At 56.9% G+C, this 55,921-nt stretch carries 60 protein-coding genes and 1 tRNA gene (2 of these 61 running past the window's edge); 32 read left to right on the top strand and 29 right to left on the bottom strand.

Annotation, left to right across the window (positions count from 1 at the left end; translation table 11 throughout):
* Together IPM59_06345 and IPM59_06340 are read right to left on the bottom strand one after the other, a co-directional pair.
* On the bottom strand, window positions 1–205 hold the 5' portion of the coding sequence (locus IPM59_06345; GenBank protein ID MBK9215206.1) for a hypothetical protein. 587 nt of this gene lie to the left of the window's left edge; the window shows 205 of its 792 coding nt (coding positions 1–205); the start codon lies at window positions 203–205; its stop codon lies off the left edge, out of view.
* 143 nt (window positions 206–348) lie between these two features.
* Window positions 349–2,682: an oligopeptide transporter, OPT family gene (locus IPM59_06340; protein ID MBK9215205.1), complete on the bottom strand. Its 2,334-nt coding sequence runs from the start codon at window positions 2,680–2,682 to the stop codon at window positions 349–351.
* 180 nt (window positions 2,683–2,862) lie between these two features.
* Between IPM59_06340 and IPM59_06335 the strand changes: the two genes are divergently transcribed.
* Window positions 2,863–3,546, top strand: coding sequence for a hypothetical protein (locus tag IPM59_06335; protein ID MBK9215204.1), 684 nt, complete (start codon window positions 2,863–2,865; stop codon window positions 3,544–3,546).
* 10 nt (window positions 3,547–3,556) lie between these two features.
* Here the strand turns inward: IPM59_06335 and queC are convergent, their stop codons facing one another.
* The 8 genes from queC to IPM59_06295 form a co-directional block, all read right to left on the bottom strand.
* Window positions 3,557–4,222: a 7-cyano-7-deazaguanine synthase QueC gene (queC, locus tag IPM59_06330; protein ID MBK9215203.1), complete on the bottom strand. Its 666-nt coding sequence runs from the start codon at window positions 4,220–4,222 to the stop codon at window positions 3,557–3,559.
* 84 nt (window positions 4,223–4,306) lie between these two features.
* The gene (locus IPM59_06325; GenBank protein MBK9215202.1) at window positions 4,307–4,684 is read right to left on the bottom strand and encodes a GxxExxY protein; all 378 of its coding nucleotides are present in this window, start codon (window positions 4,682–4,684) and stop codon (window positions 4,307–4,309) included.
* A 123-nt stretch (window positions 4,685–4,807) separates the two neighbouring features.
* Entirely contained in the window at window positions 4,808–5,470 is a 663-nt protein-coding gene (locus IPM59_06320; GenBank protein MBK9215201.1) for a radical SAM protein, read from the bottom strand.
* Window positions 5,457–5,951: a hypothetical protein gene (locus IPM59_06315; protein MBK9215200.1), complete on the bottom strand. Its 495-nt coding sequence runs from the start codon at window positions 5,949–5,951 to the stop codon at window positions 5,457–5,459. The genes IPM59_06320 and IPM59_06315 overlap by 14 nt, the downstream gene beginning before the upstream one ends.
* Before the next feature lie 2 nt (window positions 5,952–5,953).
* Window positions 5,954–6,319, bottom strand: a complete 366-nt coding sequence (locus tag IPM59_06310; protein MBK9215199.1) for a hypothetical protein — start codon at window positions 6,317–6,319, stop codon at window positions 5,954–5,956.
* A 110-nt stretch (window positions 6,320–6,429) separates the two neighbouring features.
* Window positions 6,430–6,771: a hypothetical protein gene (locus IPM59_06305; GenBank protein MBK9215198.1), complete on the bottom strand. Its 342-nt coding sequence runs from the start codon at window positions 6,769–6,771 to the stop codon at window positions 6,430–6,432.
* Between the two features lie 19 nt (window positions 6,772–6,790).
* Window positions 6,791–7,795 carry a hypothetical protein gene (locus IPM59_06300; protein MBK9215197.1) on the bottom strand — a complete coding sequence of 335 codons (1,005 nt, stop codon included), beginning with the start codon at window positions 7,793–7,795 and terminating at the stop codon, window positions 6,791–6,793.
* Complete coding sequence (locus IPM59_06295) at window positions 7,796–8,392, bottom strand: hypothetical protein (protein MBK9215196.1); 597 nt, start codon at window positions 8,390–8,392, stop codon at window positions 7,796–7,798.
* Between the two features lie 174 nt (window positions 8,393–8,566).
* Here IPM59_06295 and IPM59_06290 point away from each other — a divergent pair, with 174 nt between their 5' ends.
* Window positions 8,567–9,871, top strand: coding sequence for an aminopeptidase P N-terminal domain-containing protein (locus IPM59_06290; GenBank protein ID MBK9215195.1), 1,305 nt, complete (start codon window positions 8,567–8,569; stop codon window positions 9,869–9,871).
* A gap of 40 nt (window positions 9,872–9,911) precedes the next feature.
* Window positions 9,912–10,325, top strand: coding sequence for a DoxX family membrane protein (locus IPM59_06285; protein MBK9215194.1), 414 nt, complete (start codon window positions 9,912–9,914; stop codon window positions 10,323–10,325).
* Here IPM59_06285 and IPM59_06280 read toward each other — a convergent pair.
* A complete protein-coding gene (locus tag IPM59_06280; protein ID MBK9215193.1) occupies window positions 10,322–10,729 on the bottom strand; it encodes a hypothetical protein in 408 nt (135 codons plus the stop codon). The genes IPM59_06285 and IPM59_06280 overlap by 4 nt on opposite strands.
* A 79-nt stretch (window positions 10,730–10,808) precedes the next feature.
* Window positions 10,809–11,831, bottom strand: coding sequence for an isocitrate dehydrogenase (NAD(+)) (locus tag IPM59_06275; GenBank protein ID MBK9215192.1), 1,023 nt, complete (start codon window positions 11,829–11,831; stop codon window positions 10,809–10,811).
* 124 nt (window positions 11,832–11,955) lie between these two features.
* Between IPM59_06275 and thiO the strand changes: the two genes are divergently transcribed.
* The 6 genes from thiO to IPM59_06245 are packed head-to-tail and all read left to right on the top strand — an operon-like array spanning window position 11,956 to window position 17,725.
* Window positions 11,956–13,077, top strand: a complete 1,122-nt coding sequence (gene thiO, locus IPM59_06270) for a glycine oxidase ThiO (GenBank protein MBK9215191.1) — start codon at window positions 11,956–11,958, stop codon at window positions 13,075–13,077.
* A gap of 3 nt (window positions 13,078–13,080) precedes the next feature.
* The gene (locus IPM59_06265; GenBank protein MBK9215190.1) at window positions 13,081–14,490 is read left to right on the top strand and encodes a TlpA family protein disulfide reductase; all 1,410 of its coding nucleotides are present in this window, start codon (window positions 13,081–13,083) and stop codon (window positions 14,488–14,490) included.
* Between the two features lie 40 nt (window positions 14,491–14,530).
* Window positions 14,531–15,160, top strand: coding sequence for a class I SAM-dependent methyltransferase (locus IPM59_06260; protein ID MBK9215189.1), 630 nt, complete (start codon window positions 14,531–14,533; stop codon window positions 15,158–15,160).
* Window positions 15,157–15,939 (top strand): hypothetical protein, encoded by a 783-nt coding sequence (locus tag IPM59_06255; GenBank protein ID MBK9215188.1) that lies wholly within the window; start codon window positions 15,157–15,159, stop codon window positions 15,937–15,939. Before IPM59_06260 ends, IPM59_06255 begins: the two co-directional genes overlap by 4 nt.
* Before the next feature lie 40 nt (window positions 15,940–15,979).
* Window positions 15,980–17,347 carry a pyridoxal-phosphate dependent enzyme gene (locus IPM59_06250; GenBank protein ID MBK9215187.1) on the top strand — a complete coding sequence of 456 codons (1,368 nt, stop codon included), beginning with the start codon at window positions 15,980–15,982 and terminating at the stop codon, window positions 17,345–17,347.
* A gap of 27 nt (window positions 17,348–17,374) precedes the next feature.
* The gene (locus tag IPM59_06245; GenBank protein ID MBK9215186.1) at window positions 17,375–17,725 is read left to right on the top strand and encodes a hypothetical protein; all 351 of its coding nucleotides are present in this window, start codon (window positions 17,375–17,377) and stop codon (window positions 17,723–17,725) included.
* 69 nt (window positions 17,726–17,794) lie between these two features.
* On the opposite strand, the gene fumC is transcribed toward IPM59_06245, so the two are convergent.
* Complete coding sequence (fumC, locus tag IPM59_06240; GenBank protein ID MBK9215185.1) at window positions 17,795–19,201, bottom strand: class II fumarate hydratase; 1,407 nt, start codon at window positions 19,199–19,201, stop codon at window positions 17,795–17,797.
* A gap of 114 nt (window positions 19,202–19,315) precedes the next feature.
* Here fumC and IPM59_06235 point away from each other — a divergent pair, with 114 nt between their 5' ends.
* Window positions 19,316–19,678, top strand: a complete 363-nt coding sequence (locus IPM59_06235) for a hypothetical protein (protein MBK9215184.1) — start codon at window positions 19,316–19,318, stop codon at window positions 19,676–19,678.
* Between the two features lie 165 nt (window positions 19,679–19,843).
* On the opposite strand, the gene IPM59_06230 is transcribed toward IPM59_06235, so the two are convergent.
* From IPM59_06230 to IPM59_06215, 4 genes are read right to left on the bottom strand one after another with little or no spacing between them, the layout of a single operon-like run.
* Complete coding sequence (locus IPM59_06230; GenBank protein MBK9215183.1) at window positions 19,844–20,266, bottom strand: rhodanese-like domain-containing protein; 423 nt, start codon at window positions 20,264–20,266, stop codon at window positions 19,844–19,846.
* Between the two features lie 20 nt (window positions 20,267–20,286).
* Window positions 20,287–21,774, bottom strand: coding sequence for a multicopper oxidase domain-containing protein (locus IPM59_06225; protein MBK9215182.1), 1,488 nt, complete (start codon window positions 21,772–21,774; stop codon window positions 20,287–20,289).
* A gap of 14 nt (window positions 21,775–21,788) precedes the next feature.
* Entirely contained in the window at window positions 21,789–23,222 is a 1,434-nt protein-coding gene (locus IPM59_06220) for an MBL fold metallo-hydrolase (protein MBK9215181.1), read from the bottom strand.
* Between the two features lie 3 nt (window positions 23,223–23,225).
* Window positions 23,226–23,903, bottom strand: a complete 678-nt coding sequence (locus tag IPM59_06215) for a class I SAM-dependent methyltransferase (protein ID MBK9215180.1) — start codon at window positions 23,901–23,903, stop codon at window positions 23,226–23,228.
* A 107-nt stretch (window positions 23,904–24,010) separates the two neighbouring features.
* On the opposite strand from IPM59_06215, the gene lpdA reads away from it, so the two are divergent.
* The 8 genes from lpdA (at window position 24,011) to IPM59_06175 (ending at window position 32,081) form a co-directional block, all read left to right on the top strand.
* Window positions 24,011–25,420 (top strand): dihydrolipoyl dehydrogenase, encoded by a 1,410-nt coding sequence (gene lpdA, locus IPM59_06210; protein ID MBK9215179.1) that lies wholly within the window; start codon window positions 24,011–24,013, stop codon window positions 25,418–25,420.
* Window positions 25,421–25,539: 119 nt separating this feature from the next.
* Window positions 25,540–26,544, top strand: coding sequence for a glycosyl hydrolase (locus IPM59_06205; protein MBK9215178.1), 1,005 nt, complete (start codon window positions 25,540–25,542; stop codon window positions 26,542–26,544).
* Window positions 26,541–26,807, top strand: a complete 267-nt coding sequence (locus IPM59_06200) for a hypothetical protein (protein ID MBK9215177.1) — start codon at window positions 26,541–26,543, stop codon at window positions 26,805–26,807. The genes IPM59_06205 and IPM59_06200 overlap by 4 nt, the downstream gene beginning before the upstream one ends.
* 44 nt (window positions 26,808–26,851) lie before the next feature.
* On the top strand, window positions 26,852–27,283 hold the full coding sequence (locus IPM59_06195; protein ID MBK9215176.1) for a hypothetical protein: 432 nt from the start codon (window positions 26,852–26,854) through the stop codon (window positions 27,281–27,283).
* Window positions 27,276–27,623, top strand: coding sequence for a hypothetical protein (locus tag IPM59_06190; GenBank protein MBK9215175.1), 348 nt, complete (start codon window positions 27,276–27,278; stop codon window positions 27,621–27,623). Before IPM59_06195 ends, IPM59_06190 begins: the two co-directional genes overlap by 8 nt.
* 367 nt (window positions 27,624–27,990) lie before the next feature.
* Window positions 27,991–29,769: a 2-oxoglutarate dehydrogenase, E2 component, dihydrolipoamide succinyltransferase gene (gene sucB / locus IPM59_06185; GenBank protein MBK9215174.1), complete on the top strand. Its 1,779-nt coding sequence runs from the start codon at window positions 27,991–27,993 to the stop codon at window positions 29,767–29,769.
* A gap of 168 nt (window positions 29,770–29,937) precedes the next feature.
* Window positions 29,938–30,894: an OmpA family protein gene (locus IPM59_06180; protein MBK9215173.1), complete on the top strand. Its 957-nt coding sequence runs from the start codon at window positions 29,938–29,940 to the stop codon at window positions 30,892–30,894.
* Window positions 30,895–30,920: 26 nt separating this feature from the next.
* The gene (locus IPM59_06175; protein MBK9215172.1) at window positions 30,921–32,081 is read left to right on the top strand and encodes a VWA domain-containing protein; all 1,161 of its coding nucleotides are present in this window, start codon (window positions 30,921–30,923) and stop codon (window positions 32,079–32,081) included.
* Here IPM59_06175 and IPM59_06170 read toward each other — a convergent pair.
* From IPM59_06170 to IPM59_06155, 4 genes are all read right to left on the bottom strand, one after another.
* A complete protein-coding gene (locus tag IPM59_06170) occupies window positions 32,078–32,665 on the bottom strand; it encodes a hypothetical protein (protein MBK9215171.1) in 588 nt (195 codons plus the stop codon). The genes IPM59_06175 and IPM59_06170 overlap by 4 nt on opposite strands.
* 77 nt (window positions 32,666–32,742) lie before the next feature.
* Window positions 32,743–34,407, bottom strand: coding sequence for an NAD+ synthase (locus IPM59_06165; protein ID MBK9215170.1), 1,665 nt, complete (start codon window positions 34,405–34,407; stop codon window positions 32,743–32,745).
* An 11-nt stretch (window positions 34,408–34,418) separates the two neighbouring features.
* Window positions 34,419–35,216: an ATP-binding protein gene (locus tag IPM59_06160; protein MBK9215169.1), complete on the bottom strand. Its 798-nt coding sequence runs from the start codon at window positions 35,214–35,216 to the stop codon at window positions 34,419–34,421.
* A gap of 83 nt (window positions 35,217–35,299) precedes the next feature.
* Window positions 35,300–36,250 carry a COX15/CtaA family protein gene (locus IPM59_06155; GenBank protein MBK9215168.1) on the bottom strand — a complete coding sequence of 317 codons (951 nt, stop codon included), beginning with the start codon at window positions 36,248–36,250 and terminating at the stop codon, window positions 35,300–35,302.
* A gap of 35 nt (window positions 36,251–36,285) precedes the next feature.
* Between IPM59_06155 and IPM59_06150 the strand changes: the two genes are divergently transcribed.
* The 3 genes from IPM59_06150 to IPM59_06140 are packed head-to-tail and all read left to right on the top strand — an operon-like array spanning window position 36,286 to window position 38,115.
* Window positions 36,286–37,206, top strand: coding sequence for an MBL fold metallo-hydrolase (locus tag IPM59_06150; protein ID MBK9215167.1), 921 nt, complete (start codon window positions 36,286–36,288; stop codon window positions 37,204–37,206).
* A complete protein-coding gene (locus IPM59_06145) occupies window positions 37,203–37,943 on the top strand; it encodes a TlyA family RNA methyltransferase (protein MBK9215166.1) in 741 nt (246 codons plus the stop codon). Before IPM59_06150 ends, IPM59_06145 begins: the two co-directional genes overlap by 4 nt.
* Complete coding sequence (locus tag IPM59_06140; protein ID MBK9215165.1) at window positions 37,933–38,115, top strand: hypothetical protein; 183 nt, start codon at window positions 37,933–37,935, stop codon at window positions 38,113–38,115. Before IPM59_06145 ends, IPM59_06140 begins: the two co-directional genes overlap by 11 nt.
* Here the strand turns inward: IPM59_06140 and IPM59_06135 are convergent.
* Window positions 38,107–38,592: a winged helix-turn-helix transcriptional regulator gene (locus IPM59_06135; GenBank protein MBK9215164.1), complete on the bottom strand. Its 486-nt coding sequence runs from the start codon at window positions 38,590–38,592 to the stop codon at window positions 38,107–38,109. The two genes, IPM59_06140 and IPM59_06135, sit on opposite strands and share 9 nt — an antisense overlap.
* Window positions 38,593–38,699: 107 nt before the next feature.
* On the opposite strand from IPM59_06135, the gene IPM59_06130 reads away from it, so the two are divergent.
* Window positions 38,700–39,878: a PLP-dependent transferase gene (locus IPM59_06130; GenBank protein ID MBK9215163.1), complete on the top strand. Its 1,179-nt coding sequence runs from the start codon at window positions 38,700–38,702 to the stop codon at window positions 39,876–39,878.
* Between the two features lie 150 nt (window positions 39,879–40,028).
* Here the strand turns inward: IPM59_06130 and IPM59_06125 are convergent, their stop codons facing one another.
* Complete coding sequence (locus tag IPM59_06125; protein MBK9215162.1) at window positions 40,029–41,246, bottom strand: ATP-dependent Clp protease ATP-binding subunit; 1,218 nt, start codon at window positions 41,244–41,246, stop codon at window positions 40,029–40,031.
* A 332-nt stretch (window positions 41,247–41,578) separates the two neighbouring features.
* Here IPM59_06125 and IPM59_06120 point away from each other — a divergent pair.
* Window positions 41,579–41,652, top strand: a tRNA-Ala gene (locus tag IPM59_06120).
* Between the two features lie 159 nt (window positions 41,653–41,811).
* Here the strand turns inward: IPM59_06120 and IPM59_06115 are convergent.
* From IPM59_06115 to acs, 4 genes are all read right to left on the bottom strand, one after another.
* On the bottom strand, window positions 41,812–43,128 hold the full coding sequence (locus IPM59_06115) for an inositol-3-phosphate synthase (GenBank protein ID MBK9215161.1): 1,317 nt from the start codon (window positions 43,126–43,128) through the stop codon (window positions 41,812–41,814).
* Between the two features lie 101 nt (window positions 43,129–43,229).
* The gene (locus IPM59_06110) at window positions 43,230–43,403 is read right to left on the bottom strand and encodes a hypothetical protein (GenBank protein MBK9215160.1); all 174 of its coding nucleotides are present in this window, start codon (window positions 43,401–43,403) and stop codon (window positions 43,230–43,232) included.
* Entirely contained in the window at window positions 43,393–45,462 is a 2,070-nt protein-coding gene (terL, locus tag IPM59_06105; protein MBK9215159.1) for a phage terminase large subunit, read from the bottom strand. Before terL ends, IPM59_06110 begins: the two co-directional genes overlap by 11 nt.
* 318 nt (window positions 45,463–45,780) lie before the next feature.
* Complete coding sequence (gene acs, locus IPM59_06100; protein MBK9215158.1) at window positions 45,781–47,733, bottom strand: acetate--CoA ligase; 1,953 nt, start codon at window positions 47,731–47,733, stop codon at window positions 45,781–45,783.
* A gap of 229 nt (window positions 47,734–47,962) precedes the next feature.
* Here acs and IPM59_06095 point away from each other — a divergent pair, with 229 nt between their 5' ends.
* The 8 genes from IPM59_06095 (at window position 47,963) to IPM59_06060 (ending at window position 53,687) form a co-directional block, all read left to right on the top strand.
* On the top strand, window positions 47,963–49,477 hold the full coding sequence (locus IPM59_06095; GenBank protein ID MBK9215157.1) for a xylose ABC transporter ATP-binding protein: 1,515 nt from the start codon (window positions 47,963–47,965) through the stop codon (window positions 49,475–49,477).
* Between the two features lie 59 nt (window positions 49,478–49,536).
* Window positions 49,537–50,667, top strand: coding sequence for a sugar ABC transporter permease (locus tag IPM59_06090; GenBank protein ID MBK9215156.1), 1,131 nt, complete (start codon window positions 49,537–49,539; stop codon window positions 50,665–50,667).
* 66 nt (window positions 50,668–50,733) lie between these two features.
* Window positions 50,734–51,003: a hypothetical protein gene (locus IPM59_06085; protein ID MBK9215155.1), complete on the top strand. Its 270-nt coding sequence runs from the start codon at window positions 50,734–50,736 to the stop codon at window positions 51,001–51,003.
* Window positions 51,004–51,009: 6 nt separating this feature from the next.
* Window positions 51,010–51,411, top strand: coding sequence for a putative toxin-antitoxin system toxin component, PIN family (locus IPM59_06080; GenBank protein ID MBK9215154.1), 402 nt, complete (start codon window positions 51,010–51,012; stop codon window positions 51,409–51,411).
* A gap of 85 nt (window positions 51,412–51,496) precedes the next feature.
* Window positions 51,497–52,906, top strand: a complete 1,410-nt coding sequence (locus IPM59_06075) for a tyrosine phenol-lyase (protein MBK9215153.1) — start codon at window positions 51,497–51,499, stop codon at window positions 52,904–52,906.
* A 60-nt stretch (window positions 52,907–52,966) separates the two neighbouring features.
* Complete coding sequence (locus IPM59_06070) at window positions 52,967–53,221, top strand: DUF433 domain-containing protein (GenBank protein ID MBK9215152.1); 255 nt, start codon at window positions 52,967–52,969, stop codon at window positions 53,219–53,221.
* A complete protein-coding gene (locus IPM59_06065) occupies window positions 53,218–53,400 on the top strand; it encodes a hypothetical protein (GenBank protein MBK9215151.1) in 183 nt (60 codons plus the stop codon). Before IPM59_06070 ends, IPM59_06065 begins: the two co-directional genes overlap by 4 nt.
* On the top strand, window positions 53,388–53,687 hold the full coding sequence (locus IPM59_06060; GenBank protein ID MBK9215150.1) for a type II toxin-antitoxin system RelE/ParE family toxin: 300 nt from the start codon (window positions 53,388–53,390) through the stop codon (window positions 53,685–53,687). The genes IPM59_06065 and IPM59_06060 overlap by 13 nt, the downstream gene beginning before the upstream one ends.
* On the opposite strand, the gene moaA is transcribed toward IPM59_06060, so the two are convergent.
* Window positions 53,684–54,676: a GTP 3',8-cyclase MoaA gene (gene moaA, locus IPM59_06055; GenBank protein ID MBK9215149.1), complete on the bottom strand. Its 993-nt coding sequence runs from the start codon at window positions 54,674–54,676 to the stop codon at window positions 53,684–53,686. The two genes, IPM59_06060 and moaA, sit on opposite strands and share 4 nt — an antisense overlap.
* Before the next feature lie 133 nt (window positions 54,677–54,809).
* Between moaA and tnpA the strand changes: the two genes are divergently transcribed.
* Complete coding sequence (tnpA, locus tag IPM59_06050; GenBank protein ID MBK9215148.1) at window positions 54,810–55,250, top strand: IS200/IS605 family transposase; 441 nt, start codon at window positions 54,810–54,812, stop codon at window positions 55,248–55,250.
* Window positions 55,251–55,346: 96 nt separating this feature from the next.
* Here tnpA and queG read toward each other — a convergent pair whose 3' ends face one another.
* Window positions 55,347–55,921: the 3' portion of a tRNA epoxyqueuosine(34) reductase QueG gene (gene queG / locus IPM59_06045; GenBank protein MBK9215147.1), read on the bottom strand. It continues 364 nt past the right edge of the window; 575 of the gene's 939 nt are visible here — the last part of the coding sequence; the start codon falls outside the window, past its right edge; it ends in the stop codon at window positions 55,347–55,349.

The following is a 55,921-nucleotide window of genomic DNA, read 5'->3' as shown; positions in this document are numbered from 1 at the left end:
GCCGCATATTCGTCATGTACATTGCCGCGCGAATTTCCCTGTCGCGCAGGCGCCTGTAAAACACTCTGACGGTGTCGGCCGGCCCGCCGGCCTCGATGTCGATCGTCGCGCCCTTTGCTGCGTCGGTCGTATTGACCACATCGGCGGCGGGAGCGGTGGCTTTTTCAGATGCCTTGGCTGAGCATCCGGCGATCAGGAATGACACAGCGGCAATCGCTAACAGCGGCAAAATTCGACGAGAAGGAGCAATTTCTCTCATGTAGATCACCTCGTGTGGAAAAAGCAGCTCAAGAAAAAAGCGGCACGCCATAATTATAGCGTGCCGCGCACAAAGATGTAAAACAATTTTTAGTCGCCTTTCTTAAACGCCATCCAGCGTTCGCGGCCCACGAGATATAGCAGGACCGAGAGGATCAGAAACGGTACCGCTCCCAGCCACCACGCGTGATCGCCGGCAAAGAATGGATTATGGTCGCCCGCCCATTTGGTCGAGGTATCCTGAATGCTCTTGAGCCACGGCACGACCGCAAATATCGCGATCAGGATACCTGCAATGGCTCCGCCAGCAATATATCCCGACGCCATTAGGACGCCGTGAGACTTGTCGGTCTCAGCGATGATCTGGTCCTCGGTCAGGTCCTTTTCGGCAAGTTTCTTTTTGAGGTAAACATCAACGATCTTACGCACCATGCCGCCCACGAATATCGGAGCGCTCGTCGCGATCGGCAGATACAGGCCGACGGCGAATGCCAGTGACGGCACGCCGACGATCTCGAGCATGATCGCGATCATCGCACCCAACAGGACAAGGCCCCACGGCAGGTCACGCCCCAGCACGCCTTTGATGATATAGCTCATCAGCGTTGCCTTTGGAGCGTCGTAACGCTCGATATTATTGCCGGCCGAGTCTTTCTTGACCACGCCGTTGATCGCCGGATCGACGAGGTACACGGGCTGGCCTTGGTTGGTTACGAGGTATTTGCCTATCTGGCCCGACTTCGGATCGGTGTTCTGCCAGACGTGATACTGCGTCGTATCAGACGTGTATTCGCCTACCTTGACGTGCTCCGTTTTGAGTTGGCCGTGCTCGCGAAAGAGCTTGTCCTCGGCCACCGTAAAGCCCGGCGGGAACCCCGAAGCATCGACCTTTTGATAATAAGTTCCGCCATCATTCAGCACGAGAAGCAGCGGCCCCAGCAGCATCGCCGATGCAAGAGCGCCTACCAGAATAGCGATCTGCTGCCGCTTGGGCGTTCCGCCGACGAGGAAACCGGTCTTGAGGTCCTGCGATGTCGTGCCGCCGTTCGAAGCGGCGATGCACACGATGCCGCCGATCGACAAAGCGGTCACAAAATACGGATCGGGCGCCGTCCATCCCAATGCGAGGAACGCGAGACAGGTAAACAGCAGCGTCGCGACCGTCATTCCCGAGATCGGATTTGACGACGAGCCGACCTCGCCGGTCAGCCTCGACGAGACAGTCACAAACAGGAAACCCAGAATGATGATGAGGATCGAGCCAAAGATCGAAACGATCGGGTCCTTGCCGACAAACAGCCCCAGCGACGGCGTGAGCATTATCGCCGCGACGAGGATGATGAGGCCGATGATGACGTACTTCATCGAAAGGTCCTGATCGGTGCGCGGCACATTGCCGTTTGCCGCATCCGACGAGCCACGGAGATCGGCCAGCCCCGACTTGAGACCGCTCCAGATCGTCGGCAGGCTGCGGCCGAGCGAGATGATGCCCGCGGCCGTCACCGCCCCGGCACCGATGTAGAGGATGTATTCGCTGCGGATATTGCCGGGCGACATCTCGGCGATGGTCTTGCCGACGGCCGGCGCAAGCGGGCTGGTGAGGGCGTCGCCAAAATACTTGATCAGCGGGATCAGGATGAGATACGAAAGGATGCCGCCGCCGAGCATGATCGCCGATATATACGGGCCGATAATGTAACCGACGCCGAGCAGAGCGGGATTGTTTTCCAGGTGGATCGAGCCGCCCTTGAGCACGTTGTCTGGCAGGTCCTTGCCCGGTTCGGGATTCCAGGCAGCGAATACGTCCATCACCGATTTGTAGATGAAACCAAGCCCGAATCCTGCAGCGATGATCTTGCCGCGATGAAGCACTTCGTCGTCCGATGCGGCCTCGCCGCCGCCCTCATGAGCAGCGTCGCGCGATTCTTTTGACGCGCCGGCGATCAGCACCTGCGCACAGGCTGTGCCCTCTGGATACTTAAGGAATCCGTGCTGCTCCTTGATCAGCGCGCGACGCAGCGGGATCATCATAAGAATTCCGAGCAGCCCGCCGAGCACCGCGACCAGCGTCACGCGCCAGATCTCGAGATCAAAGCCCAGTATCAATATCGCCGGCATCGTCACGCCGACGCCAAACGCGATCGATTCGCCCGCCGAACCGGCGGTTTGCATCATGTTCGATTCGAGGATCGTCGCATCGCGCATCCCGACTTTTGACAGCAGCCGAAACAGCGTGATCGCGATGACCGCGACCGGTATCGACGCCGAAACCGTCAGGCCCGTCTTAAGCACCAGATACAGCGAGGATGCTCCAAAGATGACCCCAAGCAGCGTCCCGATAATGAGAGGAAATGCCGTCAGCTCACGCAGATTTGATGCGTCCGGAATATAAGGGCGAAAATTCTCGAGAAAAGGATTCTTCATCGCGTCTCCTGTTTTTGGTCTGATTCGAACGGGGAAAGTTACTGCAAAGCAATTTACAGCCTATTTGATCTACAAGCAACCGCAGAGACGCAGGAGACGCTGAGAAAACATACAGGCCGCCCTCGGTGTATATTAGGATTAGCCCAACCGGTTATTCCTAATTCGTGGCTATTTCTCTTCATGAATCTTAGAAAGGCATTTCTTTACACCTTGATCGGCTCGGTGGCCGTCAGTGCTCTCATCGGTATCGGCGTGATCCTGCTCGGCAATTTTGGCAACCTTGAGGTCAGGATATTGATGACGACGCTGACGATCACGGCGACGAGTATCCTGGGCCTTGCCTGCGGTGCGTACTACGAGACGGGCCGCGGGCGAGTACTGCCATTGGCAGGAATAGTGCTGGCCCTGGCAGCAGCGATCATGACTTTCCTGATCATCTGGAACGTCCTCGACGAAAATGAGAGCTTTATCAAATCGGCGGGCACGATACTGCTCGCGTCGGTCGCGTGTTCGCACCTGTCGCTGCTCTCGCTCGCGCGGCTGGACAAGCGCTTCGCGTGGTCACGCATCGCTGCGTTCGTCACCGTCTGGCTGCTGTCGGCCCTGCTGGCCTATCTCATCTGGTTCGAGCCGGATGCAAACAACGACCTCTTTGCCCGCACCATCGGCGTTCTCTCGATCCTTGTGGCCTCGGTCACGGTCGTAACGCCGGTCTTTCACAAGCTAAGCGCCGGCGAGCCAACGGTTGCCGATCTCGATGCTCAGATCGAGGAACTAAGATCGCGTATCACCGAACTTGAACGACAAAAGGCAGAGCTGGATCCGGGCGACACCGAAGATCAAATTTCTTCAGTTAATAGTTAATAGTTATCAGTTACCCGGCATAGGCAATGGGATCGATCTCTCCCGCCCTAGCAAACCCGCGCAATCGCAACGCACACGAGTCGCAGGTGCCGCAGGCGAGTTCGTTTGAACGATAGCATGACCAAGTCAGATTGAGTGGCGCTTCGAGTTCGACGCCTTTGAGTACGATCTCGGCTTTTGTGAGATGAATGATCGGCGTGCGTATCTCGATGTGCGTATCGGGCTTCGTGCCGGTTTCGATCACTTTTTGAAAGCTGGCGTAAAACTCCGGCCGACAATCGGGATAGCCGCTCGAATCTTCGGCAACAGCGCCGATGTAAATTGCGTTCGCGCCGATGACCTCGGCCCAGCTCACGGCGATCGAAAGCATATTCGCATTGCGGAAAGGCACGTAGCTCGTCGGGATCTCTTTATTATCGAGATCGGCCGCAGAGACCGCGATGTTCTCATCGGTCAACGATGATCCGCCGATCTTTGCGAGATGCTCTATCGAAACATCGAGGCGTTTCGCAACCCCGTAATGATCGGCAATATCACTGAATGCCTGCCGCTCTCGTGCTTCAGTCCGCTGCCCGTACGATACATGCAGAAACGCAAGCTCATCCGCCTCGCGCGCCGCCATCGCTGCCGTAACGCACGAGTCCATTCCGCCGGAAACTAGAACGATACTGTTCATGCTTTCTTTGCTTCTTTGCGTTCTTTGCGGCTTTGCGGGCGAAGCTCTTTATCCCGCAAAGCCGCAAAGGCTGCAAAGAAGCACTCACAAGTTGTTGACCACTCGTGTAATACCGTCCTTTATCAGCGGCACGTTAAAGTTGATTAGAAGCCCGAGCTTCAGATCCATGATCCTGAGATACGTCCTGAGTTGCTTCGGGTGAACCGGAGCAACCGCCTCGACCGACTTTATCTCGACTACGACCTTTCCACCCGCGATCATGTCGGCACGGAAGCCAATATCCAACTTGACACTTTCCCAAACTACGGGCCACGGCTGCTGTGTTACGACACTCAGGCCACGTTTAGTAAGCTCGTGTTCGAGCACTTTTTCATACACGGATTCCAATAGTCCAGGACCGAGTTTCGTATGGATCTGAAATGCACAGTCAACTATGATCCGGGCGATGTCATTTTCGTGCATAAGGCAAGTTTCCCGCAAAGCCGCAAAGGTGCAAAGAACGCAAAGTGAAATCCTTCATCAATTACACTACGCATTTATCTTCTGTCTCCTTGGCGCCTTTGCGGCTTTGCGGGAAATCTTTTTCTAAACGCCACGGGCATCGGCTCCCCAAATGTATTTGTGAAGCTGGAGATTGAGTCTCACGTTGTATTTTCCCTTTGAGATAGCCTCAGCCAAAACAGGCAGATCGACAGCTCCGTGAACCGGCGAGATCAATATCTCTTTCGCTCGGTTTTGAAGGTCGTATTTATCGATAATAACAGTCGCAAAGACCCAGTCTTCTAAGCTGGCGACGACGAATTTTACCTCGTCGAAATCAGGCCGCAGGCATTCCAGGTTTTCCCAATAGTTTCTTCCGAACTCACCCGATGCCGGGCATTTGATATCCAGGATAACGGTGGCCCGTTTGTCGACCTCTTCAATAGAAAAATAGCCGCCGGTCTCGATCAGGACCTCGTAGCCGCGGTCGCAGAGCTCGGTGATGAATGCGAACACGTTCTTCTGCGCAAGCGGCTCACCGCCGGTTACCTCGACGAGGTTACAGCCAAATTCGTCTAGTCTTGCGAAGATGTCGTCAAAGTCGATCGTCTCGCCGCCCGTGAAGGTGTACTCACTGTCACACCAGACGCACCGCATCGGGCAGCCTGTAAGGCGCACAAATGAGCACGGCCGCCCCGCGTGCGACGATTCGCCCTGGATCGAGCGAAAGATCTCGGTGATCCGGAGAGATCTCTCAGATGTCGGCATCCGGATCGAATTTGAAGGAACGGGAAATACGCTTTACCACCGGATCCATCTTCTTTTTTTGATCACGCGGATACTCTATCGTAAAGGTAAAGAATATTTCCGGTTCTGCTCCGCCTCGCTGAAGCGTCTTTTGATAAAAGATACGGCCATTCAGCGTGCATGAGATCACGAAGAACCTTTCATTAAAAACCTTGTAAACCTCAGCGTCCCCGCACTTCTGGAGCGAATCATCGTATTGCCCCACGAAGGTCCGATCAAGTGCGTTATGTTGCCCCCAGACGAGCATCTCGATCTTTCCGTCATTTGACCTAAAGATCCGGCCGTCATTATTTGCCGGTGGCGCCTGCCGCTTCAACAGGCCTGACGGATACTCGATCGAATAAGCGAACCGCTCATTTCGGTACGTCTGATACTTCGTCTGAGCATCGGCCCCGAGAGATGTAAGCAGGATGACGAAAGCGATCAGACCGAGTCTTTTCATATTCATAATAACCCCCACCAACCATACTGATTTATAACTTCGCCAATGCCAAACGAAGCGAGATTTGCTGCAACGATAGCCGCAAGACTCCTGAGCCACTCGCGCGTGCCGAGCGTGTCGTTGCCGCGAAATGCCAGCCAGAACAAGATGCATTCGGCAATCGGTGCAAAGCTCTCCGCAATGAGCAGATACAACGCCCTCGATTGGCCATAGAACAATGTCGGAAGCACCAGCACCACGATCGGATACGTACACGCCGTCAGCCATACGCCGCACAGCGTCCGTTGTCCGAGCGAGAGTTTTCGCGTTAACCCGACAAGCAGCACCGGCGTCTCGATCAGGATCGTCACGAGATAGCCGAAGGGCAGGAAATACCAGAGATGCGAAAAGGTCAGATCCATCACCTCCGGCGACGGCGCCTCGTCAAAAAAAGCGAGGAACCGAACCATGCCGGTGATCTCTGCGATTCCGCTGACAGCTAACATTTGCTGAGATTCTCTACTGCGGCGCGATCGATCCAGTCGCCATTGCCGATGACGACAACACCCGTTTGGCCCGGTGCGTAGCAGTAGTTACGCACCCTGTTCACGGTCCCGTCCTTGGCATAAACCGCGACGAAGAATCTGACTGAAAAATCGCATGTATTTGTTGCCCGCACCTTAACAAAGCCGTCGCTAGGATCGATCTTAGCCTCCCAACTAATGCCGCAGTCGGAAGTAACAAGCTCCGCTCCGGGCAATAAGAGTTCGTAAGGCATTACCGGCCTTGCCGTGCTCACGAACATCAGAGCCGCGAACGTACAGATGACAAGGGATCGCATACTCATGGCCTCCTCACAATCACAGCATCTTTATCAAGAACGGGAACTCAGCTAATACATGGCCGATCGCAACGCCGAAATAGATGTCGCGTGTCGTCGTGTAATCGACGGCAAAGCCTGTCCACAACACAAACATCAGCATCACACTGACCGTCAGGGCAACGGCGACCAGCCTCGGAAATCCGCCCTTGCCCGAATAGAGCGGAATGTCCTTAAGCCTCCACGGTATCGCCCGACGGTCAGCGAGCGGTATCAGCAGAAGCCAAACGAAGTAGTGTATCGATTCAAGAAAGACGTGCGTCGCGACGAGCAGATGGCTCGATATCCCCGGTAGTATCTGGCTGCCGGCGTGCTGCGCGATACGCCAAAATAGATTCGTCTCCTCGGGCAGATTTGGCTGGCCGGCAAGCGCCAGCCACAGCAGGACGAGAAATACGGAGACAGATGCCAAACACCAGTGATATGCCCTCAACCATTCCGGCCGCGAACGGCGTATCTGGCGCTCCAGAAACCACATCGCGATGAACGGGTGAATGTAAACGAGAGCGAGGCTCCAGTATTGCGGGACGAGCCAGGCAAGAGATGCGAGCAGAAAGGCAGCGGGAAACGCCCACGCCCAGTCCGTCTTTGGCCGCTGCCTGCCTCTGAGATAGAACAGGAGGCCAAGCCACAGCACGAAAGCGGTATTCCAAACGGCCGCAAACATCGCCCAGCCCGCATCGCCCCATAGCCAATTGCCGCTTGCAAAATATAGCGTCAGGTACGCCGTGGCCAGAACTACCACCCCACCAATACCGACGCTGTAATAGAGTTTTGAACGGCCCCACCGCAGCGGCATTCGTGCGGCAAAATAGCGGACCTCCATCACATTATGAACGCCCGCGAATAGGAAGATCGTCGCGATCGACGCCGCCAGGGGAAAACTGCCGATAGCAAGGGCCGCGACGGCACACGCCGCCACGAACGCAAAGAAAAAGATCTGTGCGCTCGTGATGACGGGTTCGGCTACGCGGACCTGCTGCATCTACTCCTCCGAGCTGTCCGTTTTTGGGTCGGGCACGATCAACTCGATCACGCTGCGGTCCGGATCGGTCGTCGTCTCAACCTTGATCTTGCCCGATGCCTGCTTATACATATGAACGCCGCGCGTAAAGAGCGAGCTCGTGATAGAGCGGGCCTCAGGCGGCGGGCCGATGTTTGCATAGACAAACGACGCAGCTGCGGCCACGACCATCAGGGCGATCAGCGTCTTGCCCTTTGCCGAGGAGGCCCTCCCCGAGCGAACGAACCAAATGCCTCCAACCACAAGCGCCAGGCTTAGGAACATTCCGCTGACGATAGTCTGAGTGCGTGATATCGAACTCTCGGCCGGTGTCTCGACCGAGGCCGTATTGTCTTCACCGTCATCGATCTGTTCGAGCTCGGCCCGAAGCTGTTTGACTTGCGATTTTGGTATGCGAAGCACCGCTTCCGTAGCGTTGCGGTCAAGTTTGATGAACAGCGTCGTATTGACGCCGGGTTTCGGCTTCGGCGTCTTTACAGGCTTCGGCGGAGCAATGTCCGCATAGGCCGCGACCGAAGCAATGAACAGGACAGCGAGCATCAGTGTAATTCGTTTCATATTCGACTCCTTTTCGGGGCTGGTTTTTCGTGAATTATAACAGCAAATTGTCAGTACCACCTGCGGTAGCGGGTGGTTGAACACTTTTCAGACAGAACGACGATAGCCTGCTCCGCTTGCAGCGCGACCGCTCGCTATCGCAGGCGGGTTCTAACTTTGTTAAACTTTCTGCATATGCGAACACAGCTAAAGCGATTCATCGAGCAGATGGATGACAATTCGGTGGCGATCATTCCGGCCGCCCACGAGCAGACGAGGAGCTACGACACGGAATTCAAATTCCGCCAAGACTCGGATTTTTGGTATCTGACAGGTTTTCCCGAGCCTGACGCGATCGCGGTAATTACAAAGGGTGCCAAGCAGCCGTTCACGCTCTACGTCCGCCCGCGCGATCTCGAAATGGAAACGTGGTTTGGCCGCCGTCAGGGTGTCGTGGGCGCGGTGAAGAACTACGCCGCCGACCGAGCATTCCCGATAGACAAGTTTCCCGCCGATCTGGGCAAGATACTCGACGGCCGCGATAAACTGTATTACCGTTTTGCAGTCGATAGCTCCCTCGACCGGCAGATCCTCGACTACCTGACCGAACAGCGAGTTCGCCGCCTAAAGACGGCATATCCGCCGCACACAATCATTGACCCGACACCGATCATCGGCGAGATGCGGCTTCACAAATCGGCCAAAGAGATCGAATACATGCAAAAGGCCGCGAATATCGCCGCCGAGGCCCACGTGCTCGCGATGAAAAAGGTCAAGCCGGGCATGAACGAGGGTCAGGTCGAATCGTTGATGGAGGCCTACATGCGCGACAAGGGCGCGAGCGGCGTCGCATACAATTCGATCATCGGCGGCGGCGACAACGCGACGATCCTGCACTACGTCGAGAACAACATGCCGCTAAAAGACGGCGACCTCATCCTGATCGACGCCGGTGCCGAATATCAGGGCTATGCCTCGGATATTACGCGGACATTCCCGGTGAACGGCAAATATTCCAAGGCCCAACGCGAAGTTTACGACATCGTGCTCGACGTCCAGCTTCAGTGCATTGAATACACAAAGACCGGCAACACCGTAAAAGGCCGCCAGGAATTCTCGATCGAACTCCTGACCGAAGGCATGAAAAAGCTCGGCCTGCTCAAAGGTTCGACTAAAGAACTCATCAAGAAAAAGGCCTACATGAAATACTACATGCACGGCGTCGGCCACTATCTCGGCCTCGACGTACACGACGCGGGCCGCTATTTCGTCGATCAGCAGGCTAAACAGTCAAAACCCTTCGCCCCCGGCATGGTCCTGACCGTCGAGCCCGGCCTCTACATCCCGCCCGACGATAAAACAGCCCCCGCCAAATACCGCGGCATCGGCATCCGTATCGAGGACGATGTTTTAGTCACCAAAGACGGAAATCTGAATCTCACCGCAAAGGTCACGAAAGACGCCGACGAGATCGAGTCGATAATGCAAAAGCGCCGCTAGTCAGAACCGCCTGCGTAAGCGGGCGGTCAGGTACGTAGATATGGACATCAACGTGATACTAAAGAATTTGCCGCTTCTCTTCTGCGCGGTATTCGTCGCGATCCTATTCATCCAATCCGGCCTCGACAAGGTGTTTGACTGGAAGGGCAATCTCGGCTGGCTCACGGGGCACTTTTCAAAGACGCCTCTCGCCAAAATGGTGCCGATGATGCTGTTGACGATCACCGTGATGGAGATCGCGACCGGGCTGCTGGCGGCTGCAGGACTGATCTATCTGCTCGTTACCGGACAGACCACGCTGATCTTCTACGCATCGATCCTCGGTGCGGCGAGCCTGACGGGGCTGTTTTTTGGACAGCGCATAGCAAAGGACTACCCGGGCGCGGCCGTGCTGGTCCCTTACTTCATCCTCTTGCTGATAATGATGTATCTCTCGTCGCCGACGAAAGCCTAGCGGGTCAGGCGGACGATCTGCAGCTTTACGCAGTAGGCGTTTGCGGCGATCGTCTTCTTAGAATGTGGGGCCGGGTCGAGCGTATCGACCGAGACGGCCCAGACGCCAACCTGGTCGCCGCGTCGACCGATAGTCGAGTTAAATTCGTAATCCTTGGTCCCGTTTTCACCGGTGATGCGAAACTTCATTACCGCATTCCCTGCCCAGATGCATTGCACATCCGTCGGGCAGCGCGAATCTTCCGTGACGCCGAGAAACTTGATCTTGAGCCCGCTCATCTTGGCAGTCTTTTGCTGGCCCGTCTTGAGCGTGACGGTCTCGATCTTGAACGGTTCGATGTCCTGCGAATAGCTGTTCATCGTAATCAGCAACCCTACAAATATCGCAAACACAGCAGTTTTCATAGTAACCTCAGCAGGCTGCGGCTCGAGCCGCCGCCGCACCATTAGAACGAAACCAGGCCGAATCCGTTGCAGACAAACTTTACGCGGCGGCCGATGCCCCGGCCTTGATCTTTTCCTCGATCGCCCGGGCAAACTCATTTGTCTTTGCCGTCCCGCCAAGGTCGCGCGTGATCGCCCGACCCTCAGCAAAAACTGCGAGGATCGCTTCTTGCATGCGCCTTGCGGCATCGCGTTCGCCGATATGATTCAGCATCTGAACCGCCGAAAGCATCAGCGCGGTCGGATTCGCAATTCCCTGGCCCGCAATGTCCGGTGCCGAGCCGTGGACCGCCTCGAATACTGCTCCCTGTTCACCGATATTCGCACCCGGAGCCAGGCCGAGGCCGCCGATCAGGCCCGCGCACAGATCACTGACGATGTCGCCGTAGAGATTTTCGAGCACCAACACGTCAAACTGTTCCGGCCGCATCACCAGCTGCATGCAGCAATTGTCGATGATCTTGTCGTCGGCCTCGATGTTTGTAAATTCTTTCGCGACGTTGTAGAAACATTCGAGGAAAAGGCCATCCGACAGCTTCATGATATTCGCCTTGTGAACGGCCGTCACCTTCTTGCGACCGTTGTCACGAGCGTATTCAAAGGCGTATCGCGCGATGCGTGTCGAGGCTTTCTCCGTAATGATCTTGAGCGATTCGACAACGCCCGGCACGACAACGTGCTCAAGGCCGGCGTAGAGGTCCTCGGTATTCTCGCGGACAATAACGAGATCGAGCTCGGGATATCGGCATTCGACATTCGGCAGGGCTTTGACCGGCCGCACGTTCGAATAAAGATCGAGCGCTTTTCGCAAGCCGACGTTTACCGAGGTAAAGCCCTTGCCGATCGGCGTCATCTGCGGGCCTTTGAGAGCGACCCTATTTTGCCGGATCGAATCTATCGTCTTTTCCGGCAGCGTGGTCCCATATTTCTCCTGCGCCTGTGCGCCCAGAATATGTGTTTCCCAATCGATCTCGACACCCGTCGCCTCGATGACGCGGACGGTTGCGGCCACGATCTCAGGCCCGATGCCGTCGCCGGGGATCAATGTGATCTTGTGCTTCATAACTGTTTTCTATCTTACGCGGGCAGCATCGAAATATGAAGAGTAGCCAATAGCTCATAGCTAAAAGCTAATAGCTACTTTTCAAACCGGTCCGGTTGCGCTGAGATGTCCTATACTTATACCTATGGCAGATGTTCTGATCATCGGCGGCGGCGTTATCGGGCTGAGTATCGCCCGCGAACTGCGGCGTCGCGGGACCGACAAGATAACCGTCATTGAGAGAGGCCGGTGCGGACGCGAGGCATCGTGGGCGGCCGGGGGAATGCTCACAACGGACGTGCATGCGGCCGTTAAAGATGATGCTTATCTGCTGGGAACGAAATCACGCGGCATGTATCCGGCGCTGGCCGATGAACTGTTGGATGAGACGGGCATCGATATTGAGTTGGACCAGACCGGCACGGTGGACGTCGCCTTTGGCGATGAAGACGGGCAGCGGCTCCTCGAAAAATCTCGGCAACAAGCCTCGATCGGCATCGCCATCGAAACGCTCTCACTCGAGGAGATCCTCAAACTTGAGCCTGAACTGTCCTCGGCCATTCAGGTCGGGGCATATTACGCGAATGACTGGCAGGTCGAGAACCGCAAGCTGCTCCTCGCTTTGCTCCGTTATGCCAGCCTCAACGATATCGAGGTCCGCGAGGGCACCGAGGCCTCAGCGATCATCGTCGAGAACGGCAGGGCCACGGGCGTTCAGGCCGTGGACGGCCCACAATACGCGGGGCACACGATACTTGCAACGGGCGCGTGGACGTCGCTCATCAAACTGGGCGATGCAGCGATGCCATTCACCGTCAAGCCTATTCGCGGCCAGATCGTAGAGTTTCAGGGCTCGCCGAACGAGATCGTTCATGTGGTCTGGGCCGGCCACACTTACATCGTTCCCCGTGCTGACGGACGCGTACTTGTCGGATCCACGTCAGAAGATGTTGGTTTCGACCACTCGATCACAGAGCAGGCCCGATGTGAGTTGGTCGAAAAGGCAGCCCGCATCGCTCCATCGATCGGTTCAATGCAGGTAACGGATCACTGGTCGGGGCTCCGGCCATTTGCGGGCGACAGCTTGCCGGTCATAGGCGGCATCGCCGGCATAGACGATCTGCTTATCGCGACGGCCCATTACCGCAATGGCATCCTTCTCGCACCGGTGACGGCATCGCTGGTGGCGGACGCCATTGCGGGCGAATCGACATCGGAATTCGACACTTTTCGGCCGGACAGATTTGCGGCGGCCGCAGCCCACTGAGAGATGAAGCTTTCAATATTCCTCCTTATTCTGCTACTTTCCTCCGGCATCTTTGCTCAGTCGGGCCGCGTTGGCCCATCGGGCACGGCACAGACCGGCACAGCGGCCCCGACTGTGAGGGAACTCTTCGACGAAGCGAACGGTTATCTAAAGGCGAAGCTAACAGAGTACGAAACGAAGAAAGTGACCTACAGCGATTCGCTCCTGGCTCGGACGAAGCTGGAGCAGCGACAGCTCGCGGCCCGGCACGCAGCCTCGGCGGCAACGCGGACGGATCTTGCTGGCGAAGATCTTTACTATCTCGGAATGCTTAATTGGATCGCCGATAACCTCGATGGAACTGCCGAGAATCTGCTGAAATTTATCGCCGCCGAAGGCTCTCCCGCCAACCGTGTCCAGACAGCTCGCTCCATTGTCACGGTCGTGCTTGCAAAGCAAAAAAAGCTCACCGAGGCGGAACGAGTTTTCGCCGATTATCTGGCTGCTGAACCGCGCAAGCCTACCGAACAGGCCCGTGTTGAAGGTGAACTCGCCAAGGCATATCAGGCAGAGAATGACTTCATTAAGATGGCGCCGCATGCTGAGGCCGCCTATGCGGCGTCGAAAGACTTGCTGAAAGATGCCTCGTCCCGCGCTCGCGGCCTCGACGAGATCCTTGACGCAGGGATGCTTGTTTTTGAGGCCCATCGCGATTCGGGCAACCGCAATAAGGCCGAGCTGGCACTCGATGATATGCGCGTCACGGGTGCGTCGGTAAATTCCTCGAGCCTTTACTATTACGCCGTTGATCAAAAGATCAAGTATCTGATCGACACCGGGCGAAAGGCTGCGGCGCTGGCCTATTACGCCTCGGTCCTTTCCGCGATACCCAAAGAATTCATCGACCGCTACTCGCAAAACGAGGTCGCGTCGCGGCTCAGAAAACGGGAACAGCATTATAAACTGCTCGGCGAGGCTGCGCCTGAGTTCCTAGCGCCGGCCGAGTGGTTTCCCGGTAAGGCCCGCACGCTCGCCGATATGCGGGGCAAGGTCGTGCTGCTCGATTTCTGGGCGACGTGGTGCGGCCCGTGCTTTGAGGCGTATCCGTCCCTGATCGAATGGCATCAGGACTATCGCTCGGCGGGCCTCGAGATCGTCGGCGTTACGCGATATTACGGCAAGGCCGGCGGCCTGCCGGCCGATTCGCCGTCCGAGCTAAACTTTCTAAAGCAGTTTCGGACGCGCGAGCGGCTGCCTTACGATTTTGCCGTTGCGGCCGGCCAGGCCATCCAGCTGCAGTACGGCGCCACCGCCCTGCCAACAGCCGTCATCATTGACCGCAAAGGCATCATCCGCTACGCCGAAACGGGATCCAGTCCGTCACGCATCACACAAATGCACGAGATGATCAAGAAACTCCTCGCCGAGAAATAACCGCCTTGCTCGCCGGCGAATCTGAGCTAAGATTCATGTAATGCCCGAGAACCGACGCACACAGGGCCTATATGACCGCATCGCCGATGTGCAAAACCTGGCGATGAAGCTCAACGGCTATCGCCAGTCGGTCGCCAAATACTTGCGGTCGCTCAAGCTCGATATCGGCCCTGAATCGCTCGTTCTCGATGCAGGCTGCGGCACGGGGCTCGTCACGCTTGCGTTTCAGGAGGCAGGCTATCGGCCGCGAAGAGTAGAGGCTGTCGACCTGTCGTTCAACTCGCTCACCGTTGCGCGGCAGGAGTTTCGGGCTCGACGACGCCTCGCGAATCGAAGCGACGCCATACAGAGCAACGTCCTCAACTTGCCGTTCGCCGACAACACGTTCGACTTGTTGTTGATGTGCGGCGTGCTCGAATATACTCCGCTCGACGCCGGGCTCGGCGAGGCAGCAAGGGTGCTGAAACATGGTGCACCACTCGTCTTTCTCCCGGTCAAACCGTCCATTGTCGGCTCGGTCCTCGAATTGCTCTATAACTTCCGCATCCATCCACTGGCCGATGTCCGCGAGGCGGCGGCGCGGTATTTTAATATCGTAGGCAATTTTCAGTTCCCGATCAGCGAACCGATAGCGTGGTCAAAAACGATCTTCCTGCTCGAAAAGAGATGAGCCCCTTGCCGCACATCGTTGCCCATCGCGGGGCAAGCGCTCACGCGCCCGAAAATACAATGGCCGCATTTCGGCTGGCGATCGAGGAAGGTGCCGACGGAGTCGAGTTCGATGTTCGGCTAGCCCGTGACCGCGTTCCTGTCGTGATCCACGACGATACGCTGGCCCGCACGGCCGCGCGGCCCGAGCGCGTTTGTGATCTTACATCCGAAGAGCTCTGCAGGGTCGATGCCGGATCGTGGTTCAACAAGCGATACCCGAAGCGGGCCGATCCCGGATTCGCCCGCGAAACCATCCCTACGTTGGCGAATGTCCTCGGCATATGCGAGAACTTTGCTGGCCCGACATATATCGAACTCAAATGTCGGCCGGCTGAGGTCAAGCCGCTGACGGCCGCTGTCTGCGACGTTATCAGACACTCGCAGTTCCTTTCGCGGATCATCGTAAAGAGTTTTGACCTCGCGGCTGTCGCCGAACTTCGGGGCCTGTTGCCTTCGGTCCAGACTGCGGCTCTTTTCGAGCCATCGATCACGACCATTCTTCGACGACGCAGGCACATTATCGACATGGCCCGTGAAGCAGGGGCAGCGCGGCTTTCCCTGCATACATCGCTCGCAACGGCTAAACTCTCGCAGCTTGCTGCGGATGTCGGCATGCCCGTCACGGTCTGGACAACAGATGATCCGCGATGGATAGCCCGCTGCAAGCGGCGCGGCATCGGGGCGATCATCACTAACGATCCCGCTGCTCTGATCAAACATCGCGACCAGAGCGGCTGATTGTTGCCTGAGGCCATTTTTGGGAATAAACTCAAGAGGAATGAAATTTTACGACACAGTTCTCGACCTGATCGGCGGCACGCCGCTGGTGCGGATCAATCACCTGACAAAACAGCACAAGGTAAAGGCACAGGTGCTTGCGAAAATGGAGAGCCTTAATCCGGGCTACTCGGTAAAGGACCGCATCGGCATCTCGATGATCGACTGGGCCGAAAACGACGGCACACTCAAGAAGGGCGGCACGATCATCGAGGCCACGAGCGGCAACACCGGCATCGGCCTCGCCCTGGTCGCGGCGGTTCGCGGATACAAGTGCATCTTTGTGTTGACTGACAAGGTGTCGGTGGAAAAAGTGAGATACCTAAAGGCCATGGGCGCCGACGTCGTCGTCGTCCCGGCCGCCGCCAAGCCCGGCACGCCCGATCATTATCACGAGACCGCGGCCCGCATTCACAGAGAGACGCCGAACTCATTCTATCCCGACCAATACCAGCATCCGGCCAACCCGCAGGCCCACTATCGAACTACGGGCCCCGAGTTGTGGAACGATACAGACGGGAAAATAACGCACTTCGTCTCTGGCATCGGCACTGGCGGGACTATCAGCGGAACGGGCCGTTTTCTAAAAGAACAGAACCCCAAGATCAAGATCATCGGTGCCGATCCTTATGGCTCGATATTCAAAAATTACAAGGAATCGGGCCGCGTGCCCGAGGCGACGCCCTATCTCGTTGAAGGCATCGGCCAGAGCTTGCCGGTCGGCAATGCCGACATGAGCGTGATCGACGAGGTCATAAATGTGACCGACCGTGATTCGTTCGAATGTGCCCGGCTGCTCGGCCGGCGCGAGGGCATTTTCTGCGGCGGTTCGACGGGCACGAACTTCTGGGCCGCGCTGAAGGTCGCAAAAGACCTCGACGAAAGCGGCCTCGTCGTCTTTATCGTCTGCGACACCGGGGAGCATTACCTGACCAAATTCCATTCCGACGAATGGATGAAGGAAAAACTGCTCCTCGAACCGCAGCGCATCACCGCCGGCCTGATCGCAGAGACAAAGAATGGCGCATCACCAACGGGCGTGATATTCGTCGGGCCCGACGCCACGGTCGCTGAGGCCCTTGAAGTGATGAACTCAAACGGTGTTACGCAGCTGCCGGTCATCGACGGCCACACCGCGGTCGGCAGCCTCCGTGAAAGCGGCCTGTTGACAAAACTGCTGGCCAACCGCGACCTCATGGACGCGAAAATCAGCGACGTGATGGACAAGAGCTTCCCGGTCGTTGAGGTGGACACGCCGCTGAATGAGATAAAATCAAAGCTCCAGCGGCATCCGGCGGTGCTGATCGAGGATTTCAAACGCATCACCGGCATCATCACGCGTTCGGATGTGCTTGATATCGAGACGTAATTTCGTTTAACCTTTCGCGACTGTTTTATGAGCGACGAGGCCAAAAAGACAGGCAATGACGGCGAATGGCAGATGCCGGAGCCCGTTTTCCGCTCAACGGAGGGATACACGCCGAAGAAGGTTCCATCGGTTGAAGAAGCCCTTGCTTCGGAACCGGACGCGGACGAACTCCCGACGGAAACGCCCGACAAGCCCGACGAGACCATTCAAACCGTCAGGCCGAAAGAAAAGACCCGCGTCCGCCACCAGAAAAAGAAAAAACGCGGCTGCCTCAAATCGCTCGCAGTAACGATCCTTGTTCTGGTTGCTTCAGTCGTCCTGATCGTCGCGACGATCATCTACTTCATCTTCTATTCCGGCCCGCGCGGGCCATTCTAGTTCTGAGTTCAAGCTTTAGCTTGCCTCTGACGAACGCACCAACAAGCTAAAGCTTGAACTCAGAACGAATTACGGATGCGTCATATCCTCGGCCTTGACCAACCGGTCAAAATCCTCACCTGACAATAGCTCCAATTCCACCGCCGATTCCTTGAGGGAGATGCCCTTCTTGTGCGCATTCTTCGCGATCTTTGCGGCGTTGTCGTAGCCGATGTGCTGGTTGAGGGCCGTGACGAGCATCAGCGAGTTTCGCAGGTAATGGTCGATGTTTTCGCGCCTCAACTCGATGCCGGCAATGCAGTAATCGACGAAACCGTGACACGCATCGTGGATGAGCCGCACCGAGTGCAGATAGTTGTGGATCATCACGGGCTTGAAAACATTGAGCTCAAAATTGCCCTGCGAGCCCGCAAAACCGATCGCGGCATCGTTGCCAAACACCTGAACGGCCACCATCGTCATCGCCTCGCTCTGCGTCGGGTTGACCTTGCCCGGCATGATCGACGAGCCGGGTTCATTCTCGGGCAGCGTGATCTCGCCGATGCCGCAGCGTGGGCCCGATGCGAGCCATCGGATGTCATTGGCTATCTTCATCAAGCTGGCCGCGAGCGTTTTTATGGCTCCTGACGCAAATACGACCTCGTCATGCGCAGACAATGCCGCGAACTTGTCCGGATGTGCCTTGAACGGCAACCCGGTCAATTCAGCGATCTTTGCAGCCGCTCTATCGGCGAACTCGGGATGCGAATTCAGCCCCGTCCCGACAGCAGTTCCGCCGATCGCCAGTTCAAGCAGGCCCGGCATCACCATGCTGAGGCGTTCGATATCGCGTTCGACGAGCGCGGCCCAGCCGCCGAATTCCTGGCCGACGGTCACCGGCGTCGCATCCTGCAGATGCGTGCGGCCGATCTTGACGACATCATTGTATTCCTCGGCCTTCGCTCGAATAGCGTCGGCGACCTTTTGCACTTCAGGGATCAGGGCGTGTGTTCGCTCGGCTGCGGCGATATACATCGCGGTCGGGAACGTGTCGTTCGACGACTGCGATTTGTTTACGTCGTCGTTGGGGTGAACCGGCGTTTTCGAGCCCATCTCGCCGCCCGCGATCTCGATCGCGCGGTTCGAGATGACCTCGTTGGCGTTCATGTTCGTCTGCGTGCCCGAACCTGTCTGCCAAACGCGCAGCGGGAAATGCCCGTCGAGCTTGCCTTCGATCACCTCGTCCGCGGCCTGCGAGATGAGGTTTGTCGTCTCATCATCGAGCTTTCCAAGATCGCGATTTACAATGGCCGCGGCCTTCTTCAGGATGCCGAGGGCGCGAATAACCTCACGCGGCATCACGTCAAAACCGATGTTGAAATGCTTCAGCGACCGCTGCGTCTGTGCTCCCCAATATGCCCAAACCGGCACATCGATCTCGCCCATCGAATCGGTCTCGATCCGCGTCTTTGCTGCTTTCTCCGTTGCTTCTGCCATGGTAATAGACCTGCCGTCTGAAAAGTAGATTCTAATTGATGCCGCGTTCGCGGCAAAGCATACCAAGATGACCGAGGTCATGTTCTCATCGGCACATTCGGTTATTATTGAGGTATGAAGCTAAGGATCAATGGCAATTCATTGCGGTTGCGGTTAACGCGAAGCGAAGTAGAGCAGTTTGCATCGACAGGCAGCTACGAAAATTCGATCGGCCTCGCAGGCGGACGGCTTGTCTATAAGCTGAAGAAGGACGCCGCTGCAGCATCACCATCAGCCGTGTTCTCTGACGGCATGATCACGGTCAGCGTGCCGCCATCCGCAGCGGACCAGTGGGCCGGCAGCGACGACGTCGGCATTGAGGCTGACGCCGAAGGGACAAAGATCGCTATCGAAAAAGACTTTGCCTGCCTCACTCCGCGGCCTGATGAAGATACGCCAGATCATTATCCGCATCCGGCGGCCGGCACCGCCTGCTGAGCGCCTACGCGGACCGAGATCGTTCGCTATTGCTTTTTCGCTTGCGTCGCGACCCGACGCTGCATGAACTGCGAAGTCAGGTCGGATAGCCGAGTTTCGGCAGTATTACCAGCTGAAGCAGCAGCCAGAATCCAACGAGGCCGATCACCCATAGAAGGTCGTACATCATGGTTGGCCACCCATCGGTAAACCGGCCGCCTTCCACGCCTCGGTGCCGCCCTTTACAACTATCGCCTGTTTGAAGCCCGCATCGACGAGCATCTTCGCCGCTTGCGAAGAGCGGTTGTCGGTCCGGCAAATGAGGTACACAGGCTCATTCGCCTCCAGCATATCGAGGTTAGCGGCCAATTGATCGAGGGGAATGTTGCGCGTTCGATCCGCGTGGCCGGCTGCGTATTCTTCAGGCGTTCGAACGTCGATGAACTGAGAATAGGCAGCCGATGTTGCCGGCAATGCAGCCTGGGGCGATACCTCTGTAACACCCGGAGCACTGACGATCTCGGGCGAGTCTGTTGTCTTAGTCGGGGCCGACCGGCAGGCCCACGTGAGAGCCAGCAGCGAGATTAGGAAAACTATAATTACTCTCATCAATAAAGATCCACTGCTCCTCAGCTAACCTGGAAATTGCGCATCATTCCCATATCCTCGTGCTCCAGATTGTGGCAATGATAGACGAACTTGCCCGTAAAGTCCTCGAACCTGAGCAGCAAGCGAACACGTTCACCCGGCATAAGCATGAACGTGTCCTTCCATCCGGAATCCACAAATCCATACCTAACGCTTTCGTAGTTCGTCGCCCCCGATGGATTCATCTGACGGTCGATTATCTGGAACTGCACGAGATGAATGTGCATCGGATGGGCCATCTGCACCGTCCCCGACTGGTTTGGGATGTCCCATACCTCAAGCGTATTCAGCGCCACATTCTCATTCGCCGCGACCTCATTCATCTCAAACATCCCGCCGTTAAGCATGAACATGCCCGGATGGAACGTGATTGGAAATGTTCTCGGATCTGCGGCATTGACGGCGTCCTTGAGACGGTAGCGGGTGATCGCGGACAGCGTCGGCGGCAGCACGAAGTTGTCCGCGACGCGACGCCGGACGCGAAACGACATTATTGGAAAGGCTGCACCATTCGGCAGCGCGGCTCCGCCGTTTCCCATATTTCCCATCGGTGAGAATGCCTGGCTGACCAGTCGACGGTTTCGCCGGAGTGGAAAGTTTCTGAAATCTGCGATGACCTCATATCTTTCCCCGGGCGAGAGGATAAGATAGGGCCGCTCGACCGGCGCTTCGAGCAGGCCGCCGTCAGATGCGATCACTGTCATCGGCGTTCCGTCGCTCCAGGCAAGTTTGTAGAAACGCGAATTTGACCCGTTAAGAAAACGAAGCCGGTACGCTCGGCTCGCCACATCTACCGAACGAGCCATGTTTCCATTTGCAAGTACGCGATCGCCAAGAAACCCGACCATCGTTATCGGCTGATACACAAACTGATTGTCCTGGGCAAAGAGGCGGTCCTGCAGCACGATCGGTATTTCGGCCTCGCCCGACGGCAGCCCGAGAGCCTGTTCTTCGTCATCGGTGACGATAAAGAGCCCGGCTAGGCCGCGATAGACCTGGACGGCGGTGCGCATGTCAGGATGCGGGTGATACCAGTACGTGCCTGCCCGGTTCATCACGGTGAACTCATAGACGTAACTCGCTCCGGGCTCGACCGTGAACCGCGGATGTGCGTCCATCTCCTCCGGCACATGCAGCCCGTGCCAATGCATCAGCGTCATCTCGGGCAGGTAGTTAGTAAAGTTGATCCTGATCCTCTGCCCGCGATGCACACGGATCGTTGGCCCGAGAAAAGAGCCTGGGATCGGCTGCAGATTCTGTGGTGTTCCCTGCACGACCTCGCCCTCATATCTCCAGACCGATGTGGGAGTCCCCGGCAGCAGGCTTACGGTGGATACAACCGCACGAAGATTGATGATGACATCCGGCACCACGGCCGTTCGCCCCGCCAGCGAGCCAAAGGTCGGTCGACCGCTGAACAACGCCGCACCTGCCGCACCAGTCAACTTAACAAAATCGCGTCTCTTCATATTATGGGCCACTACTATGCCGGTTTCGTGCTGGCGCACGCGACCGCGTTCACCTCGGTTTCGAGCCCGGCCTCTATCCATGCTGCCGTTCCGCCCGTGACGTTAGAGACCTTCTTGAAACCGGCATTTTCCAGAATACCGCAGCCGATCGACGATCGGTAGCCGCCCTGGCAAATCACGTAACTCGGCACTGCAGGATCAAGTTGATCGATCTCTGAGGCAAGTTTGTCGAGCGGAATATTTCGCGACCGATGTGCATGCCCCGCGTCGTGCTCCGCGGGACGGCGAACATCGACAAACTGCAGATACTTCTCCGTCTTCGTCAGTTCTGCGACCTCGTCAACCGCGACCTGCTCGACCACTTTTCTCTCGCCGGTGTAGTCGCTGATAAATTGATATCCGCCGACCGCTTCATGTCCAACGCGGGCCAGTCGCATGACAGCCTCATCGACCTGATCCGCACCATTGGCAACGATCGCGATCCGCGTGCCGATCGGTATCAGAGTGCCCGCCCACGAGGCAAACTGCCCGCCAAGACCGATATTGATCGAATTCGGAACGTGCCCTGCTCCGTATTCAGTATTCGTTCGGACATCGATAACTACACCGTCAAAAGCACGCAGTTCGTCCGCCGACAACGCCTTCGGCTTTGCGATCTCATCGAGCGGGACAGCTCCCTCGAGGTTCTTTGCCGCACTTCGGGGAAAATACATCGGCACTTCAGGTTGATCGGCCGACACGAGCTTGACGAACTCGTCCTTCGTCATTGGCTGCAATGCGTAATTTGTTCGCCGCTGCTCGCCCAAAGTTGACCAAGTATCTTTCGACATGTTCTTGCCGCACAAGCTTCCCGCCCCGTGCGCCGGATAAACTTCCGAATTGTCGGGCAGCAGCAAAATTTTTTCATGCAGCGAGTCGTAAAGCATCCCGGCCATCTGCTCGGCCGTAAATCCTTTAGATCCAACGAGATCAGGGCGTCCGACGTCACCAATAAACAACGTATCGCCGGTGAACACCTTCGGAGCGCCGACACTCTTGTCGGCATCGCTGCTTACGGCGAGAACGTTTTCGTGCTCCGCACTCCCTTCTTCGGCAATGATCGTGATTCCCTCAGGCGTGTGGCCCGGCGTTTCGAGGAACCTTAGCTTCACGCTGCCAACCCACAACTCGTCGCCATCCTTGACCTTAAGCGTAGGAAACTGTGTATTAGCTCGTTGCCCATACACGATCTCCGCCCCCGTCCGTGCGGCCAGCTCGATATGTCCACTGACAAAATCCGCGTGGCTGTGCGTCTCGATCACATATTTGATCTTCTGTCCGTGGCCCTCAGCCTCGGCGATGTATTGTTCGACATCCCGCTGAGGATCGATCACCGCCGCCTCACCCTCGGAGCCGACGTAATACGAGGCATGTGAAAGACATCCCAGATAGAATTGTTTGAACTGCATAAATTACCTCTGGCGGCGATATCTGGCGACAAACCTCGGCGGCTCATCCTCATTCTCAGGCGGCATTTCAACGAGATCAACCTCAACAAGTCCGTTTTCACTGAACCGGGAAAGGTCTCGCCGTGAGCACGGCCACGGCACAGTATCAGGTTCCTCATCATCGCCCCGGCCGCGAGTGACAACGACCAATTCGCCGCCATCAGCGACAAATGCCGCTATCGCATCGATCACCTGCGGCCGCATCTCGAGCGGGAGCGGCTGTATAGTGTAGATCTCCAATACGAAATCAAAAGCCCCGAGCCAATCGCCGAACGGATGGAAAAGGTCGGCGGCCTCAAACTGAATATCCGCCTCTCCGTAAAGTTTCTTTGCCCATTCGATCGCCGTCGGCGAGAGGTCGAAAGCGGTGACCTTAAATCCAAGATCGTGCAGATATTTCGCATCGTCGCCGAGCCCGCATCCAACAACGAGTGCTCTCCGGCCATTGCCCTTTAAGCCATTGGCCTGGGCCCACTGCCGAAAGTAGCTGTTCGGCTCGAGGTCTGCCCACGGTATGACCTCGTTGTCGCCCGCGGCCTCCCTGTAGAGCGCGTCAAACCAGCCCATTACATCGCCACGGGCCGCAAACTCCTCTTGCAGTTCGCGAACGCGTTCGCGTCGTTTTTCAAGGTCTGAATTCATGCTACTACTAGTTTACCCAAACCACGGCCGCCAAACTAGCACCCTGTCAGCGGAAGACCTATAATGGATAGTTCGCAATTTGACTTTATTTATTGAGGTTTATCGCTTTGGCAGAACAATTTGACATCACTATCATCGGCTCGGGGCCGGGTGGCTATGTGGCCGCGGTTCGCGCAGGACAACTCGGGCTAAAAGTCGCTCTGATCGAGAAAGAAAAAGACGCGCGGCTCGGCGGCACGTGCGGCCTTCGCGGATGTATACCGACAAAGGCGTTGCTTAACGCCGCCCATCTTTATCAAAAAGCCGGGCACTTTGAGCAGTTCGGGTTAAAGGTCGATAACCTGTCGTTCGATTTCCCGGCCGTCCAGAAATATAAATCTGACGTCGTCGCCAAAAACTCTGCCGGCGTGACCTATCTGATGAAAAAGAACAAGGTCACGGTCTTTAACGGCCACGGCAAGATCCTTGGCCCCGGCAAGGTCGAGGTCGCGCTCGCCGACGGAAAAAAGGAAACCGTTCAGTCAAAGAACATCATCATCGCCACCGGCTCGGTCGTGCGTCCCATTCCGGGCTTTGAGACGGACGGCAAAACGGTCGTCAATTCCGACCACATCCTCGAACTGCAAAAGGTCCCAAAATCGTTGATCGTGATGGGTTCGGGCGCGGTCGGCTCGGAATTCGCGAGCGTTTACAGCCGCTTCGGCTGCGACACGACGCTGGTCGAGCTGCTCGATCGCATCGTTCCCCTCGAAGATGCCGATTGTTCAAAAGAGCTCGCTCGGGCCTTCAAAAAACAAGGAATTAAGGTCGAGACCGGCCTCAAGCTCGACAAGCTCGAAAAGACAAAGTCGGGCGTGAAGGTCTCAGGCAAGAACGCCAAAGGCGACACCGTCGCGCTCGAAGCCGAGATGCTCCTTGTTGCCGTCGGCCGCATGGCGTATCTCGAAGGCCTCGGCCTCGAAAAGACCAAGGTCAAGGTCAGCGAGAAAGGCACCGTCGAGGTCAACGAATACTGCGAGACCGCCGAGCCGGGCATCTACGCGATCGGCGACGTGATCCCGACGGCGCAGCTTGCCCACCTCGCCTCAAAAGAAGGTATTCTTGTTGTCGAAAAGATCGCCGGCAAAAAGGTCGAACCGATCAAGCACAACCTCGTCCCGAACTGCACCTACTGCGACCCGGAGGTCGCAAGCGTCGGCCTGACCGAAGAAAAAGCAAAGGCCGCCGGCTACGACGTCAAAGTGGGCAAGTTTCCGTTCTCGGCATCGGGCAAGGCACGCATCCTCGGCGAGACTGACGGCTTCGTTAAGATAGTCGCCGAAAGGAAATACGACGAGGTCCTCGGCGTCCACATCATCGGCCCGCACGCGACTGAACTCCTCGCCGAAGCCTGCGTCGGCATGGCCCTCGAAACCACCGCCGACGAACTCGGCCGCATAATCCACGCCCACCCGACCGTGAGCGAATCCGTCATGGAAGCCGCCGAAGGGGTCCACGACCTGACGATACATATGTGAGGCTCCTCGGTTTTAGAGGATATCAACCGCAGATGACACGGATAACGCCGATAAGAATGATCATATCCTTTCATTTATCGACCTTATCTGTGTCATCTGCGGCCAAACTGACGTTAGCCATGAAAACCCTTGCCCTTGTGGTCCTCACCGTCTGCGTTCAGTCGGCCGGTGCGCAGTGGATCAAACAGAACGTGGATACGACCGCAAGTCTTCGCGGGTTGGCGGTCGTGAATGAAAAGGTCGTCTGGGCGAGCGGCACGGGCGGGACGGTGATCCGCACCATCGACGGCGGCAAGACATGGAAGGTAATGACCGTTCCGGGAGCAAAGCAGTTTGACTTCCGCGATGTCGAGGCTTTCAACGCCACTACAGCGTATGTGCTCGCCATCGGAGAAGGTCAGAAATCAAGGATCTTTAAGACGGTCGACGGTGGCGACACCTGGAACCAGCAGTTCGTAAATATGAACATCCTGGCCTTTTATGACGCTCTCGCCTGCTGGGATGAGAACAACTGCATCGCGATGTCCGACCCCGTCCACGGACACTTCCTGCTCACAGGCACAGGCGACGGCGGTGAAACCTGGAAACAGATCGACACCGCAAACATGCCGGCGGCCACAATGAGCGAATCTGCCTTTGCCGCAAGCGGCACATGCCTGATCGCGCACGGCAAGGACGGCCTGTTCCTCGTGACCGGCGGCGGTAATTCGCGCGTGTTTCGATCAGATGATCGCGGGCGCACTTGGACGGTTGTGGCGACTCCGCTCGTCAAGGGCCGCCCTGGCACGGGCATATTTTCCATTGCAATGTCCGACGCGAAAACAGGAGTGATCGTTGGCGGCGATTACGAAAAACCGACCGAAACAGCCGGCTCACTGGCCTTCACCAGCGATGCAGGCAAAACATGGAAAGCCGGAAATGGCCTTTCCGGATACCGATCCGCGGTCGCATTCGTCGATCGAAAAACGATGATCGCGGTCGGCACCAACGGCTCAGATATCTCACGTAGCAGTGGAAAAATGTGGCAACCGCTCGGAACTGAAGATCTAAACGCCGTCCAGTCGCGCGGTTCCACGGCGACATGGGCCGTAGGGCCAAAGGGCTTGGTCGTAAGGCTCAAATGAGTTGGGCCTGGTACGACATCATCGGCACGGCCGGTGTTGCGGTCATTATCGTTGCGTATTTCCTGCTCCAGACGGGCCGGCTGCGGAGTGAGCAGCTTGCGTATTCGGTAATGAACGGCGTCGGAGCGTTGCTGATCCTCATCTCGCTCTACTACGCATTTAACTTCCCGTCGCTTGTAGTAGAATTCTTCTGGCTGTTGATCAGTTTGTACGGCATCGGCGGGTCGTTTAGCCGCAAAAAGGCGCAAAAGGCACAAGAATAGAATCCAGCTTTTTGCGGATTTTGCGCCTTTTCGCGGCCATTCCTATGAGTTTCACGACCGTTCCATTCAAGGCCGAGAGCGAGCACGGCATTACCCATGCGCACGGCATGGCAAAGTTCTCGAGCGCCGGGATCGTGCTGGAATTCGAGGCAAAGATACTCGGGCTGCTCTCGCAGGGCATCAAGGAGATCCGGCTGCCGATACTCGAGCTGCTCGACGTTAATTTCAAGAAAGGCCTGTGGCGTCGCAGCTCAAAGATAGTCATCCGCCTCAGGTCGATCACAAAACTGGCCGGCCTGCCAAACAGCAGCGGCAAGATCATCCTAAAGATCGCTAAAGACGATTTCGAACGCGCCAGCGACGCCGTCGAGCGGCTCCAGAAAGAAATGGCCGAGCAGCCTGTAATTCAGGCGGCTCCGCCAAGGTCGCTATTCGACAACACCGAGGACGACACGCAGGAGTTGCGGGATGAATAGTATCTCACCCGCCCACGTCCAGCGGGTGGCATTCATCGCGGTGCTCTCGTTCCTCTTCTTCCTGGCGATGATGCTTGCCTACTACCTGCGCGGTTCGCTCCTCTATTTCCTGCTCGCGACCGCATTTTTGGTCGTGTATACCTTCACGATGATCTCGTTCGTCCGGCTGCGGAAAGGCCGGGGCCGACCACCTAAACTCTTGACAAATCGTTCATATTGTGATACGCTGTTTCAATGTCGCAACCCGCCAAAACGACTGCTCTCCGATGTGCCGAAAGGCCTGAGGCAGATTTTTTTCAAAAATCGACAGGACAGCGGCAAAAACGGGCGTAAGTGTTGAAAACACAGCGGTTATTTGTCCCGCTCGGTAGTGGGACAGCAGCGGGACAGTGACAACCGTGAAAACGGAGGATGTCGACGAATTTCGTTGCTTGAAAGATCATGTTATTTTTTTTCAAAAACCGGCAAAGCAGCCGCAAAAATAGGCGTAAGTTATTGAGATCACAGCCACTTATTTGTCCCGAAGGGCAGCGGGACAGGGCGGGACACGCGATTCGAGCCGGAGACCGTAAATGTTGCTAACATTGATGTTATGCAAAACACGAAATATTAATGGTTCCAACGCGCCAGGGGACATCTCTTCAGTCGAGACGCACCGGTCAACGGCGGGCTGACTTAACCCGGGTTTTTCTGTATTCTGTTTATTTATGAGCGTTGATGTCGTAATGCCCCAGATGGGCGAATCGATAACCGAGGGCACGGTCTCAAAATGGCTGAAACAGGTTGGCGACCGCGTCGAAAAGGACGAGGCGGTTCTTGAGATATCGACCGACAAGGTCGATGCCGAGGTGCCGAGCCCCGGCGCGGGCGTCCTGCTCGCGATAAACACACCCGAAGGCGAAACGGTCGAGGTCGGAACGGTCGTGGCGGTGATCGGCGAGGAGAACGAAACCGCCGCCGCGGCACCGCCTCGTGAGCAGGCTTTCGAGGCAGCCACAACCGCTCGGGAGATGACAGGTCAGGAAGGTGGGCTTGCCCCCGCTCAGCCTGAACAGGCGTCGACGCAGAGTTCTGATTCAACGTCAGCGGGGGCAAGCCCGTCTTCCGGACTGCAAGTATCAAACGCGACTGAGGTCATAATGCCCCAGATGGGCGAGTCCATCACCGAGGGCACCGTCTCGAAATGGCTCAAGAAGGTCGGCGATGACATTGCAAAGGACGAAGCATTGCTCGAGATATCGACCGACAAGGTCGATGCCGAGGTGCCAAGCCCGGCAAGCGGCAAGCTGCTCGCAATAACGGTCAACGAAGGCGAAACCGTCGAGGTCGGAGCTGTCTTAGCTTTGGTTGGCGCCGAAAGCTCTTCAGCAAAGCCGGCTCAACCTAAGCAAAATGAAGGTCAGGAAGGCGAGCTTGCCCCCGCCCAAGCTAATTCAGCTTCAAGTGAGGTTCAGGCCCCGACCGCCCCACCTCTTCAGGCCAAGGCCGTCGCTGCCACGGCCGGTAACGGCAATGCGACGGTCGATGAACTGCGCCGCCAAAAATCGAGCCCGCTGGTGCGCAAGATTGCGGCCGAGCATGGCATCGACATCACGCGGATCCCCGGCAGCGGCATCAGCGGCCGCGTTACAAAGCACGACATTCTTAGCTTTATCGAAACCGGTGCCGCCCTGCGGCCTCAGGACCTGCTTGTGAAAGGAGCGGCGACGGCTCCGGCAATCTCAGCAGTTCCGGCCGCGACGCCTGCAGCGACATTCACGATGCCGTCGCCTGCAACGTCCATGGAAGACCGCGTCGAGAAGATGTCGGTGATGCGCAAAAAGATCGCCGAGCACATGACGTTCTCGAAGCAGACGTCGGCCCATGTGACTAGCGTTTACGAGATCGACATGACGAATGTCGCGAAATTCCGCACGGCAAATCAGGCTGGTTTTCAAGCCAGGTTTGGGACGAAGCTTACGTTCATGCCCTTCATCTTCCAGGCAGTGACGGCGGCGATACGCGAACATCGTATAGTCAATTCGCAGGTCGATGGCGAGAACATTGTCTACAAGGGCGATATCAATCTCGGCATGGCAGTCGCCCTCGACTGGGGCCTGATCGTGCCGGTCATCAAGAATGCCGAGACAATGTCGCTCTCCGAGATCGCCGTCAAGGCCAATGACCTCGCCGACCGGGCGCGAGGCAAGAAGCTGAATCCCGACGAGGTGCAGGGCGGAACGTTTACGATCACGAATCCGGGCGTTTTCGGCGGCCTCTTTGGAACGCCGATCATCAATCAGCCGCAGGTCGCGATCCTCTGCGTCGGAACGATCGAAAAGCGGCCAAAGGTGATGACCTCACCCGACGGTGACGATTACATCGCGATCAGACAGATGGCATATTTTGCTCTGACCTATGACCATCGCGTGGTTGACGGTGCAGACGCAGAGAAATTCCTGGCGTATCTTAAGAAATATCTTGAGAATGCACCGTTCGCAGTTTGAGGAATATTACCTGTTCTCGAGGCGCTTCGGATGGAGTATAGTTAAAGTATTGGCCTCGCCGCTCCTGCGGTTTTTGACCTTTTGCACTGCAACCCGCGCCGATGATTTCACGTCAAACTCGTCGGTTGGTCCCTAAGCCTAAAATTACTTTTCCTCGAGGAGTTGATTATGTACAAAAAGATTTTGGTTCTCTTGCTGGCCCTCGCCTTTTCCGGTCTAAGCCTGTTCGCCCAGGACACGCAGCTTAGAACGGCCGTTGCGGGCCAGAAGTACAAGATAAAGGGCAACATCATCTCGAAAGAGAATGACACAACGTTCATTGTCCGCGATTCGACGAATGTCGATACGCGAGTCGTGATCGCACCTAACGCGAGCATTAAGAGCAAAAGCTTCTGGGGTGGCGATAGGTATCCGGTGACATCGCTCGTTCGCGGCGCCACGATCGAGACCGAGGGCGTCGGTGACAGCAGCGGAAGCGTCTCGGTAAGCAAAGTGCGGTTTGATAAAGATTCGCTTGAGACCGCACGAGCGATCGATGCCCGTACCTCGCCAATCGAGGACCGAGCTACCGCAATGGAGCAGAATCAGCAGCGGCTTTCGGGCCAGATCGACGAACTGATGGCGATCTCCAACGCCGCGAAGGGCGGAGCAAAAGCCGCACAAGACACGGCCGATGCCGCGGTTGCGGGCGTAAATGCGACGAACAAGCGGATCACGGACCTTGACGATTACGTTGTGCAATCGACCACAACTGTTAACTTTAGGGTCAACAGCGCGGTCCTGTCGAGTGACGCCAAAGCGTCGCTGGATCAGATGGCAGCTACCGCAATGACCATGAAAGGCTATGCCGTAGAGGTGACCGGTTTTGCGTCGGCCGAGGGCAGCACTGCAAAGAACAAGGCCCTCAGCCAGCGGCGTGCTCAGGCCGTTAAGGACTATTTGATCGAGACGCACAATGTGCCGCTCCGCCGATTTGTTGAATCCTATGGCTTTGGCGAACTTCAGGCCGTCGCCGACAATACGACGCGCGAGGGCCGCGAGCAAAATCGCCGCGTCGAGGTCAAGCTGCTCGTCAGTCGCGGCATCAACACCAACGTCGAAGTAAAGGCACAGCCAAACGAATAGTTATCGGTTAATTGTTGGGGCATTAGATGAGCGGGAACGATCTCACACTCGCTTCTGAAAATGCCCTTTACTTTTGTAAGATCAACGTGCTAAAGAGCTTCAGAAACCTCGTGCTCATCCCGACACTCTTTGGCGTGGTGGCGATGGCCGCGCCTGCTCAAACCCCGACACCGAAGCCAACACCGGACGATGACGTGATCAAGGTCTCATCGCGACTGGTCGTGGTCCCGGTTTCCGTCACAGATGACAACGGCGATCCGGTGGTCGGGCTTACGGCGACAGATTTCCGCGTCTCGGAGGAAGGCCGCCGACAATCGGTCGAGAGTGTCGGAAGCGCCGACGTGGTGCCGCTTGAGATCGCCCTGCTTTTTGACATATCGGCCAGTACGGACGCGATGTTTCGTTTTGAACAAGAGACGGCAGCCAGGTTTCTGCGCGATGTGATGAGACCGACCGACCGAGCTACGGTCTTTACGGTCGGCGAACGCGGCGTGCTTGTTCAATCGCGAGATACGTCCGAACGGTCGATCGCCAGCATTAGGGCCATCATGCCGACAAAGGAGCAGACGGCCTTTTATGACGCCGTCCGTTTTGCCGCCGAACACCTGAGGCGAAATGCCCCCGAAGGCGTTCGCAAGGTAATGGTGATCATCTCCGACGGCGAAGACACCAACAGCGAAGGCGTGATCCGGGCCATCTGGAACGCCGAGCGGAAAATAACCGACGACATTCAGGGCGAGAAGCTGAGGGACCTGCGCGTAAAGGCACGTGACGGAGCAAAGCTAATCGAGCAGGCACGAGTCGTCAGAAGCCTGCAAGATGCCGACGCCGTCTTCTATTCGATCAATCCGGCCGGCAGTTCCTTTCGATTGAACAAAATGAGCGTATTTGGCCAGCAGAACATGGAACGGTTTGCGAAAGAAACGGGCGGCTCAGCATTCCTTCCGAGCTTCCTGCCGATCGATACAAAAGATGGCTATCTCAACGAAAATAATTCGCGAAAGAATCAGGACCTGCTTGATCGCATCTTTCGCCAGCTAGCAAACGAGCTGAGGGCTCAGTACCTCATCCAGTATTATTCGGAGGCTGAATTTCCGGCGAATCGCTTTGTCAAGGTCGATATCGATGTGCCCGGCCGCGCCGGATCGCGCGTCAGGTCGCGCGAGGGATATTTTGTTAAGAACTAGCCGTCTTTCCGGCCCGCGGCATCGAGCTCCATTGCACGCAGCTTTCCGGCCTCGAATTTCGTTTTGGGCGTCGTATCCTGCGGAAGTGCGACGTTGCCCTGAATCGCGTTCGTATTCCTGACCTTGCCCTTGACCTCGGTGTTTGTGTTCTTGGGCGGCATCGCTATGGCGCCCATCAGCCGTTCGGGCGTCGGCGTCGGGAACGGAAATTTCAGATCGCCGATCGTCGGCTTGCTCTTTGAAAACAGCGAAACGAATAAGACGCCGGTGAATAGAGCCGTTATCAGCGACGCGATCGCCGTCGCGTACAGTCGGGTCCGCTGCTTGACCTTTGCCCATCCGACCGGACAATCGGCCGTGATAACGCTGCCGTCGGATCTACGGTAAAAGCGGACGCACAGCCGTCCTTCGTGGTTCGTAACGAGTCGCTCCGCCTCGTCTCGGGTCATCCCTGAGAGGTTGTAGACGGTAAGCTTACATTCGCCACAGAAACGCTTCCGATCGTCGCCATACATCTCGTTCCAGTCCGCCGCGCACGGGCTGGCGATATTGATTTTGTCCAAGGGACTGCTAAATTTCGTCATAATCACTCCGACCTTCTCAAGATTCAGCAATTCGCTGATGTTGAGGGAACGAAGCAGCAAGTCTTTACTTGCACGCTTTATGACGGATCATGACGCCGATATCTGTGCGTGATCGGCCGGCGGCGGCCGACGCCGATGGCGTTCTTTGAGATGATGAGCGTGGGCGGCAGTTGTTGGCGTTTGAACTCGTTCGCAGGGTGCTCGACCTTGTTGAGAATCCCGTAAACGAGATCGGCGTCGTTACCGGCGGCGATGATCTCGGCGGGCGATGCTTTCTGTTCGAAATACATCTTGAGCACAGGGTCCATTGCTTCGTAGGCCGGAAGGCTGTCCTGGTCGAATTGGTTTGGGGCGAGTTCGGCGGACGGCTTTTTGTCGATGATCTTGTTTGGGATGATCTCGCGGCCCGCCCTTTCGTTCATGTGCCGGGCGATCTGCCAGACCTCGGTTTTTAGCACGTCGCCGAGCACGGCGAGGCCGCCGTTCGTGTCGCCGTAGAGCGTGCAATAGCCGACGGCCAGCTCGCTCTTATTGCCCGTCGATAACAGCAACCGCCCCTCCGCGTTTGAGATCGCCATCAGGATCACACCGCGTAGCCGTGACTGCATATTCTCGGCGGCAAGCGATTCGCCGCCTTTCGTAGGCTTGTGCAGATTCGTCTGGTTTAGCAGCACCTCGAACGCATCCGAGATCGGCTCAATCCGGCCGTCGCAGCCAAGATTGCGAACTAGTTCCTCACTGTCTTTGATGCTACCCTCGGACGAAAACGGTGACGGCATCATCACACACAGCAGATTTTCGGGCCCTATGGCCTCCGCCGCAAGAGCCGCAACGAGGGCCGAATCGATGCCGCCCGAAAGGCCCAGCACGGCCTTCTTGAACCCGTTCTTTGTCGCATAATCGCGTATTCCCAGCACCAATGCCCGATGGATCGAATCGATCTCGCCGCCCGTAATGCCGCGGGCGTCGGGCTTGCGGCAGTCGAGTTCGACGGTCTCGACAAACTCATCGAAAGCTGCCGCCTGCAGGATGATGTCGCCCTCTTCGTCGGCGATCAGGCTGGCACCGTCGAAGATAATGCCGTCATTGCCGCCGACGAGATTTACAAACACGATCGGCTTTTTCTGCAGCTTTGCCCGATGCGCGACCATATCGCAGCGGAGCTTGATCTTGCCTTTATTATAGGGCGAAGCATTCACCGATATGATCACGTCAGCTCCCATCGCAATGACCTCATCGGTTGGGTCGTGTTCGTATAAACGCTCGCGCCAAAACGTCTTGTCGTTCCAAAAGTCTTCGCAGACGACCACGCCCAGCTTGACACCATTCACCTCGAAAATGCGTCGATGATCGCCGGGCTCGAAGTATCTCGGATCGTCAAAGACGTCATATTCGGGCAGCAGCGATTTGTCGGCATAGCCGAGCAGCTTGCCGTTCGAAATGACAGCGGCGGCGTTGTACAGCCTGCGGCCATCGCTGTCCTCATTACGACGGACCGTGCCGACAACCGCGGTTATTCCAGTGGTCGTTGGAATGATGCTCTCGAGCGGTTCGCCGACGTGTTCGATGATATCCGCGTCCTGAAACCAGTCCTGCGACGTGTAGCCGTGAGTGCAGACCTCAGGAAAGACGACGAGATCAGAGCCGTCAGCCTTGGCTTTTTCGATGGCTTGAGTGATCTTAGATGTGTTGCCCGCGAGGTCGCCGTTGGTGGTGTTTATCTGGGCGATCGTTACTCTCATCCGATGAATGCTCAGGTGGCCTGTTCCTCCGGCTTGGGTGCTTTCTTGACCATCGTCAGCCGGTTGCCGCGGTCGTTGTAAACCACTTCATCCATGATGTTGTAAATGAACAGGACACCGCGGCCGCTGGTCTTGAAGAGATTCTCCGGATCGAGCGGATCAGGTATCGCGTTTACATCAAACCCTTCGCCTTCATCCTCAATAGTGAATCTGGCTTCGTCTCGCGATACATCGGCCGAAATTCGAACAAGCTTGGCGGTGTCAAACTTGTTCCCATGCTTGACCGCATTAACAAAAGCCTCATCAAGGGCAACAAAGAGATTCGACTGTTCGGGCTTGCAGACACCGAGCTTTTCGACACGCTTCATCAGGTATTCGAGCACGATATGCATCAGCGAGATCACGCTTGGCAATTCAAAAACGATATGTTCGTGCAGGTCATGGACCAGTTCGGCCCGATCAACATGACGGATCTTATAATCGAGTATGGTTGCCACCATCGCCTGTAGCTCTTCCTCGTCAAGCGGATCACGAAAATTTCCGGCACCGAGCTTAAAGGCCTTGATATGTTCACCGTCTTGTGCGGGGCCGGCCAGGCAAAATCCGGACGCGTCGCTTACACATGTCGGATCACCCGGCCGCAGATCGAGATCGGTGATGACGAGATCGAACGGATCGAAGCTGCCGATCGCCATCGCCTCGTTACGATCATGGACGATCCGGACAGCGTGGCCTGTGTGGACAAAAACCTCCTCGAGCCCCGTTGCAAGGTCATCATGATCGTCGATGATCAGTATTTGTCGCTGCATAGAAGCGGCGGGCAGATGAATCCCGAACTAACGAGCCATCTACCACCGTTGTTGCAAATAATAACCCATCGCCGCCAGCTCCTCTAGCCGTCAACAGCCTCAGTTGACACCGATGTCGTATGAGTCGCCGCGAAATCCGCCGCGAGCAGAACGTAGCTGATCCAGATCAAGTCTGCCAACAGCAGGTGGCCGAGCTGCATAAGGATCGGGGCAAGCATCAACAAGGTTGCCGAACCGAATGCTATCTGCACCAGGACAAGTATCGCTAGGATGTTCGACCATCGCTTGACCTTTTCGCTGCCTGATTCCTTGGCCAGCCAACCCGTCAGAAAGATCAGGAAGACGCTGGTCAGGATCGCGGTGATCGGATGCAGAAGCCTTAGCCGGACCAAATAATTTGACGCAGGCGAAAAATCGCTCCCAATGCCCTCCGACAGCGTTCCCGACGGAAAGACCATATGTGCGAGCGCCGCTATCGAACCCGTAATGCCGACGAGGAATATGGCCGCTATGCCGATGGCGATCGCCACTTTGTACTTGGCAGCCACACGGGACCGCATTCGCCGCCCGCCTGCTTGCCAGGCCGTCACAGTCAGGAAAGCAAGCAGAATGAATGTGTTTATCAAATGGCCCGCCATCCAAAACGGACGTGCAGCCGTCAGGTTCTCTGCCGTGTTGCCCGTCAGGACGAGGCCTGCTCCAACCAAAGCCTCGGTGACGACGAATATGAACGAAAGCACTGCCGTCTTGCGTATCGGATCTCCCTTTTCAAACTTGCGGTAGGCCCAGAGGAGCAGGGCAAGCACCGAAACAAACGCCAGAAAACTGGTGATCCGGTGCGAGTATTCAATAACCGTCTTTAGCTCAGGTGCCGACGGGATCACCTCGCCCTGGCACGTCAGCCAGTGCTGGCCGCAGCCGTCGCCCGATTTTGACGCCCGCAGGAACACGCCCCACAGGATAACGACAAGGTTCCACACGAGCGTGAAGATCGCGTATTTGGCAAAGCCGTCGAGCTTTCTATTGCTGTCCATTTTGCTTAGAATAGCACTTTCGTTCGGCTGACATAATGAACCGAATTCTTGCTGCGCTCTCGATCATTGTCGCCGTCAGCATCGGCGTGTATGCCGGCCGGCCGTATGTTGTCGTTCTCGGTGTCGGACAAGACGCAGGCGTTCCTCAGATGGGCTGTGACTCGCCGTTTTGCCGTAGGGCATGGGCCGATACCACGCTTCGTCAAACCGTCTCGTCGGTCGCCGTCGTCGATCCGGATACCAAGAGTCGCTGGATATTCGACGCGACGCCCGATCTGCCGGAACAGTTCGAATTTCTCAAAGGGCTCACACGCGACCGTTCGAACCGAATTGACGGCATCTTTATCACTCACGCACACATAGGCCATTACACTGGCCTGATGTACCTCGGCCGCGAATCGATGAATACGGCCGGAGTCAATGTCTTCACGATGCCCCGAATGAAGCAGATGCTCGAGGCGAATGCCCCGTGGTCGCAGCTCAACGCCATTGACAACATTACCCTGCAGCCGCTGGCCGACAACATCCCCGTCAAGCTCACCGACTCGCTCTCTGTCACGCCGTTCCTCGTTCCGCATCGCGACGAGTTCTCTGAAACGGTCGGGTATCGCATCAGGACGGCACACAAAACGCTTGTCTTTATCCCTGACATCGACAAATGGAACAAGTGGCAAACGCCGCTCGCTGACCTTGTCCGCTCGGCGGACTATTTGCTGCTTGACGGCACGTTCTACGCCGAAGGCGAGATAGCTCGGCCCATGAGCGAGGTGCCGCATCCATTTGTCACCGAGACGATGCAGTTGCTCAAGGCTCTGCCGCGACGCGAAAGGAACAAGGTCCATTTTATTCACTTCAACCATAGCAATCCGCTGGTGCAGGGTGAGCGCAAACGGCTCGCCGAGGTTCGCCGCCTCGGCTTTCGCGTTGCCAGACTAGGCCTGAGGTTCCGGTTGTGACCGTCAAGGAACGGATCGACACGCTGCTCGTAAAACGCGGCCTCGCCGAGAGTCGCACTCGAGCGCAGGCCATGGTGATGGCAGGCGTGGTGATCGCAGACGATAAACGCGTCGAAAAACCGTCAGATAAATTTTCTTCCAACGCAACCATACGGCTCAAAGGCACGTCTACAGAAACAAGATACGTCGGCCGCGGGGGCCTGAAGCTTGAGGCGGCCCTGCGGCATTTTGGTATCGAGGTTGCCGGACTTGACTGCATTGACATCGGAGCATCGACCGGCGGTTTTACCGATTGCCTGCTGCAGCACGGTGCCAAAAGCGTCGTTTGCATTGACAGCGGCACTAACCAGCTCGATTGGCGGCTGAGAGATGATCCGCGTGTCGAGGTTCGCGAGCGGACCAATGCCCGGCATCTGACACCGAACGAGTTCGACCGCACGTTTGACGTTGCCGTGATGGACCTGTCGTTCATTTCGGTGAAGAAGGTCATACCGGCGATCATTACGCTGTTGGCCGACAAGGGATTTATCGTCGTTCTAATCAAACCGCAGTTCGAGGTTGGCAAGGGCGAGGTCGGTAAGGGCGGCATCGTCCGTGAGGCCGAAAAACATGAGCGTGTCGTTTCAGACATAAATGACTTTGCCGCCGGGCTCGGGCTCAGGGTTCGCGGCTTTATCGATTCGCCTATACTTGGGGCCGAAGGAAACAAGGAATTTCTCGCTCTATATGCAAAGTGAAGCTTCCAATACCGTCGCTGACGAGAACCAGACCTTCGTCGAGGGCCTCGATTTCTACTTCGAGAACGGCATGATGGTGTTGACCCGGCGTTACCTTCTAAATCGAGGCTTCTGCTGCGACAATAAGTGCCGTCATTGCCCCTTCCGCGACGCCGAGTCGCCGCTAGAGTAGGAATACATCCATCTCGCTCTGCTCCTCTCGCTCTGCCGGCCTATCCGGCAGATCCTCTTCAAGCTCGCCCCACGCATGATCCGATTCCGGAACGGCTATATTCGCCTCCTCATATATCTCCGTCGCACTTGCCGATTTTTGAGGCCGGTTTGCGACCGCTTCGCGGACGGCTGTTTTCCGCGCCGCCGTCTTGCCGGTCAACTGAGCGACAACGACCGCAAGCATCTGACACGCCGCAGTGTCGCCACTCGAATTGATGCCGTAATAGATCTGTCTGCCCTTCCGTTGGGCGGCCACAACCCCACAATTACGCAGGTACGCAAGATGCCGTGATACTTTCGGCTGGCTTTCGCCGGTCAGGTCAACAAGCAGGCCCACCGGGACGGGGCCGGGAGCCATCAGCGATAGAAGGCGCAGCCGCGTTCTGTCGCCGAGTGCCAGAAAGAGTGTTTCGAGCTGCGTCATGTCAGATGCCATTGCCTGTTACCTCCATGTTCGCTTAGATATTACGTTAGCCATATATCTTAAGTCAATTGAATACTCTGTTGCGTTTCGCTCTCATTTGCTATTACGATTACACATCTATGAGCAAAGCGTCGCTGTTTACCAAGGCCGTTCATGCCGGCGATGACCGGACGAGCCATTTCGGGGCGTTGTCTGTTCCGATCTATCCCGCCTCCGTGTATGCATTTGCCGACGCCGACGAGGGCGCGGCCATTCACAATGAGGAGAAAGACGGCTACTACTACGGCCGCCTCGGCAATCCGACACAGCGTGCCCTCGAATCCGCCGTCCGCGACCTCGAGAACGGCGAGGCGGCACTGACACTCGCATCGGGAATGGCGGCCGTTTCCGCCGCCGTGTTTACGGCCTGCCGTGCCGGCGACCACATCGTCGCGCCTCAGTCGATGTACTCGACGGCTACCAATTTCCTACAGAATATCAAAGAGCGATTTGGCATCGAGACAACGTTTGTCGATGCGACCGATGCCGAGAATTATCGAGCGGCGATCCGGCCCAACACGAGACTCTTCTGGATCGAGACGCCGAGCAATCCGCTCGTGCTGATCACCGATATCGAGGCAGTCACCGGAATCGCAAAGGACGACGGCATCAAGACCGTCGCCGACAACACCTTTGCCACGCCGTTCAACCAGCGGCCGCTCGAGCTTGGCGTTGACGCCGTCATCCACAGCGCCACCAAGTATCTCGGCGGCCACAGCGACCTCACGGCCGGCGTAATCGTCGGGTCCGCCGAATTCGTCGAGGCGGCGCGGCATGGTGCCAACAAGCTCTATGGCGGCAACATTGCACCGCAGGTCGCATGGCTCGTGCTGCGCGGCATCAAGACGCTAGCCCTTAGGATGGAACGCCACAACTCTAACGCATACGCAATAGCGAATATGTTAGGCGATCACCCCAAGGTTGAGGCCGTCTTTTATCCCGGACTCGCATCGCACGCAAATCACGATGTCGCAAGCCGACAGATGCCGGGCGGCTACGGCGGCATGATCGGATTCGATCTCGGCTCGGTCGCGGCCGGAAAGGCTTTTGCAAACGCCGTCAGCCTCTGTACGCTGGCAACGTCGCTCGGCGGTGTCGAGACGATCGTGCAGCATTCGGCCTCGATGACGCACGCCTCACTCTCACCTGAGGGCCGCCTCAGGGCCGGCATTACGGACGGCCTGATACGCCTGTCGGTCGGCGTCGAGGACGTCAACGACTTGATCGCTGATATTACTCAAGCTCTCGATCAGGTTTAGTTTTCAAAGAACCAGCCAATTAGTAATTATCAAATTAGCAACTACAATTGGCGTCGCAGATACGCAGCTGCCGCCCATCTGCAATACAACATTTTCATAAAAGTGGGAGCGGTAACCGGCCGCTCCCGGCTTTTTCAAGTTCCCATCGATCTACCCTTCGTGCGGGTCGCTGCCCTTTGACTTGCTGAGCTGGGTCCCTGTGGCCGCAGACGGCAGCGGTAATCCGACAGCGTCGGCGCTAACGAGGGGCTCGTCGTCGTTTTCGTAACGCTCCGGTGATTCCGAAACGATCATCTTGCCGGCTTGCTTCATGAACGTCAGCGTATCCTTGCCCTTGTCAAAATCGACCACGACGTAATCGCCGGTCTCAACCTGCTCGGTCGCCACGAGGTTTGAGAGCGGATACACAAGGAATCGCTCGATCGCCCGCTTGAGGTGGCGTGCCCCGTATTTCAGGTCGATGCCCTCGCCTAACAAGAATTCCTTTGCCGCGTCCGTGCACTCAAAGATGAATTTCGTCCCGGCGGATTCCGTGATCCTCGCCTGCACCGAACCAAGCTCGATATCGAGTATCTGCCGCAGATGGTGTTCCTTCAGACTGCGAAAGACGACCACCTTGTCGATACGGTTCATGAACTCGGGCGAGAACTTTCGCTTTGCCGCCTCGAGGGCGGTGCGATAGATCTTTGTATCGATCTCGTTGTCCTCTTTCGTGGCGTCGGTCTTTGTCGGTGCAAAGCCGATGCCGCCCGAGATCATCTCTGACATTTCGCGGGCACCGAGATTGGACGTCATAATGACGACCGTTCGCGAAAAGTCCACCCGCCGATTGTCGCCCAGCGTGAGCGTCGCTTTGTCGAGAATTCCGAGCAGCAGCTGCCATAAGCTGTCGCTTGCCTTCTCGATCTCGTCGAACAGTACGAACGTCAGTTTGTTGTCGTCCGTGTGCGCCTTGTCGAGATTCTCCTGCGTCAGCATCGGCGACGTCTCGCGATGGCCGAGATATCCCGGCGGCGAGCCGATCAGCTTGGCGATCTCGTGAGAATGCTGGAATTCGGCACAATCGATCTTTACGACCGCAAAAGGATCCGAAAATAGCACCTCGCTTGCCGCCTCGACAACTCGCGTCTTACCCGAGCCGGTCGGCCCGAGAAAGAGCATCGTACCGATCGGCCGTGCCGGATTATTCATCCCGGCGAGATAGATCTGAAAGAGCCCGCTCATGCGGCGCACGGCGCGCTCCTGGCCGACGATCAACGCGGACAGCTTATCTTCAAACTCGGCCGCACGCGGGCTTTTTCGCTCGGGATCGAGCAACACGCCCTTCTCAGCAGCCTGCTCCTTCTTCTTAGCCGATTCCTGTTTCATCTCTTTCCTCACTTCGGGCACCTATGCCCTCAGCATCAAGAACGCTGTTTTGATCCAAACTTGCCGCGACGGCCAAACAGCAGTGCCGTCCGTCAGCAATGATGATTTCAAAATATGTATCGTTGGCTGGACTTTTAGTGTGAAAGGTTACAAGCCCAAGGAACGCCCCGAGTATGAAGGCCCGCGGCAATTCCTTATGTAACACACATTTACGTCGCTGCGCAACAGATTTTCAAATAAATTTTCAAATATCCGTGGAACCGCCAAACCATTGATCGTATTGGCGATGCCGAGTTGACAGTGTCAGCGAGCTCAATCTACACTCCACGTGCGCCTCTGTAGCTCAGTGGATAGAGCGTCGAGTTTCGCAAACTGAAGGTCGTGGGTTCGAGTCCCACCGGGGGCGCCTTTGTCATACAATTCGCTTGACACAAGCAAGTTTCTTCAACTATATTGTCATTGCGAAACTTGGCGCGTTCACCGAGTGATCGGGTTTCGAATGCGACCTTCAGTTAACATCGGCGGCCGGCTACAAACCGGTCGCCTTTCTTCTTATCAAATAGCCTTAGTCGTAATACTCCAGCCCCAGATGCGTTATCAATTCCTCGCCCTTCATGTGCCGTAGCGTGTTCTTGAGTTTCATCAACTGAATGAACAGGTCGTGCTCGGGGTATAGCCCCGGAGCGGTTTGCGGGGCCTTGAAGTAGAACGAGAGCCATTCCTGGACGCCTTTCATTCCGGCACGTGCGGCGAGGTCCATGAATAGGGCGAGGTCAAGGGCGAGCGGTGCGGCGAGGATCGAATCGCGGCAGAGAAAATCGATCTTGATCTGCATCTTGTAGCCGAGCCAGCCGAAAATGTCTATGTTGTCCCAGCCCTCTTTGTTATCGCCGCGCGGCGGATAGTAATTGATGCGCACGACGTGCGAAAAGTCCTTGTAGAGTTCCGGATAAACCTCAGGTTGGAAAATATGTTCGAGCACCGACAGCTTTGAAACTTCCTTTGACTTAAAGTTCTCAGGATCATCGAGCACTTCGCCGTCACGGTTTCCCAGAATGTTTGTCGAATACCAGCCTTCGAGGCCGATCATTCGCGATTTGAGGCCGGGGGCGAGGATGGTCTTCATCAGCGTCTGGCCAGTCTTAAAATCCTTGCCGCAGATGGGCATATTCGTCCGGTCGGCAAGCTCGACCATCGCGGGAATATCGACCGTCAAATTCGGGGCTCCGTTGGCGAAGGGCACGCCCGATCTCAACGCGGCGTAGGCGTAGATCATCGATGGGGCGATGCGTTCGTCATTGTCATACATCGCCTTTTCGAATGCGTCGAGCGAGGCGTGACACTCGGCCTCCTCGATATAGATCTCGGTCGAGGCGGCCCAGACCATGACGAGCCTCGAGCAGCCATGCTCGCTCTTAAATCGAGCTATATCTTCAATTAACTGCTCGGCAAGGTCCATCTTGTTCTTGCCGGATTTGATGTTGTCGCCCTGAAGGCGCTTGACGTATCGCTGCTCAAAAACGGCCGCCATCGGCTTGAGCGAGGCGAGTTGCTCGGAGACCTGATTAAGCAGATCTTTGTCCAGCACGCCGGCGTTCATCGCGGCGTCATAGGCGTTTTCCTTAAAGATATCCCACGCGCCGAATACGATGTCGTCCAGCGAGGCGAGCGGCACAAGATCCTTTATCTTTGGCACGCGGTCATCCGTCCGCTTGCCCAGCCGGATCGTGCCCATCTGCGTCAATGAGCCGACCGGTTCCGACAAGCCGCGCTTTATCGCCTCAACGCCCGCCACGAGCGTCGTCGAAACCGCACCTAAGCCAACCAACAGAACGCCCAGCTTGCCTTCCGCCGGGGCTATCTCAACACCTTTCTCAACCATTTATCTCCTCCGAAAACCAAAATAATAAGAATACTGTTTTTCCGTGCCAACGACAAAAGCTCGGCGGCTTGGATAGTGGATCACTACCGCGGCTTGCCGCTCTATTTGCGGAGCAGCTTGCTGCCCCGTTGCATCCGTCGCCTACCATCGCGGCTTGCCGCCGCCATGCCGACAGCGGCGGCAAGCCGCATGTATTTTGCCGCCCGTCGGAGGAGCAAGCTCCTCCGCAAATAGGGCGGCAAGCCGCCAAGCCGTACTTCCCTCCTAAAATCCATACGCCCTGTACTTATGCCTGGCGTGCATCGCGACGGCGATCGAGACGGCGTCGATCTGGTCATCGTGCGTCCCCAGCGGGAATGCGCAGCACTCATCGATGAATTCCTTGTTCCACGCGGCCCGCACGAGCCGCACATTTCCGGCCTCGGCGAGGTTCATCCAGGCGAGGCAGCGCGTTACCTTGTCGCCCTTGGGCTTGACGGCGCGAAAGGCTCGTCCCTGAAGGCGAAACTCCTTTCTGAGTTCCTGGACGACCGCCGAACCGTTTGCCGTGTCCTCGATGCCATGCTCGGTATCGAGTTCCTCGCGGATGCGTCCCAGGATATAGCGGCGTTGGTCGGGATACTCGATCCGGCGGCGATAACCGCCGTCGATATACAGAATTCCCTCTTTGTCATAGGCCACACGATAGCTTGCGGTGTGATCCGAGGTTGCGTTCGCGGTAATTCCGAGGTCATATCCGCGTTTCCATATAAGTCCGTGCGGCGGCCGGTCAACAATGTGCCGAAACCACTCCCGTTTGAACAATCCGCCCTCCGCCGGCACCGGATGCTGCTGATACAGGGACGCAAACGAGTAGCTGCCTATCTTTTCTCTGGTGTTTTCGAGGTGCGGAACGTCGAATCTCGCGGGCCAAAGAGCGTCGCCAGGCGTGCGGCCAAGAAGATCGGTTTGAACCGCGGAGGCGCCGAGACGCAGAGGGGAAAAGGGAAGATCGTTGCTGCCATGCACGGTGCCTATTTCTTTTCCCGGTTCTTCTTCGCGTCTCTGCGTCTCTGCGGTTAAATTCTCTTCCGCCAACGCCGGCAGGTTGATTACCGTCCATTCGCTGCCGTTTTCCTCGGCCAGCAGGCGTCCGGCGAGGTCGTCTTCGTGCCAGCGGGTCTGGATGAGGATGATCTGGCCGTTGGGTTCGAGGCGTGTGTAGAGATCGTCATTGAACCAATCATGGACGCGTTCGCGGTATTTGATGCTATTGGCCTCGGCCCTTGATTTTATGGGGTCATCGACAATTATCAGATTTGCGCCAAAGCCCGTCACGCCCGACCCGACGCCGACCGCACGAAGGCCCCCGCCCGCCCGCGTCTCCCATTCGGATTCGGAGTTCTTGAACCGTGGCCGGTTGAATGGAAAGGGTGACTCGTTTTCATTAACCGCAGAGACGCTGAGACGCGGAGAAGAGTTTTTAGAATTGCGAGAGTCGACGCCTCGCTCCGAGTTGTGCGGAACGTCAGTTTCATTTTCTTGGCCGTTCTCGTCTTCTCTGCGTCTCTGCGTCTCTGCGGTTATCTGAAAGTCGTCGCACAACACGGTCTTGATCTTTCGCGAGAATCGATTGGCGAGGCGTTGGTTATAGCTGCCGATGATGACGTTCATATCGGGCTTTTGCCTCATGCGCCAGGCGGCGTATCGGACCGTAACAAGCTCTGATTTGCCGTGTCGCGGCGGCATAAAGATCATCAGCCGCTTACACTCGCCCGATGTGACGCGCTCGAGCGTATCGATAATGTGCCGATGGTGCGCTGCGTCCCACGTCATATATGGTGAGACAGATATGAGCCAATCAGAAAAGTTCATAGAGTTTGGGGAGTTTGGAGAGAAGGCAGCTTTCGAGGAAGCATCTATCGTCAGAGTGCTCCGGGTTGGGATGGGGCCTTGGCCCCGCTCAAGATCAGTCGGCGGCCTGCGGCGAGGTTTGCGCTGCCGGCGCCACTTGCTGTGGTTGAATTTGCCCGACGGCCGCCGATACAGGGCAGAACCCCCTGCGTAAGCAGGGGGCGTTCGCGTTCCCCGCGTGCCGCGCATTCCTTTAGAGCTTCTCTGACGCAAGGGACTGCCCCCCATTAACGCAGGGGGTTCTGCCTTCCAACCATAGAGCTCGACCCAGCCCGGCACGGACCGGCCGCGTTCGTTGCGGCGGTAGAGCACGCGGCGGCGGAATCGGGTGTGGCCGAGAGAGCGCATTTCGCGTTCGATCTGTTCGTGGTGTCGGCCATTGTGTTTCAGGTAAAGTCGGCGACAGTCTTCGATGCGTTGCCGGTCAGTCGAATGTGGCATAGGGCGTTTAACCACGGATGAACACAGATGGACCTGCGTTCATTCGCGGTTCACATTCATAGCAGGAACACACGCGGATTGGAATGCCAGAATTCGCAGAATGATGCAGAATGCACAAAATAACTCAAAATGCACAAAATGTCGCAAACTGCGTAGATTCGGTACTCGTGGGTGATAGAAGGTCAGAACCGGGAGCGGAAACGACCGGATCCTTTCACCGATAAACATTCGCACGCAGAGAGAATCCGGTCGCTGCCGCTCTCGGTTCTGAATTCACGCGGATACTGTGTGGTTTGCTGTTACTCTCGTGTTAGACGCTTATTCCTCGTCCTCTCTCAATTTTTCCAGAACAGAGAAATCCTCGAGCGTGGTGACGTCGCCGGCGACGGTGCCGCTGGAGGCAAGTTCGCGCAATAATCGCCGCATTATTTTGCCCGAACGCGTTTTTGGCAGGGCATCGGTGAAGCGGATGTCGTCGGGTTTGGCGAGGGCGCCGATCTCTTTGGCGACGTGGGTGCGTAAGGTCTCCTTTAATTCGTCGCTGCCCGTGCGGCCGCCTTCGAGCGTGATGAATGCCGCGATGGCCTGGCCTTTGAGGTCGTCGGGGCGGCCGACGACGGCGGCCTCGGCAACCGTTTCGTGCGACACGAGCGCGGACTCGATCTCAGCCGTGCCGAGCCGGTGACCGCTCACGTTGATCACGTCGTCAACGCGGCCCATGATCCAATAGTAGCCGCGCTCGTCGCGCCGAGCGCCGTCGCCGGCGAAATACATTCCCGGTATCTCTGACCAATACGCCTGTTTATACCGCTCGTCGTCGCCCCACAGCGTGCGGAGCATCGACGGCCACGGATGCCGAGCGACGAGATAGCCGCCCTCGTTGTCGCCGACCGATTCGCCCTTTTTATTGACAACATCGAGAATGATGCCGGGCAGCGGGCGAGTAGCCGTTCCGGGAACGGTCGGCGTCGCGCCGGGCAGAGGGCTTATCATGATCGAGCCCGTCTCGGTCTGCCACCACGTATCTACGATCGGGCATTTTCCCTTGCCTATCGTCTGGTGATACCACATCCACGCCTCTGGATTGATCGGCTCGCCGACGGTGCCGAGCAGGCGAAGCGAGCTGAGGTCGTGCTTCAACGGATACTGCTCGCCCCATTTTATGAATGCGCGAATGGCCGTCGGCGCCGTGTAAAAGATCGTCACACGGTGGCGCTCGATGATGTCCCAGAAGCGGTCAAAGTCGGGAAAGTTTGGTGCGCCCTCATACATCACGACCGTAGCGCCATTCGCCAGCGGCCCATAGACGACATAGCTGTGGCCCGTGACCCAGCCGATGTCGGCGGTGCACCAAAAGACGTCTTCGTCCTTGAGGTCAAAGACCATTTTGGTCGTGTATGCCGCCTGCACGAGGTAGCCGCCGGTGGTGTGGAGGATGCCCTTGGGCTTGCCGGTCGTGCCGCTCGTATAAAGGATGTAGAGCGGATGTTCTGATTCCAAAGGCTCGGCCGGGCACGTCGCGTCAACGGCGTCCATCAGTTCGTGCCACCAATGGTCGCGGCCGGGCTGCATCTTGATCTCGCTGCCGGTGCGGCGGTAAACCACTATGTTCTCAACAGTTGGGCACTGCAGTGCGGCGGCGTCAACTGCCTTTTTCAATTCGATCTCGCTCCCGCGTCGATAGGCGCCGTCGGCGGTGACGATGAGCTTACAGCCGCAATCATTGACGCGGTCGCGGATCGCGTCAGCCGAAAATCCGCCAAAGATCACCGTGTGCGTCGCGCCGATGCGCGTGCACGCGAGCATCGCGATCGCAAGCTCAGGCACGAGCGGCATGTAGAGCGCGACGCGGTCGCCCGTCTTAACGCCGAGCTTCTTGAGCACATTTGCAAAGCGGCAGACCTCGCGGTGCAGTTGTAAATAGGTCAGAGTTCGCTGCTCGCCGGGCTCGCCTTCCCAGATAAAGGCGGCTTTATTTTTGCGCCACGTGTTGAGGTGGCGGTCGAGGCAGTTGTGCGAGATATTGATGCGGCCGCCGACGAACCACTTGGCGTGCGGTTCAAACCATTCGAGAACGGTGTCCCACCGGCGAAACCAATCGAGCGACTCGGCCTGCTTCGCCCAGAAGCCGGGCACGTCCTTAGCCGCATCCGCATAGGCCAAGAGGTATTCCTCAAACGAACGCATATGCGCGCTCTGGGCAAATTCCGGCGGCGGCTCAAAAACACGGTCCTCGGTAAGGACGGATTCGATAGTGTTGTGCTCGGGCATATGTAGTTTTTAACGCAAAGACGCAAAGGACGCAAAGACGCACGGGAGCTAGACTTTTCTATGAATTGCCTCCACCTTTAGGTGGAGGTCAAGTCGTCAACACACGGCAGGGCTTTAGCCCAAGATCTGGCGGCGTTGAAGCTATATTGGGCTAAAGCCGGCCCCCTAATTTACTGCATCCACTAGCTAAAGCTAGTGGCAACTTATCGAGTCGTGTAAAATCGGGCAAATGCGGCTTTTGGAGATGCGAGACATCGTCAAGGAATTCCCGGGCGTGCGGGCGCTCGACGGCGTGTCGTTTGCACTTGATAGCGGCGAGTTTCATGCCCTGGTCGGCGAGAACGGCGCGGGCAAATCGACGCTGATGAAGGTGCTGTCGGGCGTGTATCCGGCGGGCGATTTTGAAGGCGAGATCATCGTGGGCGACGAGCCCGTTCGCTTCGGGGGCATTCGCGACAGCGAGGCCGCGGGCGTCGCGATCATCTATCAGGAGCTGTCGCTCGTAAAGGAACTGACCGTCGGCGAAAACATCTTTCTCGGCCGCGAGCCGTCGAGATTCGGTATCGTCAACTGGCACGAATTATACGACAAGGCCGCTAAGCTGTTGCAGGACTTGCATTTAGATATCGACGCGCGAGCACAGGCAGGCTCACTCGGCATCGGCCAGCAGCAGCTCGTCGAGATAGCGAAGGCATTATCGCAGAACGCGAAGATACTGGTGCTGGACGAGCCGACATCCGCGCTGACCGATGCTGAGGTCGAGACGCTGTTTGAGATATTGGAGAAATTAAAGACGCGCGGCGTCGGCTTGATCTATATCTCACACAAGCTGGACGAGGTCTTCAGGATGAGCGAGCGCATCACCGTGCTGCGCGACGGGCGAACGGTCGGCACGTTTGCGGCGGCCGATGCGACACGCGACGGCGTGATCGCCGCGATGGTCGGTCGCGAGGTCGGCGACATCTTTCCCGAGGCCATTCATGAACGAGGCGACATCGTGCTGAGTGTCTCGGGCGTGACGGCGTGGGCCGATGACGGCGTCAGAAAGCGGGTCGATAACGTGTCGTTTGCGGTGCGTCGCGGCGAGGTGCTCGGCATCGCGGGGCTAATGGGCTCGGGCCGAAGCGAACTGCTGATGACGATATTCGGCGCGTGGAGCGGCCGTGTCGACGGCCGCGTCGAGATCGACGGGCGGACGGTGAATATCGCATCGCCCGCCGATGCCATCCGTCACGGCATCGCCTTTGTCACCGAGGACCGCAAGCGATACGGCCTCATCCTCGATCAAACGATCGTTGACAATATGACACTTGCCGGAATTCGTTCCATCTCAGGCCGCGTCCTGACAAACCACAGCCGTGAGGCCGCCGCCGCGTCCGCACAGATGTCGTCGCTGCGCGTCAAAGCACCATCACCGACGGCCGTTACAGGAACGCTCTCCGGCGGCAATCAGCAGAAAGTGGTGTTGGGCAAGTGGCTGCTGACCAACCCGCGCATTTTGTTTTTGGATGAGCCAACCCGCGGCATCGACGTCGGTGCCAAACAGGAGATCTACGCCGAGATCAACAAGCTCGCCGGCGAAGGCATGGCGATCGTGCTTGTGTCGAGCGAACTGCCGGAAGTATTAGGCCTGTCAGATCGTGTGATCGTATTACACGAAGGATGTGTCGCGGGTGAGTTTGGTCGAGAAGAAGCTACGCCGGAGAAGGTGATGGCAGCGGCAACGGGAGGACATTCTAATTAGTAATTATCAAATTAGTAATTACTAATTAGTATGGCCGACACATATGCGTTTAGACATATATGACCGATAATCTTATCAAAACTTCCTCTCTGCGAGCATACATCATGATCGCCGTGCTTGCGGGGATTTGGATGTATTTCCACTGGGCGACGGGTTATGTGTTTTTGACGCCGAGGAACCTGTCTAACCTGATGACACAGATGACGGTGACGGGCGTGATCGCGGTCGGGATGCTGATGGTGATCGTGTCGGGCAACATCGACCTGTCGGTCGGGTCGGTGCTTGGGTTTGCGGGCGGCATTGCGGCGATGATGCTGTCGATGTGGGGCTACGGATTGCCTGAGTCGATAGTTGCGGCGGTTGCCGTCGGGCTGGTCGTGGGCCTGTTTCACGGAGTGCTGACCGCGTATCTGAACATCCCGGCCTTTATCGTCACGCTCGGCGGACTGCTCGCGTGGCGCGGCGCGGTCAAGTGGCTGCTCGGCGGCAACACCGTTCCGGTAGCGGATGAGAGCTTTAAGGCGATCGGGCAGAGCTATATCGGCACGACTGCCGGCTGGGCGTTGGCGGGCGTAGCGATAATTCTCGTGCTGCTCGCGGCCGTGCGGCGGGCGAGGTCCTCTGGCGATCACCTCAGTGAACTACTCAAGACGATCCTCCCCGTCGGCGGCATCGTGGCGTTCGTTTGGGTGATGAATTCGTACGAGAGCATGGGCGTTTTTGTCGGCGTGCCGGTGCCGGTGCTGATCTTGGTCGCCGTCGCGCTGATCGGCGCTTTTCTGACGAATTCGACCGTGTTTGGCCGGTACCTTTACGCCATCGGCGGCAATGCCGACGCCGCACGGCTTTCGGGTATCGACAATAAACGCAATGTTCTGAAGGTTTACGGCCTGTTGGGCGCGTTGACGGGCGTTGCGGCACTCATCTTCACCGCCCGCGTCGGCAGCGCCGCACCGGACGCCGGCGTGCTAAAAGAACTGGACGCCATCGCCGCCTGCGTGATCGGTGGAGCGTCATTGATGGGCGGGCGAGGCACGGTCTTCGGCGCGTGCTTAGGGGCACTTATCATGGCATCGCTCGACAACGGAATGTCGCTCTTGAATGTGCGCGACTTTATGCAGGACATCATCAAAGGCTCGATCCTCGTGGCCGCCGTCGGGCTGGATATGATGGGACGGCGGCAGGGATGAAGCGATTTTTCTTGGTTCGCCATGATCGCTGCTGTTAGAATCTAGATTGTCGAAGGAGTACGTCCTATGAGCGCAACACTGACGATCGATCTCCCCGATGATGTCAAGGCCACGCTTGGCAAGGCCGCGCGCGAGGACGGCGTCTCAGAGGGCACATTCGCAATGCGTGCGTTGGAAGATTACATGCGGCTCCGTCGGTTCAGAAAACCCCAAACGGCTGCCGAAAGACGGAGGAGCATTGCGGCGTTGAAGAGGACGATGGATGAAATGGCCGAAACCGCGCGTCGTAACGGCATGACACAAGAGATCCTCGATGAGATCCTCAAAAAGGACTGATACCCTTTGCGCGGCGTCATTGACAACAGCGTCCTCGTGAGCGCAGCGATAGTCGGCGGCATTCCTCGACGAGCGTTGGATCTTCTGTTCGAACGGGGAACCATTCTTGTGTCCGTCGATGTCCTCGAAGAATTGGATAACACTCTCAACCGAACTAAATTTGATCGATATTCACATCAGACCCAACGTCGTAATTTTATCCGCGAACTGATCGAAGTCGCGGAGCTAGTCCGAATATCGGAGCCAATTCGAGCATGTCGCGATCCCAACGACGATAAGTTCCTCGCGCTTGCGGTCAGCGGTGACGCTGATTATCTGATCACTGGCGACAGCGACCTGCTCGTTTTGAATCCGTTTCGCGATGTCGAGATCGTTACGCCGAGAGACTTTGTGCAGAGAGGGATCTAACATTCCCCGCAGAACTTGCCCGTTTGTGACCCACGTCATACAGACTTCCCGCTTCAGCCGTCAAAGTTGAGGCTGGGAGAACTTTATGCCAGATACATTAATGACGATCGGCCAGCAGTTTGAGCGGCGTTCGTGGGCCGAGCCGTGGAAGATCAAGATGGTCGAGCCGCTGCGAATGACCGACCGCAGCCAGCGCGAGAAGGCGCTCGAGGACGCGGGATACAATACATTCCTGCTCCGCTCGCAGGAAGTATATATCGACCTGCTGACCGACAGCGGCACTTCGGCGATGTCAGATCGGCAGTGGGCCGGAATGATGCTCGGCGATGAGGCCTACGCGGGCAGCCGAAATTACTATCACCTCGAAGACGCCATCCGAAAGTACTACGGCTACGAATTCATCGTCCCGACGCACCAGGGCCGCGGTGCCGAGCACCTCATCAGCCAGGTCGCGATCAAGCGGGGACAGTTCGTGCCCGGCAATATGTATTTCACGACAACGCGGCTGCATCAGGAGCTCGCCGGGGGCATCTTTGTCGATGTGATCATCGACGAGGCCCATTATCCCCAAGTATTACATCCATTTAAGGGCAACATCGACGTCGGCAAGCTCGACGCGTTGATCAATGAGAAAGGCGCGGCGAATATCGCCTATGTCAGCCTCGCGGGCACGGTCAACATGGCGGGCGGACAGCCCGTGAGCATGGAAAACGTGCGAGCCGTTCGCGAGCTCGTTGACCGCTACGGCATCAAGCTGTATCTCGACGCGACGCGGCTGGTCGAGAATTCCTGGTTCATCCGCGAGCGCGAAGAGGGCTATGCCGACAAGACGATCGCCGAAATACTGCTCGAATTCTGCTCGTATTCGCACGGCGCGTGGATGAGCGCAAAAAAAGACAACCTGGTGAATATCGGCGGCTGGCTGGCGATCAACGACCGAGAAATGTTTGAGGAGCTACGCAATCTCGTCGTCGTTTACGAGGGCCTGCACACCTACGGCGGCCTCGCGGGACGCGACATGGAGGCAATGGCCATCGGCATCGCTGAGAGTGTTGAAGATGAGCATGTCAATTCGCGCATCGGCCAGGTGCTCTATCTCGGCCAACTGCTGACGACGTGGGGCATACCGATAGTGCATCCCGTCGGCGGGCACGCGATCTTTTTGGACGCAAAAGCGTTCTATCCGCATCTGGAGCAGATAAAATTCCCTGCTCAGACGCTGGCCGCCGAGCTTTATCTCGACTCAGGCATTCGCTCGATGGAGCGCGGCATCGCCTCGGCGGGGCGCGACCCTGTAACGGGCGATCATCATTATCCCAAGCTCGAACTCGCACGGCTCACGATCCCGCGACGCGTTTACACGCAAGCCCACATGGACGTCGTCGCCGAATCAGTCCGCGCCGTTTACGAGAACAGAGAGAGCGCCCGAGGCCTCAAGATGGTCTATGAGCCGAGGTATCTGAGGTTCTTCCAGGCGAGGTTTGAGCGGCTGTGAGTTTTCTGCTCGTAATGTAATATTTGCCACGACCGTCGGCGTCTGATGTATCATTAGGACATGGGAATTGACCTGATCACAACCGATCCCGGCGTGATGATGGGCAAACCGGTCATTGCCGGAACACGCATTACGGTCGAATTGATCCTCGAAAAGCTCGCGGCTGGCGAGACCATCGAGCAAATGCTCGATGCCCACCCGCGTCTGACCCGTCAGGCGATGGAAGACATCGAGGATCTCCCGGTTGTAGCCGCACGTCGTGAAGAACCGACCGTCGAACACGAGGAACTTCTCTCAACATTGAGGACAATATGAACACCAAAGAAGAGGTAACAGCCTTACTCGAAAGGCTGCCTGCCGACACATCGATCGAGGACATTCAATATCACCTCTATGTAATGGATAAAGTGCAAAAAGGTCTTGAATCCATCGAAAAGGACGGTGGGCTTACTCAGGACGAAGTTGAAGCGAGGCTGAGTAAATGGCTCGTTTGATCGTATGGTCGCAACGAGCGACCGACGAGCTTGAAGAGATCGCCCAGTTCATTGCCCTAGATTCCGAGCATTATTCCAAAGCAGTGGTCCGCACTATTCTGCGAAAGACGCGCAGATTAGGCGATTTTCCATATATCGGACGCGTGGTACCTGAGTTCGAAGACGACTCGATGCGAGAGATATTCGCCTACAACTACCGAATCCTCTACAAGATAAAGCCTGATGAGATCGACATAGCCGCTATCATTCACGGCCGTCGCTTACTCGACCTTTCCCTCAGACCCTAACCCCCAATAAAACTCATCGTCCGCTCCGGCTGGACGAAGGTTGCGTCGTTGATGTGGTGGCGGGCCTCTTTCTGCAAAACGGTCTGTTCGATGAATTGCGCGAGTTCGGTGTCAGTTGCGCCTCTGCGCAACACATCTCGGAGGTTGTGCTCAACGGTTGAGAAGAGGCACGTGCGGATCTGGCCGTCGGCGGTCAGGCGGATACGTGAGCATTGGCCGCAGAACATTTCGGTGACGGGGGCGATGATGCCGATCTCGCCCGGTGAGCCGTCGGCAAAGGTGTAATTCCAAGCCGTGCCGGTGCCGCGAGACGTTTCTTTCAGTTCCAGCGGAAAGACCGCATTGATCGCGTCGCGTATCTCGCGGCCCGAGACCATTGCCTCGCGCGTCCAGTCGCGGCCGCTGTCGAGCGGCATATATTCGATAAAGCGGAACGAAATGGCCTGTTCGCGGGCAAAACGTGCAAAATCGACCAGCTCGTCCTCGTTGCGGCCGCGGACGATGACGGCGTTGACCTTGACCGGGTCAAACCCGAGTTCTTTCGCCTTATCAATGGCGGCGTAAACGCGTTCGAGCGCGTCAACGCCTGTGATATCGATGAACCTGTCGCGATCGAGCGTGTCGAGGCTCAGGGTCACGCGGTCGAGCCCGGCGTCACGCAGCGCATCGGCATGACGCGGAAAATCGTAGCCGTTCGTTGTTAACGCGATGTCCTTTAATCGCGGCTTGAGCCGTGCGAACTTTTCGACCAGCACGGGCACGTCGCGGCGTATCAGCGGTTCGCCGCCCGTCAGGCGTATCTTCTCAATGCCCAGATCGACAAAGATGCTGACGAGGCGTTCTAGCTCCTCAAACGTCAACAGCGTCTTGCGACTGGCCCACGCCGGCTCGCCGTGCGGCAGGCAGTAGAAACAGCGAAAATTGCACCTGTCGGTGAGCGAAATGCGCAGGTCGCGGATCGTTCGGTTGTGAGCGTCGGTGAGCACAATTCAAATAATATCGCACTCACCTGAGCGTGCGAAGCACGCGACGATTTCGATAGCTACAGGTGCAGCACAGCGGAACCTGTAGTAAAGTCGCACCAAAAAACTCCGAGCCTGTGTAACAGGCGAAACAACAACTATGTCACATACACATTTTTTGTATCACGTGGTCTTTGCGACGAAAGATCGGATGCCGTTGATCCGGGCTGAATGGGAGGCCGAACTTTATGCATACCTCGCCGGCATCGTAAAGAACAATGGCGGCCGAGCGCTCGAGATCAATGGAATGCCGGATCATGGTCATCTCCTCCTTCGCCTCGGGCCGGACCTTAAGTTCTCTGATTTTATGCGGGAGTTGAAGGCCGGTTCGTCGCGCTTTATTAGGCAAAAGTTCGATCCGAAATTCCAGTGGCAACGTCGGTATGGGGCGTTTACAGTCAGTGAATCGGTCGCGAACAAGGTGCGAAAATATATCCGCGATCAGAAGATACACCATCGCGCCCAAACATTCGAGGACGAGTACAAGGGACTACTCGTTAAGCATGGTATCGAGTTCGACGAACGATATCTATGGGGTTAGCCGATTGTTACGCGTGTTTCACACGCTCGATGACGTTGGTTTCTCTTTCTACAGGTTTCGCTTCGCTTCACCTGTAGCTATCGTAATTGTCGCGTGCTACGCACGCTTGGGTTCGCGATTCAGCACGGGCTCTTTTTCATTCAACGCGGCGGCGTTGCGTTTTAGGCCGGATAGTTTGGCCCGTTTGATGGCGGAGTGGCGGAAGCGATTTACATACTCGTCGTGTTCGAGCGAAAGAACGGTTTCGGGTGACAGTGACGTCTCGCCGTGGCGAGGCAAAAAGCGAGGTTCGGCTGTTGGTTGTTCAAATCGGTTCCAAGGGCAGACGTCCTGGCAGATGTCGCAACCGTAAAGCCAGCCGGCGGTGTCGATGGGCAGGCGTTCGTCGCGGAGTTCGATGGTCGCGTAGGAAATACATTTGTTCGAATCGACTACGTATGGCTCGACAATAGCACCGGTCGGGCAGGCGTCGATGCAGGCGGTGCAGGTGCCGCAGTGATCGTCAACGTGTTCCGTGTCGTAGTCGAGTTCGATATCGAGCAGGAGTGAGCCGATAAAGAGCCACGAGCCGTGCGTCGTGGTGATGAGATTGCTGTGCTTGCCGAGCCAGCCCAAGCCTGCACGCACGGCCCAGGCTTTGTCCATGAATGGAGCGGTATCGACGCATATTT

This window comes from Chloracidobacterium sp. (assembly GCA_016715795.1).
Lineage (GTDB): Bacteria > Acidobacteriota > Blastocatellia > Pyrinomonadales > Pyrinomonadaceae > OLB17.
The sequence above is the reverse complement of the archived record's forward strand: the minus strand, read 5'-3'. Positions and strand labels throughout refer to the sequence as shown.

Excerpts from the sequence above, each read along its gene's own strand:
- IPM59_06340 (MBK9215205.1), bottom strand. The coding sequence starts at position 2,682 with ATGAAGAATCCTTTTCTCGAGAATTTTCGCCCTTATATTCCGGACGCA.
- IPM59_06335 (MBK9215204.1), top strand. The coding sequence starts at position 2,863 with ATGAATCTTAGAAAGGCATTTCTTTACACCTTGATCGGCTCGGTGGCC.
- queC (MBK9215203.1), bottom strand. The coding sequence starts at position 4,222 with ATGAACAGTATCGTTCTAGTTTCCGGCGGAATGGACTCGTGCGTTACG.
- IPM59_06325 (MBK9215202.1), bottom strand. The coding sequence starts at position 4,684 with ATGCACGAAAATGACATCGCCCGGATCATAGTTGACTGTGCATTTCAG.
- IPM59_06320 (MBK9215201.1), bottom strand. The coding sequence starts at position 5,470 with ATGCCGACATCTGAGAGATCTCTCCGGATCACCGAGATCTTTCGCTCG.
- IPM59_06315 (MBK9215200.1), bottom strand. The coding sequence starts at position 5,951 with ATGAAAAGACTCGGTCTGATCGCTTTCGTCATCCTGCTTACATCTCTC.
- IPM59_06305 (MBK9215198.1), bottom strand. The coding sequence starts at position 6,771 with ATGCGATCCCTTGTCATCTGTACGTTCGCGGCTCTGATGTTCGTGAGC.
- IPM59_06300 (MBK9215197.1), bottom strand. The coding sequence starts at position 7,795 with ATGCAGCAGGTCCGCGTAGCCGAACCCGTCATCACGAGCGCACAGATC.
- IPM59_06295 (MBK9215196.1), bottom strand. The coding sequence starts at position 8,392 with ATGAAACGAATTACACTGATGCTCGCTGTCCTGTTCATTGCTTCGGTC.
- IPM59_06290 (MBK9215195.1), top strand. The coding sequence starts at position 8,567 with ATGCGAACACAGCTAAAGCGATTCATCGAGCAGATGGATGACAATTCG.
- IPM59_06285 (MBK9215194.1), top strand. The coding sequence starts at position 9,912 with ATGGACATCAACGTGATACTAAAGAATTTGCCGCTTCTCTTCTGCGCG.
- IPM59_06280 (MBK9215193.1), bottom strand. The coding sequence starts at position 10,729 with ATGAAAACTGCTGTGTTTGCGATATTTGTAGGGTTGCTGATTACGATG.
- IPM59_06275 (MBK9215192.1), bottom strand. The coding sequence starts at position 11,831 with ATGAAGCACAAGATCACATTGATCCCCGGCGACGGCATCGGGCCTGAG.
- thiO (MBK9215191.1), top strand. The coding sequence starts at position 11,956 with ATGGCAGATGTTCTGATCATCGGCGGCGGCGTTATCGGGCTGAGTATC.
- IPM59_06265 (MBK9215190.1), top strand. The coding sequence starts at position 13,081 with ATGAAGCTTTCAATATTCCTCCTTATTCTGCTACTTTCCTCCGGCATC.
- IPM59_06260 (MBK9215189.1), top strand. The coding sequence starts at position 14,531 with ATGCCCGAGAACCGACGCACACAGGGCCTATATGACCGCATCGCCGAT.
- IPM59_06255 (MBK9215188.1), top strand. The coding sequence starts at position 15,157 with ATGAGCCCCTTGCCGCACATCGTTGCCCATCGCGGGGCAAGCGCTCAC.
- IPM59_06250 (MBK9215187.1), top strand. The coding sequence starts at position 15,980 with ATGAAATTTTACGACACAGTTCTCGACCTGATCGGCGGCACGCCGCTG.
- IPM59_06245 (MBK9215186.1), top strand. The coding sequence starts at position 17,375 with ATGAGCGACGAGGCCAAAAAGACAGGCAATGACGGCGAATGGCAGATG.
- fumC (MBK9215185.1), bottom strand. The coding sequence starts at position 19,201 with ATGGCAGAAGCAACGGAGAAAGCAGCAAAGACGCGGATCGAGACCGAT.
- IPM59_06235 (MBK9215184.1), top strand. The coding sequence starts at position 19,316 with ATGAAGCTAAGGATCAATGGCAATTCATTGCGGTTGCGGTTAACGCGA.
- IPM59_06230 (MBK9215183.1), bottom strand. The coding sequence starts at position 20,266 with ATGAGAGTAATTATAGTTTTCCTAATCTCGCTGCTGGCTCTCACGTGG.
- IPM59_06225 (MBK9215182.1), bottom strand. The coding sequence starts at position 21,774 with ATGAAGAGACGCGATTTTGTTAAGTTGACTGGTGCGGCAGGTGCGGCG.
- IPM59_06220 (MBK9215181.1), bottom strand. The coding sequence starts at position 23,222 with ATGCAGTTCAAACAATTCTATCTGGGATGTCTTTCACATGCCTCGTAT.
- IPM59_06215 (MBK9215180.1), bottom strand. The coding sequence starts at position 23,903 with ATGAATTCAGACCTTGAAAAACGACGCGAACGCGTTCGCGAACTGCAA.
- IPM59_06205 (MBK9215178.1), top strand. The coding sequence starts at position 25,540 with ATGAAAACCCTTGCCCTTGTGGTCCTCACCGTCTGCGTTCAGTCGGCC.
- IPM59_06200 (MBK9215177.1), top strand. The coding sequence starts at position 26,541 with ATGAGTTGGGCCTGGTACGACATCATCGGCACGGCCGGTGTTGCGGTC.
- IPM59_06195 (MBK9215176.1), top strand. The coding sequence starts at position 26,852 with ATGAGTTTCACGACCGTTCCATTCAAGGCCGAGAGCGAGCACGGCATT.
- IPM59_06190 (MBK9215175.1), top strand. The coding sequence starts at position 27,276 with ATGAATAGTATCTCACCCGCCCACGTCCAGCGGGTGGCATTCATCGCG.
- sucB (MBK9215174.1), top strand. The coding sequence starts at position 27,991 with ATGAGCGTTGATGTCGTAATGCCCCAGATGGGCGAATCGATAACCGAG.
- IPM59_06180 (MBK9215173.1), top strand. The coding sequence starts at position 29,938 with ATGTACAAAAAGATTTTGGTTCTCTTGCTGGCCCTCGCCTTTTCCGGT.
- IPM59_06175 (MBK9215172.1), top strand. The coding sequence starts at position 30,921 with ATGAGCGGGAACGATCTCACACTCGCTTCTGAAAATGCCCTTTACTTT.
- IPM59_06170 (MBK9215171.1), bottom strand. The coding sequence starts at position 32,665 with ATGACGAAATTTAGCAGTCCCTTGGACAAAATCAATATCGCCAGCCCG.
- IPM59_06165 (MBK9215170.1), bottom strand. The coding sequence starts at position 34,407 with ATGAGAGTAACGATCGCCCAGATAAACACCACCAACGGCGACCTCGCG.
- IPM59_06160 (MBK9215169.1), bottom strand. The coding sequence starts at position 35,216 with ATGCAGCGACAAATACTGATCATCGACGATCATGATGACCTTGCAACG.
- IPM59_06155 (MBK9215168.1), bottom strand. The coding sequence starts at position 36,250 with ATGGACAGCAATAGAAAGCTCGACGGCTTTGCCAAATACGCGATCTTC.
- IPM59_06150 (MBK9215167.1), top strand. The coding sequence starts at position 36,286 with ATGAACCGAATTCTTGCTGCGCTCTCGATCATTGTCGCCGTCAGCATC.
- IPM59_06140 (MBK9215165.1), top strand. The coding sequence starts at position 37,933 with ATGCAAAGTGAAGCTTCCAATACCGTCGCTGACGAGAACCAGACCTTC.
- IPM59_06135 (MBK9215164.1), bottom strand. The coding sequence starts at position 38,592 with ATGGCATCTGACATGACGCAGCTCGAAACACTCTTTCTGGCACTCGGC.
- IPM59_06130 (MBK9215163.1), top strand. The coding sequence starts at position 38,700 with ATGAGCAAAGCGTCGCTGTTTACCAAGGCCGTTCATGCCGGCGATGAC.
- IPM59_06125 (MBK9215162.1), bottom strand. The coding sequence starts at position 41,246 with ATGAAACAGGAATCGGCTAAGAAGAAGGAGCAGGCTGCTGAGAAGGGC.
- IPM59_06115 (MBK9215161.1), bottom strand. The coding sequence starts at position 43,128 with ATGGTTGAGAAAGGTGTTGAGATAGCCCCGGCGGAAGGCAAGCTGGGC.
- IPM59_06110 (MBK9215160.1), bottom strand. The coding sequence starts at position 43,403 with ATGGATTTTAGGAGGGAAGTACGGCTTGGCGGCTTGCCGCCCTATTTG.
- terL (MBK9215159.1), bottom strand. The coding sequence starts at position 45,462 with ATGCCACATTCGACTGACCGGCAACGCATCGAAGACTGTCGCCGACTT.
- acs (MBK9215158.1), bottom strand. The coding sequence starts at position 47,733 with ATGCCCGAGCACAACACTATCGAATCCGTCCTTACCGAGGACCGTGTT.
- IPM59_06095 (MBK9215157.1), top strand. The coding sequence starts at position 47,963 with ATGCGGCTTTTGGAGATGCGAGACATCGTCAAGGAATTCCCGGGCGTG.
- IPM59_06090 (MBK9215156.1), top strand. The coding sequence starts at position 49,537 with ATGACCGATAATCTTATCAAAACTTCCTCTCTGCGAGCATACATCATG.
- IPM59_06085 (MBK9215155.1), top strand. The coding sequence starts at position 50,734 with ATGAGCGCAACACTGACGATCGATCTCCCCGATGATGTCAAGGCCACG.
- IPM59_06075 (MBK9215153.1), top strand. The coding sequence starts at position 51,497 with ATGCCAGATACATTAATGACGATCGGCCAGCAGTTTGAGCGGCGTTCG.
- IPM59_06070 (MBK9215152.1), top strand. The coding sequence starts at position 52,967 with ATGGGAATTGACCTGATCACAACCGATCCCGGCGTGATGATGGGCAAA.
- IPM59_06065 (MBK9215151.1), top strand. The coding sequence starts at position 53,218 with ATGAACACCAAAGAAGAGGTAACAGCCTTACTCGAAAGGCTGCCTGCC.
- IPM59_06060 (MBK9215150.1), top strand. The coding sequence starts at position 53,388 with ATGGCTCGTTTGATCGTATGGTCGCAACGAGCGACCGACGAGCTTGAA.
- tnpA (MBK9215148.1), top strand. The coding sequence starts at position 54,810 with ATGTCACATACACATTTTTTGTATCACGTGGTCTTTGCGACGAAAGAT.